This is a genomic window from Paenibacillus amylolyticus (assembly GCF_001570725.1).
GTDB classification, from domain to species: Bacteria; Bacillota; Bacilli; order Paenibacillales; family Paenibacillaceae; genus Paenibacillus; species Paenibacillus amylolyticus_A.
Window position 1 is genome coordinate 115,343 of the sequence record NZ_BCNV01000009.1, and the last position, 45,082, is coordinate 160,424.

Sequence of the window (45,082 nt, forward strand, 5' to 3'; positions counted from 1 at the left end):
CTTCTTCAGCAGTAACTTTTTTACCCAGAACTGTTACGAGTTCAGTCAGGGAACCAGTAGCTACTGGTACACGTTGAGCTGCACCATCCAATTTACCTTGCAGTTCTGGAATTACCAGACCGATTGCTTTAGCAGCACCAGTTGTGTTAGGGATGATGTTTTCAGCTGCTGCGCGAGCACGACGGAAGTCACCTTTAGGGTGTGGAGCATCCAACGTGTTTTGGTCGCCAGTGTAAGCATGAATTGTAGTCATCAAACCTTGAACGATTCCGAATTTGTCTTGCAGTGTTTTTGCCATAGGTGCCAGGCAGTTTGTTGTGCAAGATGCGCCGGAGATTACAGTTTCAGTACCGTCGAGGATTTCATGGTTTACGTTGTAAACGATGGTTTTCATGTCGCCAGTAGCTGGTGCGGAGATAACAACTTTCTTAGCTCCACCTTTCAAGTGTTTCTCAGCTGCTTCTTTAGTTGTGAAGAAACCAGTACATTCCAGAACGATATCTACGCCCAGGTCGCCCCAAGGAAGTTCTTCTGGGTTACGGTTAGCCAATACTTTAACTTCTTTGCCGTTCACTTTGAAGAAGCCATCGTGTACTTCAACATCGCCATCGAAGCGACCTTGAGTTGTATCATATTTGAGCAAATGAGCCAGCATTTTAGCGTCAGTCAAGTCGTTGATTGCTACTACCTCGATGCCTGCTACATTTTGAATACGGCGGAATGCCAAGCGTCCAATACGTCCAAAACCGTTAATACCTACTTTAATCATGAGTAAGTTCCTCCCAAGTTTTGATTAATTTTTTTATGAAACTTATATATTCAAGACAGACGGTGAAGTCCGTCAAGACAACAATGGTTGTAATGAAAAGTAAACTCTTATTCCATTTCGGCTACGATGACTTCGGCAGCAGCCTCATCAATAATCAGAATATCTTCCTGACCAAATCGTAACACGGAGTGTATGGCAGCAGCTTTGCTTTTGCCACCTGCAATTCCGATCACGACATCGGTTCGTTCAATATCCTGAAGTCGCATTCCCAGTGTAAGCATGGTATGAACCACCTCACCCTGATCATTAAAGTAATAACCGAAAGACTCAGATACGGCCCCTTGCTCTTGGAGTTCATCTATAATCTCCGTCGCAAGTTTACGTCTTGTCGCCATCTCCACGGCATCACCAATTCCATGAATAACAATCCGCGATTTCCGAATCAGCTCCAGAATTTCCTGAACACTGGGGTCTTGGATTAATGATTCATAGGCATGATCACTAAGCAAATCCGGTACATGCAGGAGTTTGTATTGCGCTCCTACCCGTTTTGCCATTGTGGATGCGATCGTATTCGCCTGAATTTCAAGACTTTCTCCAAGCCCACCGCGTGCTGGTACGAACCAGACACCTTTGAGCGATGTTGGCGGAGTCAGCTGCTCTGCGACTTCGGCCGTTGTTGATCCGCCAGTTACGGCGACAACGTCGTTGTCACTCATGATATTGCCGAGAGCCTTCGCTCCGGCTCTGCCCAGTTCCCTTTTGGCAAATGGAGAAACATCCGAATCGCCAGGAACCACAACTACCTTTTGCAGACCGTAGGCTTGCTTGATGCGCTCTTCCAGCTCGGATAATCCGAACAACTCTTTGGCAACGGGCTCTAACTGCTGCAGCAAATCATACCCTGCCTCGCTGATCTTCATTCCTGCACTGTCAATTTCGATAAGTCCCTGAGCCTTTAACAGATCGGTCTCAGCCCTCAGAACCCGCTCGGTCATCTGCATGGAATTAGCTAACGTTCTCCGTCCGATCACATCCGATAACATGATCTGTTGCAGAATCGTATACCTCTTTTTCAAGATATCCATGAGATCAGGCAGAAGCTGCTTTTGTACTTCTAAAATCGTTCGCATGCTTTCCACTCCCGCAAGTTCTCGTTCCAAGCTCTCTTTCGTGGCCCTAAAACGTCCCGGGTTAACTTTTTAAGTCCCACGTCTATTCTACCTAAAACTGACGTGACATGCAAGTGTTTCAACGTCTTATTTCGACACGCTTCCAGCGTTTGTACGCGCCTATTTTCACAATCCTAGACTTCCATGATCAAGGACTAGCTTACGCATACCATATATAGAAGAAACAAATTATTTTCGTCTACATATCGCTCAGAAACACATTTCACACGGCATGTCCAAAACCTCTAATAGCATTTACTTAAATGCACTCTTTATCCACTCTTCTTCATCATGATCATTTTTAGGTTAATCCAAACCAATACCACAACGAACTGCTTGCAATTAAATATTTCATGAGCTATAATCATTATTGCTGTCACATAATGTGCGCCCGTGGTCCAATGGATATGACGTAGGCCTCCGAAGCCTGAGATCCAAGTTCGATTCTTGGCGGGCGCGCCATTTTATCTAACAGCTCATAACCCATTTAACCAATGAAACCGGAAAGGTTTCTTTTTTTTGCAAGTTAGTTTGACTTTCTTTGACTTTTTGTTTGGAATTGTTTATTATGTGGGTAATACGGTAACAGTTTAAGTATAAACACCAATAACATTTACATTCCGAGGAGGTTTTTCACGTGAGTTTTATTCCAATGGTCGTTGAACAGAGCAACCGGGGTGAGCGCGCCTACGACATCTACTCCAGATTGCTGAAGGATCGTATTATTTTCCTTGGTAGCGATGTTAATGACGTAGTGGCTAATGCCATTATGGCACAGATGTTGTTCCTGGCTGCGGAAGATCCGGAGAAAGACATTCACTTATACATCAACAGCCCAGGCGGATCGATTACAGCCGGTATGGCGATTTACGATACAATGCAATTCATCAAACCGGATGTATCTACCATCTGTGTAGGTATGGCCGCTTCCATGGGTGCATTCTTGCTGAATGCCGGTGCGAAAGGGAAACGTTTTGCGTTGCCTAACAGTGAAATCATGATTCACCAACCACTTGGTGGTGCTCAAGGTCAAGCTTCGGACATCGAAATTCGTGCTCGCCGCATCCTGAAAATGCGTGATACCTTGAACCGCATTATCTCTGAGCGTTCAGGTCAACCGCTGGAGCGGATCGAGAAAGACACAGATCGTGACTATTTCATGAGTGCTGCTGAAGCTGCCGATTACGGTATCATTGATAAAGTTATCGAAAACGTAGGTTCCCAAGGCATCTAAGTGTTACGTAGACCACGGTCTACGCGTTAACATAATCAACACCTAACGTAATCAGCAACATATAATTATGTTGTCTATACGAGAAGAAGCCCTCATCATGATCACATGATGGGGGCTTCTTTTTTTCATTTTATAAGAAAGATAACTTAAGAGTGCACGATGATAATTATTTACTTGGTTCCCGTTACATTGCTAAAAGGTTCTGTGCCTTTAGGAAGAAGCTCTTTATACGTAAAAGGCATTTCAGGGAATCCCTCTGCGTACGCTGTATACTCATACAACTGGAAGAACACGACCACACCTGTTGGTGTCACATAGAAATCCTGATCTTTATTTAACCCTTTGTACCCATCAAGGTATCCACCGCGGGCTTTCAGCTGTTCACCGACTTTTTTACCCACCGTCTCACGCATGGTTTTGTTGTTTTGCAGCACATCATCTAACGTAAGCTCCTTGCCTGTGTCCAGCGCAAAGGTGTGGCCCGTACGGGTTGTCATGCCATGAGCGCCAGCATAATCCTCGTAACGTTGTGTAATGAGTCCCAGCACGCCTCTTTCATTGTAGGTCACCACATAAGAGCTCTCAAATGCATATGGGCGGTTGGCGGTTGCGCCTCCGAACTCAGATGTCTGTTTCTTGAAGTCAGCTACATATGCATCCACTTCATCTTTCAGCACTTTATTGATCGCCGCTTCAGCTTCCTTGCTGGCAAGTCCACTCACCTGCGGATATTGAACATCAACTTCAGCATTTTTCACAGTGACATTAACTGTTGCCGCTTTAACGTTCACACTATTTTGTTTCACCTTACTGAGCGTCAATGTTTTGGTTTTGCCATCCCAGTTCCCCTGCACACCCAGATAATCTCTCATCGCCGAGAATGGGATATATAGTCTGCCATTGATCAGCTTGGCGTCCACTTGAGGATAATAGTTGTTAATTCGAACACTCGGCTGGCCGTCCAAAAGGCTGATGGTCATCGTGTTATTGGCTGCTGTCAGAGCATACTCTTTGGTTTTCGCATCATATTTCAAGGCTCCACCTGCCACATCTTTGACTGCCGTAAGAGATACCCAGGTTGAGCCTCCTTGTAGGAGTCCTTTTTGAGTCAGTGTTTTCCCACCCGATTTCAGGGTCACCTCAGCCAAGGTTTTCACTTTGGAGGATACAGAAGCCGCTTGTACCGAACTATCTTGCCACACTGCACCGCTCCCCACAATAATTCCTGCTGCCAGCAACGCACTAGTCCATTTTTTCCATGATGTCATATATAAAACTCCTCTCTGAATTTACAATTAGGGATCATTGCGTATGTAATCCTGAACTGATCGCATATCTCATACGCTCACCTCTTTATTATAATTAACCCAATTTCAGAAAGGTTTACAGCTCGAGTTACAATGTTGATGAATATCAGAGGGAAAATATAACGGGATATGACCTTTTTGTCACGAACAACTATACAAAAAAGATACCAAAAAACAGCATTTCATTTATCTTCAAAAGGGTATCATCCATTCTAACTTCATCAAAGTTTGATTTTACAACAAAAAAAGACCCTGTCCTGAGGACAAAGTCTTTGTCATTATTTCGTTATACCCCTTCAAATGACACTTGAAAGGTTACTTTAACTTACAATTCTTAGTTCACTCTTGTTTATTTCATTTCATACGTGATATTCAGAATTGTGCTTACTTTAACCTGGCCTGTTTCAATCTCAGTGCCACCTGCTGTATCTAGTGCTTTGGACATCAAAGCCTCACTTGCATAGAATACAGGCACATTGGCATCGCCTTGGCTCACGGAGAGAACAGCACCCAGTTGACGTTTAACCGCTTTTGCAATGGCGCCAGCTTTCACATCTGCATTGGCAACAGCCTTCTCAATCACTTGGGACTCATAACTTTCCGGATTTTCTACAGTAAAGCGCACGTTCTCAATGTTGTTGGCACCTGCTTGTGAAGCAGCATCGAGCAGCTCACCGATTTTGTCCATTTCACGATATGTGACCGTCAGCGTATGATGCGCTGTGTATCCTTTAATTTGTTGTCCGTCTTTTTCGCTATAAGTATAGTTCGGTTGTACAGAGAACTGACTGGTTTGAATGTCATCTGCACTGATCTTCCACGTATTCTTCAGCAAGTTGGATACCTTTTGAACTTTGGCAGCATTTGCTTTTTGGGCAGATGCTGCTGTCTCTGCAGTACTGTTCACGCCAATGGATAGGTAAGCAATATCCGGCTTCACCTGAATCTCACCTTTACCCACGACATTAATCACATTCTGTTGTACGCCCTGAACCTCTGCAGCGTAAGCATAGTTACCTGGTGCAACCCATGCTGTTCCTCCAACAAGCAACGTACTTGCCACCAGCACCGCACCAAACGGTTTCATCCATTGTTTACCCATCACGATAGCCCCCTTATGTGTTAACATCTCAAACTTTAAAGTATTTGATACCTTAACAGACGGGACAAATTCCATAATGTTGCACTTGACGATAGCGAAAACAATAAAAACGCAAAAAAGCCCCTTTCGGGACTTCTTCATTGAAAGAATCATATCTTATTGGTTTTCAAGCTCTTCCTTGCTTACCAGACTAACTAAAGCGTTTACAGCCTGTTCGGCATCCGCGCCTTCTGCACTAATCTGGATTTCCGTACCTGTGCTGATCGCAAGGCTCATGATCCCCATGATACTTTTTGCATTAACTTTTTTGTCGTCCTTCTCGACGAACACTTCAGATGAGTACTTATTCGCCTCTTGAACGAACAGTGCCGCAGGTCTGGCATGGAGACCCGTTTTCAAACGGACAACTACCGGGTGCTTTGTCATGGAAACTTACCCCCTATTATGAAATCTGGACATTAAATACACAATTATATTTATACAACATTATAACATTAACCTGTGCCGGACACTAGAAGAAAAAACTCAGGGTGCTATGGAGGGCATTATGATGCCCCATTTCATTACCATTGCACATGGCACCAAGCTGCCTGAGTGACTCTTCTGGCTCCTTTACATCAGGCTTTCTTGCTCCGTTTTTGTTCAACAGAAACAGCCGACCTTGTCACTTTACCCTACTCCGTCTTAACCATAACGTTCTGTACGTACTTTCTCAGCCAGCTCATCGATCTTGCGAAGCCGATGGTTCACTCCCGACTTGCTGACTGTCCCTTTAAGGAGTTCGCCCACTTCCTTCAAGTTGATATCCGGATGAGCGAGTCGAACCTCCGCCACTTCGCGAAGCTTCTCAGGCAGTGATTCCAGACCAACTTCCTTTTGCAACAACCGGATATTATCGATTTGCCTTACCGCCGCTCCGATGGTTTTATTCAGGTTGGCCGTCTCACAATTGACAATCCGGTTAACGGAGTTACGCATGTCACGCATAATCCGTACATCTTCAAACTTGAACAAGGCCTGATGAGCACCAATGATGCTAAGCAGCTCAATGATTTTCTCGCCTTCCTTGATATATAGGATGAATCCTTTTTTCCGTTCTATACACCGGGCATTCAGATGAAATTCATTCGCCAGATCGACCAGTGCCTGACAGTGCTCCTCATACATGGACGCAATCTCCAGATGGTAGGAAGAACCTTCCGGATTATTAACCGATCCACCTGCCAGAAATGCACCGCGAAGATAGGCCCGTTTACAACAATTCTGTTGAAACAGCTCCGCATGAATCCCTGGTGTGAACAGAAAACCTTCCGATACAATATGAAGACTATTGAGAATCTCCTGCACCATGGTTGGAATACGAACAATATATACATTGTTCTTTTTCAGCCGCATTTTTTTGCGTACCAGTAATTCCGTATGCACTTGAAAATGCTTTTTAAGCAGAGAGTATGCCCGTCTTGCGATGGCGGCATTCTCCGTCGAAATATCCAAGATCACTTTTTTATTCGATAACTGCACCGCACCAAGCATACGGATGAGGGCTGAAAGTTCCGCCTTTTCGCAGCACGGTTCGCTCTCGATCATGGTTAATTCTTTTTTGGTCTGTGCTGCAAACGACATGGGACTTCACCTCTTCCGTAACATCCAATTTTGTACCAGTTGGTAGATGTGATGACTTAACTTGTCGGCATCATGACGCAGATAGGTTTTGAACAGAACAAGGGTATCTGCAACCACCTGATAGCCGGCACTTTCGAGTACATTCATATCCAATACAACCGGTTTTGCTCCTTTTTCCGCATACTTATTCTGCACTTGCAGCGGAATATCACCATTATTTACGATAACATAGTCAAAGAGCTGATGACCTATATGCTCGTGTACCGCCTTAAGGTGGTCACTTACTGTATAGTTATCTGTTTCTCCCGGCTGTGTCATCACATTACAGATAAACATCTTCACCGCATCAGCTTCTACAACAGCCTCTGCCAGCTTTGGTACGAGCAGATTGGGAAGGATGCTTGTATAGAGACTGCCTGGTCCGATCAGAATGGCGTCAGCTTGACGAATAGCCTCTACCGCTTCTGGCAACGGCTCCACGTGATCCGGTTCAAGGAAAACGCGTTTAATGCGTCCACCTGCCTCCGGAATCTTGGACTCACCTGTAATAATTGTCCCATCTTCCATCTCGGCATGCAACACCACGGCCTGACCGGCGGCTGGTAATACCTCACCTCGAACGGCAAACACGCGGCTAAGTTCCCGCACCGCGGTCACGAAGTCGCCCGAAATATCCGTCATTGCAGCCAAAATTAAATTCCCCAAGCTGTGGCCTGCAAGCCCCGCGCCTGTATTGAAACGGTACTTCAACATATCTGAAAGCAATGGTTCTACATCAGCCAGTGCCGTAAGCACGTTGCGAATGTCGCCTGGAGGCGGCATTTGTAGCTCATTGCGCAGGATGCCTGAACTTCCACCGTCATCTGCAACTGTGACGATGGCCGTGATATCCAGCGGTTTTTCTTTTAAACCGCGCAACATCACGGATAATCCGGTTCCGCCGCCCATTACAACTATTCTCGGACGTTCTCTTCGTGGTCCGGCCTCTTTCATCCCTTCACCCTCTTTAATGACGGTCCCGGTCAGCGTCGCGATGGCTCACGGTGACAGCTTCAGTCTCGCTGCTTCCCAACATCTTGCCCAAATATTCCGATATTGCTACCGAACGATGCTTGCCTCCGGTACAGCCGATTCCAATAATAACCTGGCTTTTGCCTTCCTTCCGGTATTGCGGAATCAGGAAATGCAGCATATCCAGCAGCTTTGTCAGAAACGCCTGTGTCTCTGGCCATTTCATAACATATTCATACACATCACTATTCTGTCCCGTATTCGGACGCAAATGATCAATATAATGCGGATTCGGTAAAAAACGTACATCAAATACCAGATCGGCATCGATCGGAATGCCATACTTGAATCCAAACGACGTAATATTCACCGACAGCATTTGGCTTTCCAGATGAGAAAAGCGGGATATAATGCGTTCTTTCAGTTGAGCAGGCTTCATTGTACTTGTATTCAGTACCTGTGTAGCGGAGTTTTTGAGTTCCTCCAGCATCTTGCGCTCCAACCGGATGCCGTCCAACGGCATACCTTCAGGAGCCAGCGGATGTCTGCGCCTGCTTTCTTTGTAACGCTGAACAAGTACAGAATCTGTAGCATCCAGGAATAAAATTTCGCAATGAATGGTAAAATGATCTTTAATATAGTTCAAAGACTCGGACAGAGCCGTAAAGAATTCACGCCCGCGCAGATCGATAACCAATGCAACCTTACCGATCTTGCCGTTTGACTGTTCAATCAGTTCCGCAAATTTTGGAATCAATACCGGTGGCAGATTATCCACACAGAAAAAACCCAGGTCCTCCAGGCTCTGTACTGCAATGGTTTTACCTGCTCCGGACATGCCCGTAATGATAATGAGCGTGGCGCCTGTGCCTGGTGAGCCTTCACCTTCAAGCATAAATGTCCCCTCCTTATCATATTGCTGTCTTCATATATTGTTACGAGGTTACTAGGAACGCAAGAGAAGACCTGCTGCACCTACAATACCTGCATTATTACCAAGTGTAGCTTCCAAAATCTGAACCCCTTCTTGCAGCGGTTCCGGTGTCAACTTAGCAAATACGGTACGTATTTCATCGAACAGGAAATTGCCCGCTTTGGATACGCCACCACCAATGATGAACATCTCCGGGTTAATGACAGCTGCTACAGTAGCCATGGACTTGCCCAAGTAGAAGGCCGCACGGTTTACAATACGCTGTGCCACTTCATCGCCTGCTTTGGCAGCATCAAATACTTCTTTGGCTGCAATCTTGTCGACGAGTGCCAGTGACGTATGATCACCGCGTTCTACAGCATCCTTCGCCATACGGATAATACCCGTTGCAGACGATACTGTTTCTACACATCCCATTTTACCACAGCCGCACTTAATGGCCTCCAGATCAGGTACAACACTGATATGACCCAGCTCACCAGCCATACCGGAGAATCCTTGATAGATGTTACCATTCAAGATCAAGCCTCCGCCAACGCCCGTACCGAGTGTATAACATACGCAATTATCTACGCCTTTGCCCGCACCTGCCCATACTTCACCCAGTGCAGCTACATTCGCATCGTTATCTATTTTGATTGGCTTGCCCAGACGTTCTTCCAGAATCGAACGAATGGCTACATTCCGAAATCCGATGTTAGGGGCATGAACGATAATTCCCTCACGTACATTCGTGAAACCGGCCACTCCAGCACCTACACCCTCAAGCTGTTCCCAACTGTAAGGTGATTCGGCTACGATATGTCGGACATACTTCTCGATGTTGGCGATGACCGTGTCTACGCCCTTATCCACTTCAGTCGGTCCTTCATACGTATGCATTAGCTGACCTTGTTCATCGCATATACCGACCTTGATTGCTGTTCCGCCGAGATCGACCCCAACGTAGATTTTCTCAGACATGCTGCAAGCCACCTTTATCTATCTAAAATAGTTTAAGTCCTACGTACCAACTATAATTGAAGGATACGCCTGGGTCAAGACGATAAGACCTCAAGTCCTTCCTGCTCTGATAGGGTTGTGAACCACATCACACACCATTTTTGAATACGTATACATCCTCATTACCTTCATTAATAAACGCACGCTTCATTCCTTCCTCTATAACAGAGGAAGCCTCCACTCATGATATTGCATCACCACTCGTTCCATTCATAAAAGATGACAACTGTCACCTGAATGTTATGACAATGCTTACTAAATCACCCACGACTTTTTAAGTAAGATGAAATTATCTTATTGAACAGACGAGGGACGTGAATAACGATGAATATGGATTCAACGGTTATCCATTTGAACAATGTAAGCAAGCAGTTTGGAAACAAACACGCCGTTCGGCATATCTCACTAAATATCACCAGCGGCTCGATTGTGGCCATACTCGGACCTAACGGTGCTGGCAAAACAACCACCATGAAAATGATGCTCGGCCTGTCCAGCCCTTCCTCTGGTGAAGTGACTGTCCTGGGAGTGGCACCGGATCATAAACAGGTTCGTCAACGCATGGGTGTCATGTTACAGGATGTCAGTGTCATGGACGGACTTACCGTCCGAGAGATTATTCGCATGGTTCACAGCTACTACCCTACCCCGCTGGATACAGACGTGATTGAAGGCTTAACCGGTCTTGCGCCAGCTGCCTTGAATCGAAGAGCAGAAAAGCTGTCCGGCGGACAGAAGCGCAGCCTGAATTTTGCACTGGCCATGGCCGGTGACCCTGACGTTCTCTTCTTCGATGAACCTACTGTCGGAATGGATTCCGAGACCCGCAGGCATTTCTGGATACAGATCCGTGCGCTTGCGCAGCAAGGCAAAACTGTGGTCTTCACCACCCACTACCTTCACGAAGCAGATGAAGCTGCCGATCGAATTATCCTGTTCAATGAAGGCTCCATCGTTGCAGACGGAACTCCCGACAGCATCAAAGGCGGAATCACGAAGCGAACACTATCCTTTTCATTCTCCTCAGATTTAGACATTCGCACTCAAGTTGAAAGGTTGTCCGGGGTAGACAAGATTGAGTATCGTAAAAATCGATGCATTCTTCATACCCAAGATACAGATGCACTCATTCGCCACATCATTACCATTCAGCTTCCCGTTCAGGAGATCCGCATTGAAGCCGGACAGCTCGACGATGCTTACGCAACATTGCTCGAAACCATAAAGGAGGATCATTAAGATGTCCATGCTGCTGGCCCAATCCCGAGTAGAGATGCTTCGCATGTCACGTAATGTCTATTTTGTATTCTGGTCTTTACTGATGCCTGTACTATTCTATATCCTGTATACCCGCATATTTACCACAGATGCTGTGGATGCTCAGCAATGGAATGCACACTATCTGATGTCCATGACCTGCTTCAGCGTGATGGGCTCATCTATCATGACTCTTGGTATTCGTCTTGTTCAGGAGAGGGTGCACGGCTGGATTACCTATCTTCGAGTTACACCGCTACCAAACTCCATTTATTTTGGTGGTAAAATGATTGGTCAGACCTTCATCCACCTGTGCTCGATTATCATTATTTTTATATCCGGTTATCTGATTAACGGTGTTTCCCTCACGGCATCACAGTGGATTGGTTCTGCGCTCTGGATTCTGGCTGGCTCTTTGCCTTTTCTTGCGCTCGGTACATGCATTGGCACGTTCCGCAGGGTAGACACTGCCAGCGGATTGAGCAACGCTCTGTATCTCTCCCTCGCCTTGCTTGGAGGTATGTGGATGCCGCTTGATGTCATGCCAGACTGGCTGAGGCAGATCGGCAGCTGGTTGCCTTCACACAGCTTCGGCAACGGAGCATGGGTCATCATAGCTGGAGATATGCCTCATATGCGAGATATCCTTATTTTAGCAGCATATCTGGTGGGATTTATGTTACTATCCACATATATCCGCAGCAAACAGAAGGAGGCGTAATTTCGACGCATGCTTCAAGGTTTTGAACTTTTCCCTAAACGATACGGTGTCTATCCATATATCTGGATGATCTATTTAGCCATGCCTTTATACTATCTGTGGAATGAGCGAGGGCTTCAGCAGTACATCGGAATCACAGCTTTTATCGTTTTCGTCCTTACCTATCGACAACTCTACATGAACGCAGGCACATATCTTTTTTCCTATTGGCTCTGTATGCAAATGGGTTGTGTTCTCATTCTTAGCCTGATCATTGATCCTAACATGTTTTTTCTTGGATTTTTCACAGCGAATTTCATTGGATGGTATTCGGAAAAGCGTACCTTTCGCTTTTTTTTGCTTATCTTCGCTGTCATACAGACCATTCCGATGGTCATTACCATAGCCCTCGATCAACTTCGTACCGAGCAGCTACTGTTCTTTATTCCGTTTTATCTGATCATGCTGATATCTCCCTATGGCATCAAAACCATGCTAGATCGTCAGCAGTTGGAAGCCAAGCTCGATGAAGCGCACCAGCATATTAAAGAGCTGATCAAACGAGAAGAACGCATGCGTATTGCCCGGGATCTGCACGATACGATGGGGCACACGCTCTCTTTGATTACATTGAAGAGTGAACTTGTTACCAAACTTATCGCCAAAAATCCCGAACGTGCCATTCAAGAAGCACGCGAAATTGAGCGCACCTCCCGTGCTGCCTTACGAGAAGTACGTCAACTTGTCTCCGATATGCGGGCAATCAGCATTGTGGAGGCATTGGCTGATGCCAAAGAAACCTTGAAAAGTGCCAACATTGAACTGCGACTGATCGGAAAACAAGGATCTTATGCTGATGTGCCTGATTTGACTCAGAACATGGCAAGTCTCTGCATTCTTGAGTCCGTAACGAACATCGTAAAGCACAGCAAAGCCACTATAGGGATTATTCAAATTGAACGAATACCTGATGGAATCAGGATTATGGTCCAAGATAATGGCATTGGCATCAGTTCAGATAAACATCATGGAAACGGGCTGAAGGGAATGTCCGAGCGCCTGGATTTGATCGATGGGTCATTTCAGATTTCCTCCGGTTCTAAAGGAACCCGAGTCGTCGTTTTCTTTCCCTTAATCGCCAGCGAGCCACAAGGAGGGATATCATTATGATTCGTATATTAATTGCCGAAGATCAGCGTATGCTGCGTGGTGCTCTAGCCTCCCTGCTTGATCTTGAAGATGATTTTGAAGTCATTGGAGAAGCGGGTAATGGAGAGGAAGCTCTGAAGCAGATTGCTACTCTCCAGCCAGATCTTTGCCTGATGGACATTGAAATGCCTGTGATGAGTGGACTTGATGTGGCTGAACGCATTCAGCAGCTTGGTCTGAGTTGTCGGATCATCATCCTCACAACGTTTGCTCGACCTGGATTCCTGGAACGGGCTATACAAGCCGGAGTTCAGGGCTATCTGCTCAAGGATGAGCCCAGTGACCGTTTAGCCGAGGCCATTCGACGTGTAATGAACGGTGGGCGGGAAGTCTCACCTGAGCTTGTTTTTGGCGCCGCCAAAGCCGTCAACCCGCTAACAGAACGGGAGAAGGAAGTGCTCAAGCTGGCTGCCACCGGGATGAATGCCAATCATATTGCTACTTCTCTACATCTCTCCTACGGGACTGTACGTAACTATTTATCAGAGGCCTTTGCCAAGCTAGATGCCAAGAACCGGATGGAAGCCGTCTCCATTGCCGAGGAGAAAGGCTGGCTGTCATAGGACTTTTATTCGCGATACAAGACATATGGTCCAGATAGAACTTCATTCACGATCCATTACACCTTCTGGTGTATGGCATAGAAAAAACGCCTTCCAGCGAACTGGAGGCGTTTTAATCTTTTTATACACATCGTTACTACACAGCATTCAGCCGTTCTTCAGCTATACGTTATAACTTCGTTTCCACACGTACCGGCTCTTCTGTCTTCTCCATCTTGTTTACATCCAGAATATCGAGCAGGAAGACAAAGATTGGAATACCAATGATCAGTCCCCAGATCCCCAGGAAGTGCTGCGATAGAATCAGCACGATAAAGGTGTAGAACATCGGTAATTTGGTCTTGTGTGCCATCAGCTTTGGATTCAGGAAGTACGTCTCCAACGCATGAATGATAATAATCATGATGATCACGATAATACTCAGTTTCAGTCCACCCATCTGATATCCAATCAGACAGAGCGGCACCAGAGAGATGATCACCCCTGCCACGGGTACCAAACTTAGCATAAATACGAGAATGGTCAGCGCGAACAAGTACGGATAGCCTAGAATCCAGAGCCCCAGCATTGTCAGCACCGTATTGAATACGGCAATCAGCAATTGAGCCTCAATAACTTTACCAAAAGAAGATACGAACTTGTCCCCAAGGTAAGCTACTTCAGTATAAAACCAGCCGATTTTGCTTGTTTTGAACTTGGATGTGAATTTGGATATCTCCTGCTTCTGCAACAAGAAGAACAGACTCAGAATGATAACAAGCAGAATAAACTCCAACCATTTGCTCAAAGCGAAAATATATTTCAATGCATCATTGGTGTAGTTTTTGATATCGAAGGATTGAAGGTAACCCGCAATCTTGGATGCAAAATTATCACCATCTGCACTGTCCAGAAATTTCATAATCTCGTTCGTCAACTGAACGACCTGATCAACAATCCGTGGTGAATATCTGGAGATACCCAGTACAATCACTGCGATAACGATCATATAGAGCAGGATGACCACGACTTTATAATTGATTTTAAATAACCGATTCAAACCACCTGTAATGAAATGCTGCAACCTGTTCATGACATATGTCACCAGGAACAACAGCAGAATCATGTGCAGCATACTCCCCATACTGAACAAAATTAAACAGAACAAGAGCAGAATCAAAAACCGCCTCACTGTTGCATTCTGTAACCAATCCTTTATCATTTCCCCCAAAATCTTCACCTCACAGCTAATATGCCCCATATGTATACGAACTCATGCCCACTGTAGTTTCAAAAAAAGAGAAGCCTTCCGGCTTCTCTCATTTCATGAGACTTCCCGTTGTCTCTTATTCCTAACATATGCCTAACCTCACGCATGTCATGCTTACTTATCCAGCGTTTCGCTCCAGTCATGCACAATGCTTCCTTCAAGGAACTTCTCACAATCCATCGCGGCCATACAACCTGATCCGGCTGCCGTAATGGCTTGACGATATTTTGTATCCTGAACATCACCACAGGCAAATACACCCGGAATATTGGTCTCCGTTGTTCCCGGTTTAACCACAACATAGCCATGTTCGTCCAGTGCGATCGCATTACCCAGGAATCCGGTATTCGGTGTGTGACCAATGGCAACGAATACGCCATCTGCCTCAAGCAACTCTTCCTGCCCCGTCTCGTTGTTACGCACCTTCAGCCCTTTGACACCCAGCGCTTCAGGCACGACCTCAAGAGGAGTACGGTTCAGTGCCCACTTCACCTTCTCATTGCTGCGAGCCCGATCCTGCATAATCTTGGATGCACGCAACTCATCCCGGCGGTGAACCAATGTGACGTCCGTTGCAAAACGAGTCAAGAAGCTCGCTTCCTCCATGGCGGAGTCACCACCGCCAACGACCACGATTTTTTTGCCGCGAAAGAAGAAGCCGTCACATGTTGCACATGTACTTACACCACGTCCCACATTTTCCTGCTCGCCCGGAATACCGAGATAACGAGCGGAAGCACCTGTGGAGATAATGATCGATTCAGCTTCCAGTTCACCTATTCCTCCAACTTTGATCTTGAAGGGCGGTTTGCTGAAATCAACCTCTTCTACCCAACCATTTTTGAATTCCGCTCCAAAACGTTCCGCTTGCTTACGCATGTTGTCCATCAGTTCCGGACCCATGATACCTTGCGGGAAACCAGGGAAATTCTCAACTTCCGTTGTCGTCGTCAATTGACCACCCGGTTGAAGACCTTCGATAACTAGTGGGTTCAGATTAGCACGAGCTAGATATATCGCTGCTGTCAGACCCGCAGGTCCCGTTCCGATCACAATCGTTCTGTATTTAGACATATAGATACAGCCTCCTTAATAAGGTGAGAGTGTGTTGTACTAGCGATGAACTTGCCAAGATGATATCCTACAGGCGTTTACGAGGCCCATTCGTTAAGTTTACCCGTTTTCCCGGTTGTTGTATCCTTCACCTGATGATGTCTTTCTGAAAACGAGTTGAAGCGAACTTTCTTTCTATACAAGTGGTGGTTTGCTGCTACAAACCCGATGGATCTGTTTAGCATACTTGCTAACCGTTGATGCCGATATGCCATACCGCTCAGCGATGCTTTGATAGGTAACAGGTCGACTGTGGTTCTTGGCAGCCAAATATTCCAGTCCGGCAGCCCAGCCCTCAATCTGCTTCGTACTCGGAACCTCGGGATGTACCCGGGATACATAGTCCGTCCAGAGTCGTTCCATCTCTTGCTGCAACTCAGCCTTCGCTTCAGACATCTGTAGCGCTCGATCGACAACAGCCTGCCAATGGGAAGTTGAGTGAGTCTGCGATTGCTCTGATATGGACTGAGCCTTCCCGATGGACTTCAAAGCTACAGGAGAAAAGGGACGAACTACCTGAGTATTCTGCTCATCATGTTCAGCCGATTTCAATCCATCCAGCACAGCTTGTGCTGCCTCAAGCAGATCCTGTTCTTCTCCCGGTTCTTCAATAAAGGATTGCAGCGCCTGCTGCACCTCATAATCACCGATCATCCCGAGTGCATGAATAACCTGCAGCTTGGTTGCCCGATCACCGTGTCGCAATGCCCAGAAGAACGATGAACGAATCAGTGGATCATTCTTCATTTCTTCAGGTATGCCGTTACCATAGTTCTCCCACTGTCTGAACTGCTCGTCAAACGGCAGATGATAGTGATAACTCAGCTTCTCCGGCTCTTGCTCGCCTTGACGTACGGCCTCAAGACCGGACAGATAGTACCGAGATACTTCGGAACCCGGGTCAAGCTTGGACACATGATGCCATAGACGCTCAGCAGCGTCATAACGCTCTGTATTATAAGCCGCCACTGCTGCATAGTGAGCAAGTGCCGGATCGGCAGCTGTCTCTTCGTCCTTGAGCAAACGACGGAAATGAACATAAGCAGTATCGTGTTGGCCCAGAATTCCCATCGTTGTAGCCAGTTTGTAGACTTGTTCGTGCTGGAATGGCACGATGACACGCAATTTTTTGATCAAAAGCAGCACTTGGTCAGCCCGGTTCTCATTTTGATGGAAAATGGCCAGATTACAGAGTGCATGCAGATTACCGGGCTCTTGTTCAAGCACTTCGGCAATGGTCTCTTTGGCTTTGGGAAACAGCCCCATATAATAGTAAGCGAGTGCCAGATTGTTACGGGCAGCCAAGTAGTCAGGATAATCCGATGACATGCCTTCGAGCAGCTCAGCAGCCTGTGCGAATTTCCCCTCTTCCAATAGTTCCCGTGCCTGATCGTGCTCCACTACACCTTTGCGTGATTTAATTCGATTCAGTTTGGCCGGACGATCCAGCTCATAGTATAGAAGCTCCATCATCTCTTCAGCTTCCGTCATGAACTGACCCTGGGTGTCCTCCTCCAAGTAGGTAACAAGTGCTTTCTCGGCTTCCTCAAACCGATCCATATTTGCATAATTGTTCGCCATGTAAAAATAACATTCCGTCATCGACGGATCTACCACTTCCAGCACGTTAGCCAGAATGGCATTGGACGCTTCGTAATCGCCCTTCTCCGATAATATACCCGCCATATTACAATGATTCACCGGATTTTCCGGTTCGTATTCAACAGCTTTGCGAAAATATTTTAATGCCTTGTCGACATGATTACGGTCCAGCGAGCGGACAGCTCTTTCAAAGAAGAAAGAAGCATCCAAGTGAATCGGTATAATATTGGCAAGGTGTCCCTCAGCCCGCACTAGCTTGCCCTTCATCTTCCAAGGCACCTCCTCTTTGCATTTCATTCATACTCTTCAGTATACCACATCTTAAGGCCCACTTCTCAATATGTAGTTTCATGTCGTTTATGAAAAAAATGCAAATAAAGATGACTTTCCATCTTTATCGGTTAGGGCCATTCAACTGGCTTCTTTCGGTTATGGTAAGATAAATGTAGCTCATGATCTAATTCTGCTTGTGAATGGTTTTCATAAATGCTTTGCATACGAATCAGCCACGTTCGACTTTTTAATTATTTAGCTAAGGTGTCATTTCATATTACAAGGCAGCATCATTCTTATTTTTAAGGAGATGATCTATTGCTTATCTCGAAAATAAAAGCACTTGTATTCATTTTAATATGCTTGTTTGCCTTGGCCGGATGTTCAGAAGATATAAAGAATGAAGAAAATATTCTCACACTAGATGATGTAGTAACATCTCTTGAATCTCAAAAACTGAATTTAGTATCCTTTGGCATAACCGGGTATCCAATGAAATTAAATGATGTTATACCTGAGGTGTACTCCATTGAGGTGCAAGCTGCAGAAGAACCGGATAACACTGAATTTATACATTTTTATATTTTCAACTCTGAAAAGGATCGCATGAAAGGGACTACAGAATTCAATAAGAATATGGAAGGTGCCCATTTTACAACATTCCCTTTTCTATATGAGAAAGAAAATGCTCTCATCGTTTACTGGAGTAATACCAAAGAGAATCCTCTATTAACTAAACCAATTGAAGCTGCGTTAGAGCAACTGAAATAATAGGTCACAACTATAAGACGTATCCTGCAATACCCGAATTACTGCCGTTGCATTGATTGGGTGCATCAGTGGGAATATGCTGAACTTCGCCGTAATCAGCCGTAAACAAGAAGACCGAGCCCCAAAGGCTCGGTCTTCTACAGTTATGACTTAAAGCTTCAACGCCATTGAAGGCGAAAGTGAAATATGAATGGTTTTATCAAATGGCGTCATGAAATTGACCACCACAACCTTGCACTTGTCTGGCAGTTTCGCCTCCCGCACCGATGCTGCCAGATGCCCCAGCTCACCCCCTATGATCTCCAGCCAGTCTTCTCCGCAGGTATAACGTAACGTACCGCCTTTCCACAAGTAGTGGCCCTCACTCGTTTCAATCGCGTCCTCGCAGGTCAGCTCCCCTTCGCTTCCGAATACAAAGGATAGCTGCATCATAATGTCTTCCGGCTCCTGCCCTGAGAGATGCATGGTCCATCCATTTTCCGTTGGTTGCACTTCTGCCCCTACACGGAATGTCTGCTCATGAGTGAGCTGACGGCTCTGATGAGGTAGCAAGTACCATGGACTGATGGCTGATGCAGCCGATTCTGGCAACAGGTTCGCAGGGACTGGACCGTAATAACCTTTTTTCTGCTCGCCAGTCAGTTGATATCCTTCGGACAACCTCGTCATTTGCTGCATAGGTACATATCCTGGATTAAAGTATGAAGCCAGTTGCACGGCCAGCAAGCGCACCTTACCATGACGAAGAGCGAAGAAGGAAGGAACTTCTGTCATCACTGTCACGCTAGTAGCACCATCCCGAATTCGGGCTACGGGAGCACCAAAATCCGTATGCATACGACTATGCGAGATACGTCCATGATGCCCTACTGCTTCCATTTGCTCCAGATATTCGTCGCGTACAAAGTGTTCATTCAGCATGACCTCATACTGTTCTGGTAATGCATCACGTGCCTCATTCGCTTGCTGAAGCTCAGGCTCAAGCATCAACCGAATGAGCGTATTCACTGAGCATACTCCCGGATCTGTTAATGTATCTCCGGCCCAGGCTGCCATGCCGGCAAAGAGTGGGTCAGCGTCCAGCCGGGCCAAAATGGCATAAGGTAAATAATAAGGTGACAGATCATGAACACTGCCCAGATCCTGTCGACCTGAATAATCCGTAACAATTTCACCCGTTGGATGCACAAGGTACACCATCATGCGGAGATTGAGCCTCACCGGTTCCAGCAGTTCAGGACGATTGAGCAGGCGTGCGGCATGAATTAACATGATATCGCTAACTGCACTGTATATCCCATTGCTTCGTTCTGTCCACTCCCCATCGGGAGTAATATCCATCCCTTCATCCATCCACTGCTCTGCGCGCTGCACAGCTTCCTCCAGATCAAATATTTCATGCAAGAAACCGAGCGCCGCGCATAGCACCCAGCGATGATTAGGTGTATGACATCCTCCCGTAAGCATGGTTGGGATTGTACGTTCCAGAAACAGCCTCATATTGTTCAGTACAGGTTGCAGTGGCTCCCATTCCTGCTGCTGCAGAAGCTGATACAACTGTGAATACCCTACAACGACAAATGCGGTATCGGGAGGGGAATGGTAATTGGTCCAGCCAGGCGATATTGAACCATCTTCATGCTGGAAGCGAAGTACGTATTCAGTAGCTAACAGCAGACGATTTAACAACGCCTCATCCCGGTAATAGATGGAATCCGGATTGGAGATCGCAGCTCCCCAGTAACACATATCCGTGGGCGTTCCAGTCGTGTGGTTAACCCAGGCAACACCTGTGAAGGGATCAATTGTACCTCCATAGTAACGGCTTTCCGGGTCAAGCATCTGCCGCGATATGCCTCTTTCTACCGCTCTGTCATTACTGTCCACCAGTTGTTTGTACATATGCAGTTCCCTCCATACCAATGCATTCTCCCGAGGTGCGGAGTAAGTTGCTTCAGCCCCTTAATTCAGACCGGAAGCTTACTCATACCGCCCGTAGGTGAGTTCATTTTTCTCGTCAGTATATACCATCTACCGACAAAAGTCGCTAGAAAATCCGTTCTTAATTCACTACATATTTATGGGTCTTCATCACCGAGGAAACAATCGTTAACACACGTTGTTAACAAGCACACTGTTCCCCATATCACCGTCCCTACTCTGCCACTTCAAGCTTCTTCATAAGCAAGTCATGACTCTCGTGGATCTCTTCTGGCTTACAGACAGATTTCAATTCGTATACCTTCACCTGTGCCCGGCGAATCATCGGCAGATAAGCATCATAAAAGTTCATGTCCTTACTGTGTACATAAGGGCACCAGTGATCAGAAAGACCAAGTGTCTCATGGATATGAACACCTACGATATCATCCATCAGCCCCTGCATTTCTCCCACACTATCATATAGGCCCAGCCGGTCCATCATGATGGCATGACCCGTATCGTACCAGATACCAACCGGTGCTCCTTTGAGAGCTGTGATGATGGTCTTGGCCTCGGCAAGGGTAGGAATCTGTTGCGGTCTGGATCTCGTCTCGATTCCAAAACGAACATCCAGACCTTTAGCTGCCGCTCGATTACACACCTCATCCAGACTGGCGATAATTTTCTCGACATAACCAGAACTGAGTGCCTCTCGCCGCTCCATCAGTTCCGCCCATTTGCTGCGATACTTCGGTGAATCCGGACCTTCCTCGTTGTAGAGCTTGCCAAGATCTTTGCTGATATCCTGAGGAAAAGGTACTTCTCCGGGATGCACAACAACAGCTTCTCCACCATAACGCTGGGCATATTCAGCCGACTCTACCAGCAACTCGATCGCCCGCTTACGTTTCACTTCATCTTCGAAGCCGAGCAAGATGGAATCCGTACCATAATCGGGATCAGGATCATGTGGAAACGTGTTATGAACACTGGAGACGCCGATGTCTCCGCGTTCAATCATGGGCTCAATGGTCTTGAGCATTTCCTTCGTCACATTATAATTGAGCTCCACTCGGCGAAAGCCGAGATCCGTAATCTCCCGTGTCATGTCTTCCCCAACGGTATGTTTCCTGATATTCCAGCACGTCGAAAATGAATATATACCTTTATCGTTTTGCTGCATCTGATTTCCTTCTCCTCCCCAACAGCTAGAGCTTGCCCAGTAGTTTTATATCAACCTTTTACCGCGCCAAGCATGGCACCGCTGACAAAATACTTTTGCAGCCACGGATAGACAAGCAGAATGGGTACCGTTGCGAATACAACTGTAGCTGCCTTGAGACTTTCCGGAGTCAGTGGTGTACGGTTAGCACCTTCCATCAATGTAAGTTCGCTTACCATGTTGTTTTGAACCATTTGGAAGAGCTTCAGTTGTAGTGGATACAACTTGGGATCATTAATATACAACAGTGAATCCTGGAATCCATTCCAGCGACCAACTGCATAGAATAGCGCTAATGTCGCAAGTACAGGCATGGATAATGGCAATATGATTTTGAATAGCGTGTGAACATGTGAGCTGCCGTCAATTTCTGCTGATTCTTCCAGACTTTCAGGAATGCCTCTGAAAAATGAGATCAGGATAATCAGGTTAAATGGACTCACCAGTCCCGGTAAGATCAGTGCCCAGACTGAGTTAAGCATATTGAGATCACGAATGAGCAAATACTCGGGAATCATCCCGCCACTGAAGAACATCGTAATGATGATGACATACATGAAGAGCTTGCGCCCTTTCAATTTTTTCTTGGTTAGGGGGTATGCAGCAGCAAGTGTGAATAACATGCACAACACTGTGGTTGCCACTGTCAGAACAGTCGTAAAGCCAAGTGAATATAGCATGGATTGATCAGAGAATACTTGGATATACGCATCCCAGTTGAATTCTTTAGGAAAAATGGTCACTTCTCCCGAAGTAATAGCCCGGTTAGAACTTAGTGATATCGCAATGGTGTGCAGAAATGGAGCCAGACAGAATATAACAAACAAACTGATAAAGGAGATATTAACGATATCAAAAATCCGATTTGAGGTGCGTTCACTCATATGCGCACAGCTCCTTTGCTGATGGTCTATACATACAAGCCGATTGGCGTATCTTTCATGCTTTGATAACTTATAAAATGCCTTCGCCGGTTGCCTTTTTTGAAATATAGTTAGAGCCAAGTACAAAGATTAGCCCTACAACAGCCTGGAATAGTCCTACGACAGTTGCCAGCGTGTATTGTCCTGATTCAAGACCGACCCTGTATACAAAAGTACTAAGTACATCTGAATATTCACGTACGGCTGTGTTACCGATAATATAAGGTCGATCAAAACCGATGCTGACCATATGTCCGAGATTAAGAATGAGCAAGGTCACAATGGTTGGCTTAATACTTGGCAACGTAATATGCCAGATTCTCTTCAGTCTTGAAGCTCCGTCAATCTCGGCAGCCTCAAACAGTTCCTTATTGACGCCGGTTAATGCGGCCAGATATAGAATGGTTCCCCATCCTGCACTTTGCCAGACACCTGTGAACAGGTACGTCACAAGCCATGGGTTTTTCTCTGTCAAAAATGGGATTGAATTTAAGCCCATACTCTCCAACACACCGTTAACCATACCGGATTGATTACCGAACAATTGGTATACAATTCCCCCGATGATAACCCAGGAGATAAAGTGAGGAATGTACAGAATCGTTTGCGATATTTTTTTAAACCATTTGAATCGAACTTCATAGAGCATGATGGCCAATATAATTGGAGCAGGGAACGAAACAAGCAGATCGAGGAAATTTAGCATGAAGGTATTTCGTAATGTGGTGTAGAAGTCCCGCATTCCAAATACTTCACGGAAAGCATCGAAACCGATCCACTCACTCCCGTTGATGCCCTGAAACAAGTTGAAATCCTTAAAAGCGATCTGAACCCCGTACATTGGGCCGTAACGAAAGATCAAGAAGTAGATCAGAGGCAGTGAGATGAGCGCATATAATTGCCAATACCTTTTCAAGTATGTGATGGTCAAGTCGGTTTCCTCCTATCAACAGAGAAACGGCTGTGCCGCCCATACTGGCGGCACGCGTTCCTTCCAAAGTTATGCGGTAAATTACATATTGATTTAGTAATCACAAGATAAATCTGTTTAATTGATAACGCTTACTGAAGTGCTGCTTCAAGCTCTTTCTTCAGCTCTGTGCCACCCAGTGACATGAAATCATTTATTTCTTTTTCATATACCGCTTCGAAGTCTGCCGGTTTAGCCATCGCAGTTTTCACAATAAGCACTTTCAACTTATCATTTAGCGCCGTACCATATTTAGATTCTGCTTCAATTGGTTTGCTGAAGATAACCGGGCCGATCGTATCCGTATTAGCGATATCAATAGACTGTCTCATCAGCTCATGGTTACGTTCTGGGAAGCCAGCAATCCATGCGGCTTCATTGGCTGCCTGATCTCCAACTACTTTACCGTTGGCAATAATGGCCATGTCACCACCGTTGTAGAGACGATCTTTGACATCCTGTGGTGCATCATCTTTAACAACTGGAACGCCATCAACCATATCGTAATTTTCACCTTCGACACCGGTGTTCATCTCCAGCAAGTTCGTTCCAGAAGCCATCCAGTCTAGGTATTTCACTGCTTCAACGGAACGTTTGCTGCTTTTTGGAATCATGATGTACATACCGTTGCTACCATAACGTGATTTGATGTGTTTGTTGTCCACATTCGAATTGGTGTAAGCGTCAACTGCTACAACTTTGCTATCCGGTACATTTTTGGACAAATTATCAAGCATACCATCTGCATACAGAATCTGACCTACGTCCTCAGACATGTAGCCAATATTACCGTTCTGGAAGTCTTTGACCAATTGCGTTTTTTCTTCATCAAGACTGAAGTCTTTGCTGATCAGACCTTCATTGTAAAGCTTGTTAAGGAACTGCATCGCATCTTTGAAGCCATCATGCAATGGTAGCTCGTAACGCTGACTGTACGTAAGCCCATCTTGTACAGGTTTAATGAAGGAGTAAATCAATGTTTCGTACTGCGCTGGGGCAAGTGCCATACCCATTGGGATGTTTTTGCTGCCCAGATTGCCCGGATCTTTCTCTTTGAATGCTTTCAACGTTTCGTACAGCTCATCCGTTGTTGTTGGAGCTTCCATGCCGACTTTATCGAGCCAATCCTGGCGGATATAGGAGTTGTAACGAGCCGTAATGGCACGTTTACCCGGAATAGCGAATTGCTGACCTTCAAGCTGACCGAATTTCAACAGGTCATCGCCGAGATATTCTTTTAAGTTAGGTGCATGTTCATTAAGAAGTTCACCTACGTCAGTTAGACCACCTTGCTGAGCATAACGGTAGAACACACTGGAGTCGTATACAAACACAATATCTGGAACGTCACTGGGGCTGGCCATTAACACGTTGAGCTTGGTTGTTTCTTCTGACCGTTGAACAGGTACGAATTGCACATCAATGTTATTCGGATCGCCGAATTTCTCTTGAACAAATTTAGTTAAGTAGTTGTTCGTGATCGTATGTGGAGAAGGACTGTTACCACGATCGAAAACCTCCACTTTCAAAGTAACACGCTCACCATTAGTTGTTGCCCCGCCTTCTGCTGATTCTTTTTCTGATGCAGACGAGCACCCCGCAAGTAAGGACACTCCCATTACTATTGTAAGTGCCAGACCCATCCATTTCTTCTTACTCCCTTTGGTTGCTTTTCCAATCATTTTGTCATCCCCTTTTACTTTGCGTGAATGTTTAAGGCTTGCTCCGAGTATTCCACATCTTTCTGACCTCTAGCAATAAACCAATTTCGGAAGCGCTTACAAGCGGATTATGGTTTATATGTTAAGCACATTTTCGCAGACTGATTATTTTCCCAAAGCTGCGCTGCTCTAGGCTGTGATGGCTCTCAACACCTCACGACTCGGAACTGCCTGTCCCCAATCGGATAAACCATTTTCACACACCGCCTATATTCGTAAACGGGGAAAAATAGGAATATTAGCTTGCTATCCTGCGAAAACCGTTGCATCGATCTCGGACAGCAGAGAACTGTTCAACGAAAACAGGGCGAACCTCTGCAAGCCTGCTCTCCTGGTGGAAAGTGACTGCATGAAATTCACCCTGTGCTATCCTGATGTACAGATCTCAGAATATGATCACTTTTGCGTTACTCTTCGGGTTCTCGATGTTCACGTTTCAAACGACGATAATCTCCTGGTGTAATGCCCGTTACCCGCTTAAATACACGTCCCAACGTAATTCCATTTGCATACCCGACCTTCAAGGCAATATCCTGCAAAGAGTAATCGGTATTGAGCAGAAGCTGCTCCGTCTCCTTCATGCGCAGCTCTGTAACAAAATCAACAAACTTCATGTTGAATTCTGTCTTGAACAAATAACTCGCATGTTTGCCCGTAATCTGGAATCGGTCGCTCAGATGTTTCAATGAAAGATCTGGATTCGCAAACTGTTCTTCGATATAATTTTTCATTTCGTTAACCATGGCTTTGTAACTCTTGGTTTCCGTGACCGCTACATACGTTCTGAACAGGTCCGTCAGACCATCGAACAAAAGACTCTTCACATCCGTAAGCGTCTCTGCCTCTTCCACAGTGCTTAACCATCTGTTGATGTTTTCTTCGGATAGCTCTTCCTGAAGCCCTTCCGACATCATGGCCACCTCTCGGCTGAGCATCTGTAACATGGCTTGAATCAGAGAACGAATCTCGTCATCCGGCAGTTTGTTCTTTTCAAATGCTGTAAAGATCTCCTCCAACTGTTCCCGCCACTGTCCACTCGACATCCGGAACCGCTTAACAAAGTCCGCAATCATCTGCAGATAAGTATAGGTATCCAGTAAAGGATGCTGTGGTTCGCCGCAGTCGGCTTGGCCCACATCTCCATTCATCAACAGTTTGCGTTGCATTACCGCTTCTGCAGCCGCATAGGAGTCTCGTATTGCACCAACTCCCTGAGCAATAGGTCCAATACCGAAGCTTAAGGAAATACGTAGATTTTGTTCTACCCAAGATTTGCATTCCTCAGCTACAATACGAATCTGCCCAGACATGTCCAAGTTGTTATCACTCTGTTCTTTGAACACAAAAAGGATTGCAATTCGATCTACACTAATCCATTCCGTCCAGCATTGTACTCCCGTATTACGTGACAGCTCTTGCAAAACGTTCATCAAGGCAAACTTCAGCGTATTTTGTTCACCTCTTGTGTACCTCTCCAGAAAACCCTTCTCATAACGGTTAATCTCTCCAACTACAACGACAAAGCGCGACGAGTCATACACATCATTCAGTGGAGAAAGCTCTTTTAATTGCTCTGCTGCGTTTTCCGTGTGTTCACCATGCAACAGGGCATTGAACAACTTGCTGCGCTGCATGAGTACATTTTCCCTGCTTTTCTTATCATAATCCATCATATGATTAATCAGATTTTCAAGCACACCGTCAATCATCTTCATCTCATCCGTGCGAGCACCCGAGTGTTCAAACGCCCGAATCTGATGAGACTCAATCCGGTTCATGATGATCTGAATGGGTTTATAGTTACGGCGAGTAATGTACACGATATACACAATCGCACAGATGACAGTCACAATAGCAATGATTACCCATACATAAGACACGACAGATACCCAGCCAAATAAGTTACCTGCCTTAATTCCACTGGATATTGTCCAGCCCAGTCTCTCTAGCGGTAGCGTATTCAGTTCCTGACCGTCTATCGAGCCTTCTTGGTCCGAGTGTGCATTGTACACAACCTTACCTTCCCGATCCGTAATCGTCAGGAATGAGAGCTGACCATTAACCATACTGTCTACACTCTGCTCAATGCTGCTCATCTTGATATTAATGACCAGTGTGCCCTGAGAGCCAAAAGGCAAAGGCATATCCTTGTTCACCGTTAATACGCGAATAGGGGTACGTTGAACAGAGTCCGCATCGAATTCCCGGACCGGCTGCCAGCCTGAACCGATAGACCCGGCTTCCATTTGATCAATCCATGCCTTATCCGAGAAACTTTCCACTTCTCTGGAACCACTTACGGTCAGTACATGTTTATTTCGCTTGTCATACAGATAGATGGATTGAATCCATGAGGATGAATTGGTTAGCTCACGTAAACTTTGCGCAATCGCATATACCGTGTCTGAGCTGGTCTGGTTTGTGTTATTAAAATAGAGCTTGTAGGCCTGCTGACTCTGTGCCGTTTCAAGGATAGATAGTTCAATATCTCTGATTGTACGATCCACCGTGTCTAACATATAACTGGAGGAGATCCGGTCTGCTTTTTTCGTTTCCTCCTTTGAGATGTCATTAATGAAGACAAACGCGATGAAAATGAGTATGGTCACCGTAAGAAAAAAAATCGGGAAATACGAGAACAGTAACCGGTAGTACCAATTACGAGACAATAGACCCCACTCCTCACTCCACGATGCCAATGTTCTCAGCCGTGGTTCTACTGTTCAGCATCCTCACCTCAGGGCTGAATACCATATGATAACGCTATCATAATTGATTTTATGTTATTATAGCACAAGCCTCCGAGCAGCAAAGCAAGAATTGAATTCGCAGAGTCAAAAGCAAAAAACCGTGCTGAGCAGACAACAACTCAGACACGGATCAGTTAATCTGGCAGTACACCGATAAATCCTCGATGCTCTAAATTCCAGAATCCTTAAACAATGTGGCCATGGAGCCACCATCCACAATAATACGTACGGCGCGGGCCAGCATGGGTGCAACAGGTAACACTTTGAAGCATTCAGGGTGATCATCTGGCAGGGCGATCGAGTCTGTAACCACCACCTCTTCAATAGACGGGTGATTCAATTTACTCACTGCCCCATCCGAGAACAATCCGTGTGTTGCACATACATATACATTTTTGGACCCACGTTCCTTCAACCCTTCCACGACATTCAGAATCGTTGTTCCGGTGTCGATCAGATCCTCAATAATAATGGGTGTCCGCCCTTCGACATCACCAATGACATGGGTGATCACCGATTCATTATGGCTTGGACGTTTCTTGATCATAATGGCAAATGGGGAATCCAGACGATTCGCCAGCTTCTCTGCCATCGATGCTCGTCCCGCATCCGGGGAGACCACAACAGGATTCTCGATTCCTTTGCTTAACAAATAGTCACTAATCAGATCCAGCGATGTCATATGGTCAACCGGAATGTTAAAGAATCCCTGTATGGCCGCTGCATGCAGATCGATCGTTACTACCCGATTGGCGCCAGCTGTCGTTAATACATCTGCTACCATCTTGGCCGAGATCGGCTCCCGAGGAGCAGATTTACGCTCTTGACGAGCATAACCGTAATACGGAACAATGATGTTCACAGTGCGCGCTGAAGCCCTCTTTGCGGCATCAATCATCACAAGCAGCTCGACAAACAGCTCATTGATCGGATGAGACAACGACTGTACCAGAAACACATCACAATTACGGATCGTTTCTTCATAATGAACGTAAATTTCTCCGCTCTTGAACCGGGACAGCTTGATCTTGCCCAGTTGTACTCCCAGCTTGTCACATACCTGTTCTGCCAGCTTAGGGTTCGATGAACCGGAAAAAATACGTAACGAATGCTGCATAATGCCCTCCCGAGGGTTGAAATCCCTATATAATCCCTTATCTAAAAGGTTATTTCCTACCCTCATTATACTCCACTGGCTTATACATTTAAAGGAATGAAAGAACGATGACGGCCTTCAAAAACAGCGACCTCCGTACAGCCCAACTCACGTAAAAGAGCTTCAGCTTCGGGCAAATAATCGCCCAGCTTCATTGGGTCATGTGCATCAGAGCCCATAGTTAATGGAATACCCAAGCGAATAGCTTCTGTCAGCATTCTGCGACTAGGGAACATCTCGGCACAAGGCTTCGATAATCCGGAAGCATTCAGCTCCATGGCGCAGCCGCTTTTGGCTATAGCCTGCAGCGCTGCGTTCTCCAATGTGATACGTTCTTCTGTCTGCTCCGCTGAAGGAACAAAGCCAAACCGTTTAATGACATCCGTATGGCCCATAATATCGTACATGCCCGTCGCAGCAGCCTTGCCTACAGCATCATAATACTGACGATATACTTCAAGGACGTCTTTGCCCTCCCAGTGATGGGTCTGGCGGAAGTCCGTAATGTCCCATTCCCCAAGGAAATGAACGGAGCCAATCACATAGTCCCATGGATAACGCTCGATGATTGCACGGATCTCTGTTTCCCAGCCTTCAATATAGTCACCTTCCAGACCAACACGTACGTCAATCTGTCCACGGTAACGTTCTTTCAGGGAGAAACATTCCTCTACGTAACGCGGCAGTTCATCCATAGGCATCGCCATTTCCGGATAATATTGAGCCGGATCGACATGCAACAATGGCATGTGATCGGATAATCCAATCTGGGATAGTCCGATCTCCACACCACGTTGCACGTATTCCTCCAGTTTACCGACTGCATGTCCACACCGCTCATGGTGTGTGTGATAGTCTATACGCACGTAACTCGCCTCCTAATCGCGGCGAGGCCGTTCATGACGGCGGCTCAGCTCTGACATAATATCGTCCAGCGGCAGCTTGCGCTCCTGTAACAGGACGAGCAGGTGATACATCAGGTCACTGACTTCCAGACGAAGCTCGTCATTATCTTTATTTTTGGCGGCGATAATCGTCTCGGACGCTTCTTCACCGATTTTTTTCAGTATTTTATCTACACCTTTATCGAACAGATACGTTGTATATGCACCCTCAGGGCGCTCACGTTCACGTTCTGCAATAACGGATTCTAGTTCAGCCAATACCTCGAAGCGGCTATCGGAACTGGAACTTGCAGAAGCAGATGCCGCACCCGCTTCATCCGAAGCCTCGTTTGCTGATTTCTCTGGCAAGCCAATGATTTCATTATGGAAACAAGTCACCGCACCTGTATGGCAAGCAGGACCATTGGGTTTGACCTCAACCAACAAGGTATCGCCGTCACAATCATATTTCAGGGAAGTAATCGTCTGCACGTTACCAGAGGTTGCACCTTTATGCCACAACTCCTGACGAGAGCGCGACCAGAACCAGGTCTCACCGGATTCCAGCGACAACTTCAGGGATTCACGATTCATATAAGCCATCATTAAAACTTCACGAGTATCCACATCCTGCACAATGGCAGGAACCAAATCATCACTCCAACGAATGTGTTCCACAACCTGTTCCAAGGATAACTGTTCCTTGATTTCATCGCTCACTTTAGTCACGGATCTCCACCCCTTGTTCTCTCAAATGTTGTTTAAGCGCCGGTACGGCGATTTCTTTGTAATGGAAAATCGTTGCGGCCAGACCTGCGTCCGCTTTTCCTGTGGTAAATACATCATAAAAATGAGATTCCTTGCCCGCACCGCCCGATGCGATGACTGGAATACGCACAGATTCGGATACGGCTGCCGTCAGCTTCAGATCGAAACCGTCTTTCGTTCCGTCCGCGTCCATACTTGTCAGCAGAATTTCTCCCGCGCCCAAGCTCTCTGCCTGTTTAACCCATTCCAGCGCCTTGATCCCAGAGGCTTTCCGTCCACCATGCGTGTAGACCTCCCACTCGCCCCAAGCTTCATTATACTTGGCGTCGATCGCTACGACGATACATTGGGAGCCAAAGCGACGTGCACCATCTGCAATCAACTGCGGGTTAAGTACAGCAGCTGTATTCACTGCAATTTTGTCTGCACCTGCACGGAGAATCCGCTTCATGTCCTCCACCTTGGAGATGCCACCACCTACCGTAAATGGAATCGCAATCTCGCCGGCTGTCTGCCGTACCACTTCTTCCATCGTTTCGCGGCCTTCTACCGAAGCGGAGATATCGAGAAATACCAATTCGTCCGCGCCCTCGCGGTCATATAGCGCCGCCAGCTCTACCGGATCACCCGCATCGCGGAGATTAACGAAGTTGACGCCTTTGACGACCCGGCCGTCCTTCACGTCCAGACAGGGAATGATTCTTTTTGCCAGCATGCTACCTCTTCCTCTCTAACCGGATATCCTTTACTTATTTACCGCACGTACTGCTTCAGACAGATCGATACTACCAGTATACAGCGCTTTGCCCACGATCGCTCCACCAACACCATCATCCGCATGACGACTCAGACGAAGCAGATCATCCATCACACTCACACCACCGGAAGCAATAACCGTCCGTCCACTTGCCTTGGCTAGCGACACAATCGCTTCCACATTAGGACCTTGCATCATGCCATCACGGGATATATCCGTAAAGATAAACGTTTCTGCTCCATATGCCGCCAGTTCCTTAGCAAGCACCTCTGCCTGTACTTCCGATGTTTCAAGCCAACCGCGAGTTGCCACGTAACCGTTACGCGCATCGATACCAATTGCAACCTTATCCCCGTAACGTCCCAATACTTCCTCTGTAAAAGCACGATCCTCAATCGCTGCTGTCCCGATGATCAGCCGGCTAACACCCAGACCCAGCAAACGCTCTACATCCGCTACCGTACGAAGTCCGCCACCAACCTGAACGGGTACGTTCACAGCCGAGGCAATCCGTCCGATCAGCTCATCGTTAACGGGACGTCCTGCTTTGGCCCCATCCAGATCCACCAGATGGACGTATGTACCGCCTTGCTTCTCCCAGGATAAAGCCACTTGAACCGGGTCATCGTTATAAACGGTCTCCTGATTATAATCTCCCTGCACCAGTCTTACACATTTGCCGTCCCGGATATCAATCGCCGGATATAGGATAAAAGATGACATAAAAGGCCTCCTGAATATGGATTAGATTTGTACGCTTAATTACATACTGACGATATGAATTCTATCGGTACGCTGGATTCTGTGCCCGCGTGTTTAACTTCAGGTATTTCTATAGGTTAGAAGAGTCGCGCAATCTCCATACCAGGCATGCAATGTTAACACACCTTAGCAGTGAGTCATCCGTCTCTGATCATATAAAATTGAAATTCAGCTAAAAACTTTTTCTTTAGGCTTCCGTAGACGATACATCCGTTCTCTTGCACCAGTCCTGTCATCCACAGAACGTATTCCAGAGGTATTTACCTTTGGACAGGCGCGCCTGTCAGAGCTAGAAAGTTGCCGAGCAGCTTCATCCCAAGTTCGCCACTTTTCTCCGGGTGGAACTGCATACCGAAGTTCGATCCTCTGCCTACAATGGCTGTAACCGGATGTCCGTAATCCGTCACTGCCAGCAGATCGTCTCTGTTTTCGGTAAGTGCATGATAGGAATGGACAAAGTAGACGTGACCTGCCTCAAGCCCAGTAAATAGTGGGTTTTCGGCGTGCAGGAATTCCAAACGGTTCCATCCCATATGAGGAACCTTCAGCTCTCCAGGTGCGAATCGCACCACTTTACCTGGAAAAATATCCAATCCCTCATGCTCGCCATGCTCTTCACTTGAGCTGAACAACAACTGCATGCCCAGACAGATACCGAGCAGTGGTTTGGATCCGGCAGCGGCTTCCTTCACCACCGTATCCAGTCCACTCTCCCGCAGGTGAACCATGGCATCACCAAAAGCACCTACGCCTGGCAAAATGACACCATCTGCGCCAAGAATCTCTTCCCGGTCACCCGTGACCAGCGCTTCGTAGCCAAGACGTTCGACCGCTTTGCCGACGCTGTGCAGGTTACCCATACCGTAATCGACAATTGCAATCGCCATCGTCTACAGCACTCCCTTCGTGGAAGGCACACCCGTTACACGTGGATCAATCATCGTTGCTTCATCCAGCGCACGTCCCAATGCCTTAAAGATCGCTTCAATCATGTGGTGCGTGTTCTGTCCATAGTGCACAATGACGTGTAGAGTAATCCGAGCTTCCAATGCCAATTTCCACAGGAATTCATGGACCAGCTCCGTGGAGAAACTACCTACCTGTTGGGAAGGGTATTCTGCACGATATTCAAAGTGAGGTCGGTTACTCACATCGATAATAACCTGGGCGAGCGCCTCGTCCATCGGTACAAACACACTGGCGTAGCGCTTGATGCCACGTTTGTCACCCAATGCTTCTCGCAACGTCTGTCCGAGACAGATCCCAATGTCTTCAACCGTGTGATGATCGTCGATGTCAATATCTCCGCGAGCCTGAACGTTCAGGTCGAATTGTCCGTGCTTCGTGAACAGATCCAGCATATGGTTCAGGAACGGTACATCCGTTTCAATCGTGGATTGTCCTGTTCCATCTACGGCAAAAGCCAATTGGATATTGGTCTCGTTTGTTTTGCGATCAACCTCTGCTTGGCGCACTGCGCCTTTGTTTTCAAGTTCCACACCATTATTTTGCTTATCCATTGTCTGATTCCGCCTTTCCTTCCTGTTCTAACCGTACAGCGATTGCACGGGCATGCCCTTCAAGACCCTCATGACGGGCCAACTCTATAATAGCCGCTCCGTTCTGCAGCAGCGCTTCTTTACTATAATAGATCAGACTCGATTTTTTGATAAAATCATCCACATCCACCGGTGAACTAAACCGTGCAGTTCCATTGGTCGGAATAATGTGATTGGGTCCGGCAAAATAGTCTCCTACCGGCTCCGAACTGTACGGGCCGAGGAAGATCGCACCGGCATTCTCGATCCGGCCAGCGTAAGCCATCGGCTCCTGCACCATGATCTCCAGATGCTCCGGTGCAAGCCGGTTCACCACATCGATTCCCTCATCGATGGAATCGACCACAATAATCGCGCCATACTGCTCTATCGAAGCAGCAGCGATATCGCGCCGCGGCAGCACTTCAAGCTGGCGCTGCACTTCGCCCTGCACGGCTTCCGCCAGCGTGGCCGAATTTGTGACGAGAATGGCCGATGCCATCTCGTCATGTTCCGCCTGCGACAACAGGTCGGCGGCGACATACACGGGATTCGCCGTATCATCGGCGAGCACCACAATCTCACTCGGCCCGGCGATACTATCGATATCGACCGCACCGTACACCTCGCGCTTCGCGAGCGCCACGTAAATATTGCCCGGTCCACAGATCTTGTCGACCGGGGCAATACTCTCCGTGCCGTAAGCGAGGGCGGCGATGGCTTGAGCGCCGCCAACCCGGTACATCTCGCTCACGCCTGCTTCCGCAGCAGCAACGAGAATGTACGGGTTAATACCTTCGCCACCGTTCGTAGACGGCGGCGTCACAAGAACAATCTCCGGCACGCCTGCCACCTGTGCCGGAATTACATTCATCAGCACAGACGATGGATACGCTGCTTTGCCGCCAGGTACATAGACACCGACCCGCTTCAGCGGTCGGATGACCTGGCCTAGCAGGCTGCCGTCCGGCTGCCAATCCATCCACGAGTTGCGTTTCTGCTTCTCGTGAAACGCACGAATGTTGGCGGCGGCTTGCCGAATCGCCGTCACAAAGGATGGCTCCACGGCTGCATAAGCCGCCTGCAGCTCTTCCTGCGGCACGCGCAAATTCGCGGCCGTCAGCTTCGTACGGTCCAGCTGCTCCGTGTAACGAAGCAGGGCCGCATCCCCTTCACGGCGAATGTCGCTGACAATACGCCGTACCGTTTCATTTTGCTCTGGCGTGCCATACTCTACTTCCCGCTTCAGATCAAACTCCCGTGCAGGTACTATTTTCATACGTACAACCTCCTTATCCCCTGTAATGTCTGCCTACTCATGGCCGATTCGCTTCTTTATTTTGTCTCTTACTCTTACTTTTGCTTCTGCTTTGTATGTTTCTCATCTATGTTTCCAAAACATTAATTTATCCCCGAAGACTTCCCGCCGAAATCTCATTCGATGCCGGAATGACCTGCTGAAGCGCATCACACAAAGCCTGGATTCGTGCATTTTTCATCCGATAACTTACCCGATTGGCGATAAGACGGCTCGTGATATCCAGAATGCCTGTCATCTCCACGAGTCCGTTCTCGCGCAGCGTCTGACCTGTCTCCACCAGATCGACGATTCGATCTGCCAGACCAATCAGGGGTGCGAGCTCAATGGAACCATTCAGCTTGATAACCTCGACCTGCTGCCCCTGCTCCCGGAAATACTGCGAAGCAATCCTAGGATACTTCGTTGCGACACGTTGCTGGATGCCGGGCTTCCAGTCCGGGAGTCCGATTACAGACATACGGCACTGGGCGATTCCCAGATTCAACAGTTCATACACGTCCCGATTTTCCTCCAGCAGCACGTCTTTACCGACAATTCCGATATCAGCAACACCGTACTCTACATACGTTGGAACATCCACGGGCTTCGCCATAATGAATTCCATTCCGGCTTCCGGTACTTCGATGACCAGTCTACGTGTATCGTCCACGTCTTCTGGAATATCCAGCCCCGCTTCACGGAACAATTTGGAGGCTTTTTTATAGATTCGGCCCTTCGGCATGGCCACCTTCAGAATATCCGACATCTCAGCGTCCTCCTTCTTCAGATCCGTAAGTAATAACCTGCTCAGCCTGAGCGGTTCTTGCTTCAACCGATACGACACTTGCCCCAGCCCCGTCTTCAGGAAGAAGGAGTGTCACTACATTTTGTCCCATACTGCGTAATCTTGCCGCTTCTGTTAGTGCCTCGGCCCGACGTTTCGGACTATATTGGATAAGTATTGGCTTTTTCTCTTCAATGATAATGCCATGCACGCCATCAATAATCCGGTTGGTTTTCAGTGCAAATCCTGTAGCTGGCAACGAGCGCCCAAACTGTTGTAAGAGATTATCATACCGTCCGCCGCTACATACCGGGGAGCCCAGTTCTGCTGCATACCCTTCAAACGTCATACCCGTATAATAGGAGAAATCACCGATCATCGTTAGATCAATCAGCACATGCTCGGATACACCGTATGCTTCCAGCACTTCGAATACTGCACACAGATGTGCAATCGACTGGGCTGCTTCAGCACTTGAACTTAGCTCTACCGCATGTGTGCATACTTCCTTACCACCGCGCAGACGAAGGATCGCTTCAAGCTGTTCTTTCAGCTTTGGCTCCAGATTCAATGCTTCAATCGACTGGCGATAGCCGACATAATCACGTCCGAGTAACCCTTCCTTCAATTGCTCTTGCTCAGCGGTCTGGCCTGGAATCACTTCCTCCAGTAACCCGTTCAGGAATCCCATGTGGCCCATGGCTATTTTAAAAGAAGACACGCCCGCTGCCTGCAAAGAGGCAATCGCAAGCGCAACAACTTCTGCATCCGCTTCAGGTGAATCGTCTCCAACCAGCTCCACGCCCGTCTGGAAGAATTCAGCCTCACGTCCAGCTTCCTCTTCAATGGAACGAAATACGTTCGCATGATAGGACAGACGCAGCGGTAACTGCTCATCTTTGAGCATGGATGAAACGACACGTGCAATTGGAGCTGTTAGATCCGATCTCAGTACCAGCGTGGTTCCACGGCTGTTCAATAATTTAAACAATTTGCGATCTGATGTGGAGCTCGCTACACCTACCGTGTCGTAGTATTCAATCGTTGGTGTGATGATCTGACGGTAACCCCAGCGTTCCATACATTCCAGTACATTCCGCTCAATCGTCCGTAGCTTGGATACTACATGTGGTGTGTAGTCGCGAAATCCGGTCGGTTTTTCAAAGCCTTTTGGTTTGGACATTGGTATTATTCACCCCGAGTCAGTAATTTAAGAGTTTTGCTCGTTCTATTTCAACAGGATTTATGTAGTGTAAATCCCCATTCTATCTTGTAACCCTGAATCACCGTAATGCTTCAAAAGCCTTCAACTATTGGTTTAGTTCAACCTTTATCACGTTATATTCTCTCAAGATACTTTCACATGGTAAAGTGCTAACAAACTAAAGGATATGGGATATGATAACATGAAATCCGCACTACCGTCAACAATACCGAAGCTTGATCACCCCTGGATGGACATATTGTTTTATACACATGCCGTTGTCCTCACCAATCGGTATTTATATACGAAAAAAGCTGCCATCAGCAGCTTTTTACTTCGAATCATCTTCATCGATTCATCTTCATTCATTACTTTATTGATTTAATGCACACTACCCTGAGAAGAATTATCCGTGTTAAAGACCGTCTCTTCCGTAGAAGCTGCCGAACGGGATAAATCACGTAATGGATTGCCTCCAACAAAAGCTCCTGGGGCAACATCCTTATGTACGACAGCTCCAGCAGCCACAACGGCTCCATCTCCTATCGTTACCCCGGGAAGAATCGTTGTGTTGGCACCAATCAGTACATTTTCCCCGATAATCACCTCACCGAGCCTGTACTCCTTAATGAGATACTCATGAGCGAGAATCGTTGTGTTGTAACCGATGACCGAGTTTTCACCGACCGTTATTTTTTCCGGAAAGAATACATCCACCATCACCATCAGGCCAAAGGCTGTATGTTTTCCCACCTTCATACCGAGCATCCGGCGGTAAATCCAGTTCTTCACCGATAGAATCGGACAGTAGCGTGACAATTGGATCCAGATAAAATTACGAACGCCCTTCCACGGACTCACTGTCTTGTAGATATGCCAAAGTGCATTCTGGTCCTCTACCGGATAGCGGGTTACTTTTCTCATGAACGTCCCGTTTCAATGCGGATGAGTTTCAACAAGTCTCTCATGTCGTGCAACATGTGATCCGGGCCATATCCGTTCAGGATCGTCTCCCCTTTAAGAGACCATGCAACCCCTGCCGAGAGAGCACCCGCATTTTGTGCCGATTGGATATCCACCGGACTGTCACCCACCATTAAGGTTTTGGCAGGATCTGCCCCCAGTTCCGTAATGGCTTTCAGAACAGGTTCAGCGTGCGGCTTCGGATTCGTTACGTCGGTCACTGTTACAATCGTCTTCATATATTTCAGTAGATCAAAACGTTCTAACACCTTTAATGTAGATGGACGAATTTTGGTCGTGACTACACCCATCACAATGCCGGCCTGATGTAGCGCCTCTACTACCTCAATAACATGTGGAAAAGGTCTAACCATCGCTTCATGATGGATATCATTATAGGCACGGTAACCCTTCACGTACTCGGAGACTTCCTCCTGGCCAGAGAAAGTCCGCATTTGCTGCTCCAGTGTGCCACCCATATGCGGAATAATCTGTTCCCGTGTCCATGGAGCTGAATGTTCCCATCCCCCCATGACGTGCTGGAATGAGCTGATAATCAGCTCATTGGTATCAATAATCGTTCCATCCAGATCGAACAATACCGTGTCAATCATGTTGCATTACTCCTTTTTATCTTCAACTTGCTTGGATTCATCTTTGGCTGGAGGTGTCACCTTATTCTCTTTGCCAGTAGCCGTTCCCGTATGCTCCATATCATCTGCAGGAACTTTGGACGATACAATCGGATCACTGTAACGAACATCCGCTTTGCCTGTCACTCTTCTCACCACAATGAATACAACAGCTACAATAATGATGCCAATAGCAAGCAGTTGCGAGATTCGTACGTTACCGTAAGCAGGATCAAGATATCCTTGTTCAAAGCCCATTGCAGTCATTGGAGACCACAGCCCGTTCACTAATGAAGCAACCCACTGCGGAGCCTGGAAGCCCAGACTATCCGTACGCAAAGCTTCAATGAAGAAGCGACCGATAGAGTACCAGATGAAATAAGACATGAACAGTTCACCTGAACGCAGAAACTTCTGACGACGCAGAACCAACAGCAGGACCAGACCAACGAGACTCCACATCGATTCATACAAAAATGCAGGATGGTGGAATACGCCTTCTACGTTCATTTGATTTACAATAAAGTCCGGCAGATGAAGCTTGTCTCTCAAAAATGATTCTTCCACAGGACCGCCGTAGGCTTCCTGATTCACAAAGTTACCCCAGCGTCCGATTAACTGTCCAACGAGTAGCCCAGGCGCACAGATATCGGCCATACGCCAGAAGTTATATCCTTTACGACGGAAGAAAATAACTGCACAGATGATAGCACCAATAAGTGCACCGTAGATGGCGATACCGCCATTCCATATTTTAAAGACATCCCAGAAATTATCCTTATAATCTTCCCACTTAAATGCTACGTAGTAGATACGGGCACCAATGATGGCAGAAGGCACGCCCAGCAGAACCATGTCCATGAACACTTCCTGTGGAATATTGTAGCGTTTGCCCTCCCGGATCACGAGCAGTAATCCTATCAGTGCCGCAGCACCAAGAATAAGCCCGTACCAGTGAACCTTTAACGCTCCAATAGAGAACGCAATTGGGTTCAACAGTAATAATGTATCCATTCATTCACACTCCTATAAATTCAATCAATCGCATGCATGACGAATGGTTGGCATACCCTGCGCCTTATGAGAAGCAGTTCATGTCAACCATTTGTCTTGACTTCCTTGTATAAAATATTTCTTAATCCATGTCTTCCATATCTTCCGAGATGGTTGCTGTCAGCTTGTTCGTGAATTGCAGTGCAGCATTCAGACCCATCTGTTTCAGGCGATAGTTCATGCCAGCCACTTCAATAATAACGGCCAAGTTCCGTCCCGGACGAACAGGAATCGTAACGAGAGGCACATCGGTATCAATGATGCGTGTAGTCTCTTCATCCAGACCCAGACGATCATATTGTTTATCCTGCTGCCATGCTTCCAGACGTACAACCAAGGTAATCCGTTTGTTATTCCGAACCGCACCGGCTCCGAACAATGTCATGACGTTGATGATACCTACACCTCGAATTTCGAGCAAGTGGCGGATCAATTCAGGTGCAGTACCGTGGAGCTGAAAATCTGACGTTTGACGGATCTCCACCGCATCATCGGCAATTAGTCGGTGTCCACGTTTAACCAGTTCAAGTGCTGTTTCACTCTTACCAATACCGCTACTACCCGTGATCAGCATACCTACGCCATAAACATCACAAAGTACACCGTGAATGGTTGCTGTAGGTGCCAGTTTCTTCTCCAGGAAACCGGTAATCCGGCTGGATAGAATCGTTGTCGCCATGTTGCTGCGAAGTACAGCCAGATTCTGCTCTTCACTGATATCAATCAGCTCTTGCGGAACCTCCAGTCCACGCGTGACAACGATACAAGGCGTCTCTTCCGTACAAAGACGTTGCATACGATCGCGCCGCTCTTGCTCGGGCAACATTGCAAAGAAGGCTAATTCCGTTCTTCCAAGTAGCTGTACCCGTTCTTGTGGATGGTATTCAAAATAACCGGCCATTTCCAGACCAGGACGGTTCAGATCATCTACCGTAATGACTCTTTTCAGTCCGTGAGATCCAGAAACAACCTCTAACTGAAACTGCTGCACCAATTCGGATACTTTCACTTTTTTCGCCATTTGTCTCTTCCTTTCAGCATTCGCTGTGCCTCTATGTACATCAGATCGTGTATCAGTTCTTTCCATTATTAGCGCATTCACAACATGGGGTACAGATGCATACCCTTCCAACAGTCCATTCTCTTAATCATAAGAAGACAGACCTTCAAATAATCTTAAATGAATTCCGGGCTGAATGCAATCTCGGCCTCCCACAACCATTAGTAAAAAAAGTTCTCTGATTGAAGCACTATCGAAGATGCTATATTCGTGGTTTAACGGTTGCTTTTCTTAAGTTATCGAATTCTTTAGCCCGCTGAAAACTTATAAATTATAATCTTAAAAAAAGCCCCTTCCAGCAATAACGGAAGGGGCTCTCATTACAATGTATAATTGCGTTAACTGTCAGGTTCCATCGTCACCGAGGAATCTCAGTAGTATTAGTCTTGAAGAAGTACGTTCACTTCAGTCTCTTTGTCAAAGATATGAACCTTGTTCATGTCGATGGCCATTTTAACTGTGGAACCATCACGAGTGTTAGAACGTCCGTCTACACGTGCGATCGTTGTATCGTTACCAACACCGCTCAAGTAGAGGAGCATTTCGTGACCCAGGTTCTCTGTAACATCTACGTGTGTAGAGAATACAGAGTTCGGGGATGCTTCCAGGAATACTGGCTCTTCGTGAATGTCTTCTGGACGAACACCCAGAATGACTTCTTTGCCAATGTATCCTCTAGATTTCAACACTTGTGCTTTACCTTGCGGGATTTCAACGTCCACGCCTGGAGCTACGAAGTGCAAGTTAGCACCTTGCTCAGCCAGTTTACCCGAGATAAAGTTCATTGTCGGGGAACCGATGAAACCAGCTACGAACAGGTTAGCCGGCAGGTTATACAACTCTTCCGGAGAAGCTGCTTGTTGGATGATACCATCCTTCATAACAACGATCCGATCACCCATCGTCATAGCTTCGATCTGGTCATGCGTTACGTAGATAACAGTTGTTTCCAAACGCTTCGCAAGTTTAGTGATCTCCGCACGCATTTGACCACGCAGTTTGGCATCCAAGTTGGAGAGAGGCTCATCCATCAAGAACACTTGTGGATCACGGACAATCGCACGTCCCAAAGCGACACGCTGACGTTGACCACCGGACAATGCCTTAGGTTTACGCTCAAGCAAATGCTCGATATCCAGGATTTTAGCTGCTTCACGTACACGTTTGTCGATCTCATCTTTTTTAACCTTACGCAATTTCAAACCAAACGCCATGTTTTGATATACGCTCATATGCGGATACAAGGCATAGGATTGGAATACCATTGCGATATCGCGGTCTTTAGGTGCAACATCATTAACGACACGGTCACCGATATAGAGTTTACCTTCAGAAATTTCCTCAAGGCCTGCGATCATACGCAGTGTTGTTGATTTACCACAACCGGACGGGCCTACCAATACCAGAAATTCTTTATCTTTAATGTCCAGGTTAATGTCAACTACAGTTGCTTTATCAGAACCCGGGTATTTTTTGAAAATATGCTCTAAACGTACTCCAGCCATGATTGTTGCCTCCTCAGAGATCATTTTGTAATCGAATACAATTTGTATTTTTATATTACCCTATCTGTATGAGGTTTGACTATTCGCAAACTGCACAAAAATATCAATGCTTTTTCGTCACTTTGTACATAAGCAGTAAAAACTGCACTAGAACAGCACTTTCGAAGTGCCTTACATCGTAACCAATCTCTTGTTTGATCTTGTCCAGACGGTACACCAGCGTATTTCGATGAATGAAAAGTCGTTTGGCTGTCTCACTAACATTACAGTCCAGGCTAAAAAAGGTCTCCAGCGTAGCAAGCGTCTCACTATCATTGAAGATTAACGTGTCCTTGCCTGTTTCCTGTATAAAGCGTATACGTTGTTCATCTGGAATGCTCGCTACCAAACGTTCCAGATGCAGATCCCATGGGAGATGAATGTGCTGCGTAACATGGAATGCTCTGCCCAACTGAACACTTTCTTTAAGAAGAGCAGTGACTGATACTAGTTGTTGTGCAGGAATGCATGGCAGGGATGCAGAGAGATGGAATACACCTGCCCATTCACTCGCGACCAATTCATGTAATCCCAGACAGAAAGCGTTTAGTGAATCTTTTTTGGCTTCCGTAGTATCTTCCTCGGCTTCTTCTGTAACAATCTCTTTATCACCCATAAAAATCCACTCTTGCTCCCCTAAAGGAATCAATACAATCTCCTCGCCAAAGTAACTCTCAAGCAACTTGTTCAGTTCCTTGGATCGTAAACGATGTGCATCAGGTGTATCCCCTTGTAGCAAGAACAGAATCTTCTCAGCATTCAATCCTGCAGCCACCACAAAGCGATCAGGAACACTTTCAGATTCCTGCTTGGTTGGTTGTTTGATCTGCTCTGTAAGCCAGAGACCCAGTTCAGTCAGATACTGCTCTCTATCATTCTCATATACAATAGGCTGTATATCATCAGATCGTCCCGTGTTAGTACGGATCAAAAGCTCAATAAACCGCCGTGTTTCCACAGTAATAGATCTGGCTACGCATCCCCAACACACGACAGTCTCTTCTTTCTCATTCATCCGAACCTTAAAAAAGATACGCTCTCCCGTATTCAAACTGATCACATCGGATAATGTACTTTGGGATATAGAGTGATCAGGTAACCCCTGAATCTCACCTTCATCACCAAAGATCTCTGAATTCCCATGAAGACCAACCAGATTTACTACGGATTGCGTCCATTCTTGTATTGTGATTTCATATTCGTCCAAAGTTGTGCCTATAATGACTTCAATTTGCTGTTTTAGATCAGGTATGAGCTTCATATAATGAACGTCACCACTCTGCATGTTTTCTATTAGTTTATCATATCTTGCCCAGCATTAATAAATATCCATATTTCGTTAAAATTACACAACAAAAAAGAGCGACTAATCAAATTAATGATTAATCACTCTTTTCTTAAAGATGAGTCATGAAGGGCTCGAACCTTCGACACCCTGATTAAAAGTCAGGTGCTCTACCAACTGAGCTAATGACTCATAAAACTGGTGGAGGATGATGGATTCGAACCACCGAACCCGTACGGGAGCAGATTTACAGTCTGATGCGTTTGGCCACTTCGCTAATCCTCCAAGGATTAAAGGTGGCTCGGGACGGAATCGAACCGCCGACACGAGGATTTTCAGTCCTCTGCTCTACCGACTGAGCTACCGAGCCATATTTAATTTTTAGGATTAATGGCGGAACCGACGGGATTCGAACCCGCGATCTCCTGCGTGACAGGCAGGCATGTTAGGCCAACTACACCACGGTTCCAGGCATTAATGGTGCCGGCGAGAGGACTTGAACCCCCAACCTACTGATTACAAGTCAGTTGCTCTACCAGTTGAGCTACACCGGCGTATATGGTGGAGGCTGAGGGGATCGAACCCCCGACCCTCTGCTTGTAAGGCAGATGCTCTCCCAGCTGAGCTAAGCCTCCTGGGTAATATGGTAGCGGCGGAGGGGATCGAACCCCCGACCTTACGGGTATGAACCGTACGCTCTAGCCAGCTGAGCTACACCGCCATATTAATTGTGTCTTGATTGCTTGTCCATCTTTAGGTAAAGATGGCGGAGAGAGAGGGATTCGAACCCTCGCACCGCTTACGCAGTCTAACCCCTTAGCAGAGGGTCCCCTTATAGCCACTTGGGTATCTCTCCAAATAACAATCTTCAACATCATTCAAGGATTGCTCCCTGAAAACTAGATTCGAAACGAAACACGCGAATGATCACTTGCATATTTGGATAAGCCCTCGACCGATTAGTACTGGTCAGCTCCATGCATTGCTGCACT

Annotated in this window: 40 protein-coding genes and 9 tRNA genes (1 of these 49 only partly in view); 7 read left to right on the plus strand and 42 right to left on the minus strand. The window is 46.7% G+C overall.

Going from position 1 to position 45,082, the window contains the following annotated elements; genetic code table 11:
* Together gap and PAHA3_RS26950 are read right to left on the minus strand one after the other, a co-directional pair.
* A protein-coding gene (gap, locus tag PAHA3_RS26945; RefSeq protein WP_062837744.1) for a type I glyceraldehyde-3-phosphate dehydrogenase crosses the window boundary here: on the minus strand, window positions 1–769 show its 5' portion. The gene continues 239 nt to the left of window position 1, outside the view; the window shows 769 of its 1,008 coding nt (coding positions 1–769); its start codon is at window positions 767–769; its stop codon lies beyond the left edge, outside the window.
* Between the two features lie 107 nt (window positions 770–876).
* Window positions 877–1,902: a sugar-binding transcriptional regulator gene (locus PAHA3_RS26950; RefSeq protein ID WP_062837745.1), complete on the minus strand. Its 1,026-nt coding sequence runs from the start codon at window positions 1,900–1,902 to the stop codon at window positions 877–879.
* A gap of 426 nt (window positions 1,903–2,328) precedes the next feature.
* Between PAHA3_RS26950 and PAHA3_RS26955 the strand changes: the two genes are divergently transcribed.
* Window positions 2,329–2,403: transfer RNA gene (locus tag PAHA3_RS26955), tRNA-Arg, on the plus strand.
* 175 nt (window positions 2,404–2,578) lie between these two features.
* Complete coding sequence (gene clpP, locus PAHA3_RS26960; protein ID WP_017691245.1) at window positions 2,579–3,175, plus strand: ATP-dependent Clp endopeptidase proteolytic subunit ClpP; 597 nt, start codon at window positions 2,579–2,581, stop codon at window positions 3,173–3,175.
* 170 nt (window positions 3,176–3,345) lie between these two features.
* Here clpP and PAHA3_RS26965 read toward each other — a convergent pair whose 3' ends face one another.
* The 7 genes from PAHA3_RS26965 to PAHA3_RS26995 form a co-directional block, all read right to left on the minus strand.
* Complete coding sequence (locus tag PAHA3_RS26965; RefSeq protein WP_062837746.1) at window positions 3,346–4,443, minus strand: stalk domain-containing protein; 1,098 nt, start codon at window positions 4,441–4,443, stop codon at window positions 3,346–3,348.
* A gap of 388 nt (window positions 4,444–4,831) precedes the next feature.
* Complete coding sequence (locus PAHA3_RS26970; protein ID WP_062837747.1) at window positions 4,832–5,584, minus strand: SIMPL domain-containing protein; 753 nt, start codon at window positions 5,582–5,584, stop codon at window positions 4,832–4,834.
* A gap of 156 nt (window positions 5,585–5,740) precedes the next feature.
* Entirely contained in the window at window positions 5,741–6,010 is a 270-nt protein-coding gene (locus tag PAHA3_RS26975; protein ID WP_017691248.1) for an HPr family phosphocarrier protein, read from the minus strand.
* A 258-nt stretch (window positions 6,011–6,268) separates the two neighbouring features.
* A complete protein-coding gene (gene whiA / locus PAHA3_RS26980) occupies window positions 6,269–7,207 on the minus strand; it encodes a DNA-binding protein WhiA (RefSeq protein WP_062837748.1) in 939 nt (312 codons plus the stop codon).
* Between the two features lie 6 nt (window positions 7,208–7,213).
* A complete protein-coding gene (locus tag PAHA3_RS26985) occupies window positions 7,214–8,200 on the minus strand; it encodes a gluconeogenesis factor YvcK family protein (protein WP_017691250.1) in 987 nt (328 codons plus the stop codon).
* A gap of 13 nt (window positions 8,201–8,213) precedes the next feature.
* A complete protein-coding gene (rapZ, locus tag PAHA3_RS26990; RefSeq protein WP_017691251.1) occupies window positions 8,214–9,113 on the minus strand; it encodes an RNase adapter RapZ in 900 nt (299 codons plus the stop codon).
* 51 nt (window positions 9,114–9,164) lie between these two features.
* Entirely contained in the window at window positions 9,165–10,115 is a 951-nt protein-coding gene (locus tag PAHA3_RS26995; RefSeq protein ID WP_062837749.1) for an ROK family glucokinase, read from the minus strand.
* 363 nt (window positions 10,116–10,478) lie between these two features.
* Between PAHA3_RS26995 and PAHA3_RS27000 the strand changes: the two genes are divergently transcribed.
* The 4 genes from PAHA3_RS27000 to PAHA3_RS27015 are packed head-to-tail and all read left to right on the plus strand — an operon-like array spanning window position 10,479 to window position 13,883.
* Window positions 10,479–11,393: an ABC transporter ATP-binding protein gene (locus tag PAHA3_RS27000; RefSeq protein WP_371327968.1), complete on the plus strand. Its 915-nt coding sequence runs from the start codon at window positions 10,479–10,481 to the stop codon at window positions 11,391–11,393.
* Window position 11,394: 1 nt separating this feature from the next.
* Entirely contained in the window at window positions 11,395–12,132 is a 738-nt protein-coding gene (locus PAHA3_RS27005; protein ID WP_062837750.1) for an ABC transporter permease, read from the plus strand.
* A 9-nt stretch (window positions 12,133–12,141) separates the two neighbouring features.
* Window positions 12,142–13,281, plus strand: a complete 1,140-nt coding sequence (locus PAHA3_RS27010; protein ID WP_062837751.1) for a sensor histidine kinase — start codon at window positions 12,142–12,144, stop codon at window positions 13,279–13,281.
* On the plus strand, window positions 13,278–13,883 hold the full coding sequence (locus PAHA3_RS27015) for a response regulator transcription factor (RefSeq protein WP_062837752.1): 606 nt from the start codon (window positions 13,278–13,280) through the stop codon (window positions 13,881–13,883). The genes PAHA3_RS27010 and PAHA3_RS27015 overlap by 4 nt, the downstream gene beginning before the upstream one ends.
* A gap of 169 nt (window positions 13,884–14,052) precedes the next feature.
* Here the strand turns inward: PAHA3_RS27015 and PAHA3_RS27020 are convergent, their stop codons facing one another.
* From PAHA3_RS27020 to PAHA3_RS27030, 3 genes are all read right to left on the minus strand, one after another.
* On the minus strand, window positions 14,053–15,123 hold the full coding sequence (locus tag PAHA3_RS27020) for an AI-2E family transporter (protein WP_313960043.1): 1,071 nt from the start codon (window positions 15,121–15,123) through the stop codon (window positions 14,053–14,055).
* A gap of 123 nt (window positions 15,124–15,246) precedes the next feature.
* Window positions 15,247–16,206, minus strand: coding sequence for a thioredoxin-disulfide reductase (gene trxB / locus PAHA3_RS27025; RefSeq protein ID WP_062837754.1), 960 nt, complete (start codon window positions 16,204–16,206; stop codon window positions 15,247–15,249).
* Between the two features lie 174 nt (window positions 16,207–16,380).
* On the minus strand, window positions 16,381–18,114 hold the full coding sequence (locus PAHA3_RS27030) for a tetratricopeptide repeat protein (RefSeq protein WP_062837755.1): 1,734 nt from the start codon (window positions 18,112–18,114) through the stop codon (window positions 16,381–16,383).
* Between the two features lie 324 nt (window positions 18,115–18,438).
* Between PAHA3_RS27030 and PAHA3_RS27035 the strand changes: the two genes are divergently transcribed.
* Window positions 18,439–18,891: a hypothetical protein gene (locus PAHA3_RS27035; protein WP_062837756.1), complete on the plus strand. Its 453-nt coding sequence runs from the start codon at window positions 18,439–18,441 to the stop codon at window positions 18,889–18,891.
* Between the two features lie 150 nt (window positions 18,892–19,041).
* Here the strand turns inward: PAHA3_RS27035 and PAHA3_RS27040 are convergent, their stop codons facing one another.
* From PAHA3_RS27040 to PAHA3_RS27185, 30 genes are all read right to left on the minus strand, one after another.
* The gene (locus tag PAHA3_RS27040; RefSeq protein ID WP_062837757.1) at window positions 19,042–20,793 is read right to left on the minus strand and encodes a hypothetical protein; all 1,752 of its coding nucleotides are present in this window, start codon (window positions 20,791–20,793) and stop codon (window positions 19,042–19,044) included.
* Between the two features lie 253 nt (window positions 20,794–21,046).
* A complete protein-coding gene (locus PAHA3_RS27045) occupies window positions 21,047–21,997 on the minus strand; it encodes a sugar phosphate isomerase/epimerase family protein (RefSeq protein ID WP_062837758.1) in 951 nt (316 codons plus the stop codon).
* A gap of 50 nt (window positions 21,998–22,047) precedes the next feature.
* A complete protein-coding gene (locus tag PAHA3_RS27050; protein WP_062837759.1) occupies window positions 22,048–22,920 on the minus strand; it encodes a carbohydrate ABC transporter permease in 873 nt (290 codons plus the stop codon).
* Window positions 22,921–22,990: 70 nt separating this feature from the next.
* The gene (locus PAHA3_RS27055; RefSeq protein WP_062837760.1) at window positions 22,991–23,890 is read right to left on the minus strand and encodes an ABC transporter permease; all 900 of its coding nucleotides are present in this window, start codon (window positions 23,888–23,890) and stop codon (window positions 22,991–22,993) included.
* A 131-nt stretch (window positions 23,891–24,021) separates the two neighbouring features.
* A complete protein-coding gene (locus PAHA3_RS27060; RefSeq protein ID WP_062837761.1) occupies window positions 24,022–25,611 on the minus strand; it encodes an extracellular solute-binding protein in 1,590 nt (529 codons plus the stop codon).
* Between the two features lie 446 nt (window positions 25,612–26,057).
* Window positions 26,058–28,319, minus strand: a complete 2,262-nt coding sequence (locus PAHA3_RS27065) for a helix-turn-helix domain-containing protein (protein ID WP_062837762.1) — start codon at window positions 28,317–28,319, stop codon at window positions 26,058–26,060.
* Window positions 28,320–28,569: 250 nt separating this feature from the next.
* On the minus strand, window positions 28,570–29,517 hold the full coding sequence (locus tag PAHA3_RS27070; protein WP_036616184.1) for a ribose-phosphate diphosphokinase: 948 nt from the start codon (window positions 29,515–29,517) through the stop codon (window positions 28,570–28,572).
* A gap of 80 nt (window positions 29,518–29,597) precedes the next feature.
* Window positions 29,598–30,422 (minus strand): histidinol-phosphatase HisJ, encoded by an 825-nt coding sequence (gene hisJ, locus PAHA3_RS27075; RefSeq protein WP_062837763.1) that lies wholly within the window; start codon window positions 30,420–30,422, stop codon window positions 29,598–29,600.
* A 12-nt stretch (window positions 30,423–30,434) separates the two neighbouring features.
* On the minus strand, window positions 30,435–31,169 hold the full coding sequence (gene hisIE, locus PAHA3_RS27080) for a bifunctional phosphoribosyl-AMP cyclohydrolase/phosphoribosyl-ATP diphosphatase HisIE (protein ID WP_371327969.1): 735 nt from the start codon (window positions 31,167–31,169) through the stop codon (window positions 30,435–30,437).
* Window positions 31,162–31,923 carry an imidazole glycerol phosphate synthase subunit HisF gene (gene hisF / locus PAHA3_RS27085; RefSeq protein WP_062837765.1) on the minus strand — a complete coding sequence of 254 codons (762 nt, stop codon included), beginning with the start codon at window positions 31,921–31,923 and terminating at the stop codon, window positions 31,162–31,164. Before hisF ends, hisIE begins: the two co-directional genes overlap by 8 nt.
* 30 nt (window positions 31,924–31,953) lie before the next feature.
* Window positions 31,954–32,688, minus strand: coding sequence for a 1-(5-phosphoribosyl)-5-[(5-phosphoribosylamino)methylideneamino]imidazole-4-carboxamide isomerase (gene hisA, locus PAHA3_RS27090; RefSeq protein WP_062837766.1), 735 nt, complete (start codon window positions 32,686–32,688; stop codon window positions 31,954–31,956).
* A gap of 299 nt (window positions 32,689–32,987) precedes the next feature.
* Complete coding sequence (hisH, locus tag PAHA3_RS27095) at window positions 32,988–33,614, minus strand: imidazole glycerol phosphate synthase subunit HisH (RefSeq protein ID WP_062837767.1); 627 nt, start codon at window positions 33,612–33,614, stop codon at window positions 32,988–32,990.
* Window positions 33,615–33,617: 3 nt separating this feature from the next.
* On the minus strand, window positions 33,618–34,247 hold the full coding sequence (hisB, locus tag PAHA3_RS27100) for an imidazoleglycerol-phosphate dehydratase HisB (RefSeq protein ID WP_062837768.1): 630 nt from the start codon (window positions 34,245–34,247) through the stop codon (window positions 33,618–33,620).
* The gene (gene hisD, locus PAHA3_RS27105; RefSeq protein WP_062837769.1) at window positions 34,240–35,544 is read right to left on the minus strand and encodes a histidinol dehydrogenase; all 1,305 of its coding nucleotides are present in this window, start codon (window positions 35,542–35,544) and stop codon (window positions 34,240–34,242) included. Before hisD ends, hisB begins: the two co-directional genes overlap by 8 nt.
* Window positions 35,545–35,671: 127 nt before the next feature.
* The gene (gene hisG / locus PAHA3_RS27110) at window positions 35,672–36,331 is read right to left on the minus strand and encodes an ATP phosphoribosyltransferase (RefSeq protein WP_062837770.1); all 660 of its coding nucleotides are present in this window, start codon (window positions 36,329–36,331) and stop codon (window positions 35,672–35,674) included.
* Between the two features lies 1 nt (window position 36,332).
* Window positions 36,333–37,532, minus strand: coding sequence for an ATP phosphoribosyltransferase regulatory subunit (locus PAHA3_RS27115; protein WP_062837771.1), 1,200 nt, complete (start codon window positions 37,530–37,532; stop codon window positions 36,333–36,335).
* Window positions 37,533–37,934: 402 nt separating this feature from the next.
* Window positions 37,935–38,477, minus strand: coding sequence for an acyltransferase (locus PAHA3_RS27120; RefSeq protein ID WP_062837772.1), 543 nt, complete (start codon window positions 38,475–38,477; stop codon window positions 37,935–37,937).
* Complete coding sequence (gene ppaX / locus PAHA3_RS27125) at window positions 38,474–39,130, minus strand: pyrophosphatase PpaX (RefSeq protein ID WP_062837773.1); 657 nt, start codon at window positions 39,128–39,130, stop codon at window positions 38,474–38,476. Before ppaX ends, PAHA3_RS27120 begins: the two co-directional genes overlap by 4 nt.
* A gap of 6 nt (window positions 39,131–39,136) precedes the next feature.
* A complete protein-coding gene (lgt, locus tag PAHA3_RS27130) occupies window positions 39,137–40,162 on the minus strand; it encodes a prolipoprotein diacylglyceryl transferase (RefSeq protein WP_062837774.1) in 1,026 nt (341 codons plus the stop codon).
* A gap of 121 nt (window positions 40,163–40,283) precedes the next feature.
* Window positions 40,284–41,222, minus strand: a complete 939-nt coding sequence (gene hprK, locus PAHA3_RS27135) for an HPr(Ser) kinase/phosphatase (RefSeq protein WP_017691278.1) — start codon at window positions 41,220–41,222, stop codon at window positions 40,284–40,286.
* Between the two features lie 419 nt (window positions 41,223–41,641).
* Entirely contained in the window at window positions 41,642–42,766 is a 1,125-nt protein-coding gene (locus PAHA3_RS27140) for an ABC transporter ATP-binding protein (protein WP_062837775.1), read from the minus strand.
* Between the two features lie 103 nt (window positions 42,767–42,869).
* Window positions 42,870–44,066 carry a PucR family transcriptional regulator gene (locus PAHA3_RS27145; protein WP_062837776.1) on the minus strand — a complete coding sequence of 399 codons (1,197 nt, stop codon included), beginning with the start codon at window positions 44,064–44,066 and terminating at the stop codon, window positions 42,870–42,872.
* Between the two features lie 143 nt (window positions 44,067–44,209).
* A tRNA-Lys gene (locus PAHA3_RS27150) sits at window positions 44,210–44,282 on the minus strand.
* A 7-nt stretch (window positions 44,283–44,289) separates the two neighbouring features.
* Window positions 44,290–44,375: transfer RNA gene (locus PAHA3_RS27155), tRNA-Tyr, on the minus strand.
* Window positions 44,376–44,387: 12 nt separating this feature from the next.
* Window positions 44,388–44,460 (minus strand) — tRNA-Phe (locus tag PAHA3_RS27160).
* A gap of 21 nt (window positions 44,461–44,481) precedes the next feature.
* Window positions 44,482–44,559 (minus strand) — tRNA-Asp (locus tag PAHA3_RS27165).
* A 9-nt stretch (window positions 44,560–44,568) separates the two neighbouring features.
* Window positions 44,569–44,644: transfer RNA gene (locus PAHA3_RS27170), tRNA-Thr, on the minus strand.
* A 5-nt stretch (window positions 44,645–44,649) separates the two neighbouring features.
* A tRNA-Val gene (locus PAHA3_RS27175) sits at window positions 44,650–44,725 on the minus strand.
* 9 nt (window positions 44,726–44,734) lie between these two features.
* A tRNA-Met gene (locus PAHA3_RS27180) sits at window positions 44,735–44,811 on the minus strand.
* A gap of 43 nt (window positions 44,812–44,854) precedes the next feature.
* Window positions 44,855–44,946 (minus strand) — tRNA-Ser (locus PAHA3_RS27185).
* Window positions 44,947–45,082 lie beyond the last annotated feature (136 nt).

Coding starts and splice junctions, on each gene's coding strand:
- trxB (WP_062837754.1), bottom strand. CDS start 16,206: ATGTCTAAATACAGAACGATTGTGATCGGAACGGGACCTGCGGGTCTG.
- PAHA3_RS27050 (WP_062837759.1), bottom strand. CDS start 22,920: ATGAGTGAACGCACCTCAAATCGGATTTTTGATATCGTTAATATCTCC.
- PAHA3_RS26995 (WP_062837749.1), bottom strand. CDS start 10,115: ATGTCTGAGAAAATCTACGTTGGGGTCGATCTCGGCGGAACAGCAATC.
- PAHA3_RS27020 (WP_313960043.1), bottom strand. CDS start 15,123: ATGGGGCATATTAGCTGTGAGGTGAAGATTTTGGGGGAAATGATAAAG.
- PAHA3_RS27015 (WP_062837752.1), top strand. CDS start 13,278: ATGATTCGTATATTAATTGCCGAAGATCAGCGTATGCTGCGTGGTGCT.
- hisD (WP_062837769.1), bottom strand. CDS start 35,544: ATGAAAATAGTACCTGCACGGGAGTTTGATCTGAAGCGGGAAGTAGAG.
- hprK (WP_017691278.1), bottom strand. CDS start 41,222: ATGGCGAAAAAAGTGAAAGTATCCGAATTGGTGCAGCAGTTTCAGTTA.
- rapZ (WP_017691251.1), bottom strand. CDS start 9,113: ATGCTTGAAGGTGAAGGCTCACCAGGCACAGGCGCCACGCTCATTATC.
- PAHA3_RS27040 (WP_062837757.1), bottom strand. CDS start 20,793: ATGTACAAACAACTGGTGGACAGTAATGACAGAGCGGTAGAAAGAGGC.
- PAHA3_RS27030 (WP_062837755.1), bottom strand. CDS start 18,114: ATGAAGGGCAAGCTAGTGCGGGCTGAGGGACACCTTGCCAATATTATA.
- PAHA3_RS27120 (WP_062837772.1), bottom strand. CDS start 38,477: ATGAGAAAAGTAACCCGCTATCCGGTAGAGGACCAGAATGCACTTTGG.
- PAHA3_RS26975 (WP_017691248.1), bottom strand. CDS start 6,010: ATGACAAAGCACCCGGTAGTTGTCCGTTTGAAAACGGGTCTCCATGCC.
- PAHA3_RS26950 (WP_062837745.1), bottom strand. CDS start 1,902: ATGCGAACGATTTTAGAAGTACAAAAGCAGCTTCTGCCTGATCTCATG.
- hisB (WP_062837768.1), bottom strand. CDS start 34,247: ATGGATAAGCAAAATAATGGTGTGGAACTTGAAAACAAAGGCGCAGTG.
- PAHA3_RS27140 (WP_062837775.1), bottom strand. CDS start 42,766: ATGGCTGGAGTACGTTTAGAGCATATTTTCAAAAAATACCCGGGTTCT.
- PAHA3_RS27005 (WP_062837750.1), top strand. CDS start 11,395: ATGTCCATGCTGCTGGCCCAATCCCGAGTAGAGATGCTTCGCATGTCA.
- PAHA3_RS27010 (WP_062837751.1), top strand. CDS start 12,142: ATGCTTCAAGGTTTTGAACTTTTCCCTAAACGATACGGTGTCTATCCA.
- whiA (WP_062837748.1), bottom strand. CDS start 7,207: ATGTCGTTTGCAGCACAGACCAAAAAAGAATTAACCATGATCGAGAGC.
- PAHA3_RS27000 (WP_371327968.1), top strand. CDS start 10,479: ATGAATATGGATTCAACGGTTATCCATTTGAACAATGTAAGCAAGCAG.
- PAHA3_RS27115 (WP_062837771.1), bottom strand. CDS start 37,532: ATGTCCAAACCAAAAGGCTTTGAAAAACCGACCGGATTTCGCGACTAC.
- hisG (WP_062837770.1), bottom strand. CDS start 36,331: ATGTCGGATATTCTGAAGGTGGCCATGCCGAAGGGCCGAATCTATAAA.
- hisF (WP_062837765.1), bottom strand. CDS start 31,923: ATGCTGGCAAAAAGAATCATTCCCTGTCTGGACGTGAAGGACGGCCGG.
- hisH (WP_062837767.1), bottom strand. CDS start 33,614: ATGGCGATTGCAATTGTCGATTACGGTATGGGTAACCTGCACAGCGTC.
- PAHA3_RS27045 (WP_062837758.1), bottom strand. CDS start 21,997: ATGCAGCAAAACGATAAAGGTATATATTCATTTTCGACGTGCTGGAAT.
- PAHA3_RS26970 (WP_062837747.1), bottom strand. CDS start 5,584: ATGGGTAAACAATGGATGAAACCGTTTGGTGCGGTGCTGGTGGCAAGT.
- lgt (WP_062837774.1), bottom strand. CDS start 40,162: ATGGATACATTATTACTGTTGAACCCAATTGCGTTCTCTATTGGAGCG.
- PAHA3_RS26985 (WP_017691250.1), bottom strand. CDS start 8,200: ATGAAAGAGGCCGGACCACGAAGAGAACGTCCGAGAATAGTTGTAATG.
- ppaX (WP_062837773.1), bottom strand. CDS start 39,130: ATGATTGACACGGTATTGTTCGATCTGGATGGAACGATTATTGATACC.
- PAHA3_RS27145 (WP_062837776.1), bottom strand. CDS start 44,066: ATGAAGCTCATACCTGATCTAAAACAGCAAATTGAAGTCATTATAGGC.
- PAHA3_RS26965 (WP_062837746.1), bottom strand. CDS start 4,443: ATGACATCATGGAAAAAATGGACTAGTGCGTTGCTGGCAGCAGGAATT.
- PAHA3_RS27070 (WP_036616184.1), bottom strand. CDS start 29,517: ATGCAGCATTCGTTACGTATTTTTTCCGGTTCATCGAACCCTAAGCTG.
- PAHA3_RS27060 (WP_062837761.1), bottom strand. CDS start 25,611: ATGATTGGAAAAGCAACCAAAGGGAGTAAGAAGAAATGGATGGGTCTG.
- hisA (WP_062837766.1), bottom strand. CDS start 32,688: ATGTCATCTTTTATCCTATATCCGGCGATTGATATCCGGGACGGCAAA.